Here is a 57,671-nt window from a genome sequence, read left to right as displayed (position 1 = left end):
TTTTCGGTCGAGAGGAAAATCACCAGACCGCTGATGACGAAGAAGATATCGACGCCCACCGCGCCCTTGTCGATGAACAGCTGCCCGATGGGCCCACGCGCCTGAAAGTCGAAGAAGATCTGCATGAAGTGATGGCAGACCACCGTCCACGCGGCAAGCGCACGCAGGGCCTGCACTGAAATCAACATTGCCCGCTCCCGATCACAAGTCCTGAAACCACCGCAGATCCCTTGTAGGAGTGAGCCTGCTCGCGACGGCGGCGGCACATTCAACATCTCCAGTGCCTTATTCTCCGCTATCGCGAGCAGGCTCACTCCTACAGGGGTTTTGCGGTGTCGCTTGAAGTTGGGACAGCAAGCCTGCCGCAAACGATCAAAGATTCTCGTAGCGGTTCATGTCCAGCACGCCCTCTTCCACCGGGTCGGTTTCGTGGATGTACTGAGTCAAATCGTGGAAATAGAACCAGAATTGCGGATGACTGCGGCGAATTCCCCAGCGTTCGACGATTTTCTCGAAACGGTTGGCATCTTTGGCGTTTTCCATTGCATCGACAAATTCAGACACCTGATCGGCAGGGATGTTGAAGATGAAGTTCGGATAACTGCTGAGCACGCCCGGGAAAATGGTGATCGTGTCCAGTCCAGGCTGATAGCGCAGCGACTCACCGAGCAGGAACGCCACGTTGCTGTGTGCACGATTGCGCAGCAGGCTGTAAACCTCGCGTTTGCCGCTGGCGGTTTCGACGCGCAGCATCGTCGCTTCCGGCAACTGATCAATCACCTTCAAACCGGCCGCCGGGCGCGAAGTCAGGCGACTCAAGGCCTGTTCGGCATTTTGCAACGCCGGGTCGATATTCGGCCGCGAGCAGTAAGCGCCGTCGCAGCGATTGATCGGATCCGGCCGCGCATTCAAGTCGCCGTAACGCGCCAGCAATTGCATGGCGAAGTCGTATTTCGGGTCTTTTTCGTCGAGCTTCAGCGCAGTCGGCTTGTCGTCATCGATGGCTTCGTAATCGAGCCACATCTTGAACTGGCCGCTGTTCTGGTACCAATCGTCCAGATAGTCCTCGCGCGAATCGGCCGGCATCAGGCGCAGGAAATTCTGCTCGGCGCCGTTGCGGATCAAGTCGAAATACAGGCGAGTCTGCGCCTGGTGGGAGACGTTACCGAACACGTCGAAGTTGACCGCCAACTGGTAATAGGTGCGTTCAAGCAGCGGGTAGTCGAACAACCACATCGTCTGCGGCACTTCGCCGATCAAGCCCTTGGTCACCGAAGCACTGTCAAAGTGGCGGAAAATGCTCAGCAGCGCGTTGTCGTTGCCCGCCCACAGCGTCGACCAACTTGGCGCAGGGACTTCGGCATAGCTGTCGCGACGCAACGCCTCGTATTCATTACGTTTGTCGCGATAGTTGTGCCACAGGCTCAGGACGCTGCCGACGTCGTCGTTCTGCCCCGGCATCGCCAGCAACGGCGTGGCCTGGCCACGATAGTTCGGATCGGTGATGTACAAGTCGTGTTCCGGCGCCTGGAACAGCGCCCAGAAGTTGTCGCGGATTACGTCGGTCGCGATCTGCCCACGGCACACGGGTCCACGAATAAAGGTGCGGACAAAGTATTCGGCGTTATCGAGCATGAACTGATAACGCGCCTGCGCCGGAATCGCTTCAAACGTGGCGAACGGATTGGCGCGGCTCTGCGGGCCGTAGCCCGGCAAGGCGTTGACCTGCCAGTTGCCGCTGTAAAACAGGCTTTTGACCCGCGCCATCTTCGCTGCGCTCAGCGGGTAGGTGATGTGGGTTTTGTGCACGATCACCCCTTGCACCGGCCACAAGCGGTAATACACCTGCGTACCCGGATCGTCGTTCGGGCGGCGGGTGGCGATCAGGTCGATCGGCTGGCCAGTCGGCGTGCGCGAACGCACCCATTGGAAGTAATGCCCCGGCTCGCCGTCCTTGAAATAAAGGTGCGCGAGGAACAGGTGTTCGTACAACCAACGGCCAACCAGGCTTTCGCGGGCACCGGGGCTGTTGAACAGATTTTCCCACTGGACGATTTGCAGGGATTCTTTAGCGCTCGGCGCCAGGCCTTGTTCGTCAATCGGCGCACCAGAGGCGAGCCAGCGTTGCAAGGTCTGGTATTGCTGATCGGTCAGGCCAGTGACTGCCAGCGGCATGCCTTCTTTCGGGTGCGCCCCGGCGTAACCCTCGAATTCGGCGGGCATGGCGCACTGGTTTGCCCGATTCAGACCCAGGACGATGTCTTCGGGAAGTTTCGCGTTAGGCGTCAGCGGCGTCTTGTGCCCCAATTCCAGCATCCGCGCCATCAACGCCGCTTGGCTGCCTTGGGCGTCGAGTACCGAATAGAAGTCCTTTTGCTGCCAGGCGCGCTTGCCGAAGGCGTCGTAAAACAATCGGGTGGTCGGCGCCGCGACAGTGCGCTCGCCGTCATACACCGGCATTTTGCTCGCACCACGGGCTGCGCCCTCGCCACTGCCGAGATTGAGCTGGCAGGCGGAGTCGTAGCAGGCGTGGCAGGCCACGCACTTCTCGGTGAAGATTGGCTGGATGTCGCGGACGTACGAAATAGAAGGGGAAGTTGCAGGAGCAACCGCTGGCTCTTGCGCCATGGCGCTCCAGCTGAGAAACAGCAACACAAAACCAATGACGCGGTAAGACATGCTGCTGATCCCGATTTTTTAAAAAAACGCCGCGATTCTACATTATGACGACCGTACCAACATGAGTGATATTCATGCAAAAGCGCCACATGCTCTAAAACCGCACAGGTTTGTTATGATCCCGCTCCTTCGTAATGGTCTTTCCGAGTAGTCCAAATGTCCGATCGCAGCGTCCGTCTTCAAGCTCTCAAGCAAGCTCTCAAAGAGCGCATCCTGATACTCGACGGCGGTATGGGCACGATGATCCAGAGCTACAAGCTCGAAGAGCAGGATTATCGGGGCAAACGCTTTGCTGACTGGCCAAGTGACGTCAAGGGCAACAACGACCTGTTGGTGATCACTCGTCCCGATGTCATCGGTGGCATCGAGAAAGCCTATCTGGATGCCGGCGCCGACATTCTCGAAACCAACACCTTCAACGCCACGCGTATTTCCATGGCCGATTACGGCATGGAAGAACTGGCCTACGAGTTAAACGTAGAAGGCGCACGTCTGGCGCGCAAGATTGCCGACGCCAAGACCGCCGAGAACCCGGCCAAGCCGCGTTTCGTCGCCGGCGTGCTCGGCCCGACCAGCCGTACTTGCTCGCTGTCGCCGGACGTCAACAACCCGGGCTACCGCAACGTCACCTTTGATGAGCTGGTGGAAAACTACACCGAAGCCACCAAAGGCCTGATCGAGGGCGGCGCCGACCTGATCCTGATCGAAACCATTTTCGACACCCTCAACGCCAAAGCCGCGATCTTCGCCGTGCAAGGCGTGTTCGAAGAGCTGCACCTCGAACTGCCGATCATGATTTCCGGGACCATCACCGATGCCTCCGGCCGCACCCTGTCGGGTCAGACCACTGAGGCGTTCTGGAACTCCGTGGCGCACGCCAAGCCGATTTCGGTCGGTTTGAACTGCGCGCTCGGCGCCAGTGAGTTGCGTCCATACCTGGAAGAGCTGTCGAACAAGGCCAGCACCCACGTTTCCGCGCACCCGAACGCCGGCCTGCCGAACGAATTCGGCGAGTACGACGAACTGCCGTCGGAAACCGCCAAGGTCATCGAAGAATTCGCCCAGAGCGGTTTCCTCAATATCGTCGGCGGCTGCTGCGGCACCACGCCGGGGCACATCGAAGCCATCGCCAAAGCCGTCGCCGGTTATGCGCCGCGGCAGATTCCGGACATCCCCAAGGCTTGCCGCCTGTCGGGTCTGGAGCCGTTCACCATTGATCGCAGCTCGTTGTTCGTCAACGTTGGCGAGCGTACCAACATCACCGGTTCTGCAAAATTCGCCCGTCTGATCCGTGAAGACAACTACACCGAAGCCCTGGAAGTCGCCCTGCAACAGGTCGAAGCCGGCGCGCAGGTGATCGACATCAACATGGACGAAGGGATGCTCGATTCGAAGAAGGCCATGGTGACCTTCCTCAATCTGATCGCCGGTGAACCGGACATCTCGCGCGTACCGATCATGATCGACTCGTCGAAATGGGAAGTGATCGAAGCCGGCCTCAAGTGCATTCAAGGTAAAGGCATCGTCAACTCGATCAGCATGAAAGAAGGCGTCGAGCAGTTCATCCATCACGCCAAACTGTGCAAGCGCTATGGCGCCGCAGTGGTGGTGATGGCGTTCGACGAAGCCGGCCAGGCCGACACTGAAGCGCGCAAGAAAGAAATCTGCAAACGCTCCTACGACATTCTGGTCAACGAAGTCGGCTTCCCGCCGGAAGACATCATCTTCGACCCGAACATCTTCGCCGTCGCCACCGGTATCGAAGAGCACAACAACTACGCGGTCGACTTCATCAACGCCTGCGCCTACATCCGCGACGAACTGCCGTATGCGCTGACCTCGGGCGGCGTGTCCAACGTGTCGTTCTCGTTCCGTGGCAACAACCCGGTGCGCGAGGCGATCCACTCGGTGTTCCTGCTGTACGCGATCCGCGCCGGTCTGACCATGGGCATCGTCAACGCCGGCCAACTGGAGATCTACGACCAGATCCCGCAGGAACTGCGCGACGCCGTTGAAGACGTGATCCTCAACCGCACCCCGGAAGGCACCGACGCCCTCCTCGCCATCGCCGACAAGTACAAGGGCGACGGCAGTGTCAAGGAAGCCGAGACCGAAGAGTGGCGCAGCTGGGAGGTCAACAAGCGTCTGGAACATGCGCTGGTCAAAGGCATCACCACGCACATCGTTGAAGACACCGAAGAATCGCGCCAGTCGTTCGCCCGCCCGATCGAAGTGATCGAAGGCCCGCTGATGTCCGGCATGAACATCGTCGGTGACCTGTTCGGCGCCGGCAAAATGTTCCTCCCGCAAGTGGTGAAATCCGCCCGAGTGATGAAGCAGGCCGTAGCGCACTTGATTCCGTTCATCGAACTGGAAAAAGGCGACAAGCCGGAGGCCAAGGGCAAGATCCTCATGGCTACGGTAAAAGGCGACGTACACGACATCGGCAAGAACATCGTTGGCGTGGTACTCGGTTGCAACGGCTACGACATCGTCGACCTCGGTGTGATGGTCCCGGCGGAGAAGATTCTGCAAGTGGCCAAAGAGCAGAAGTGCGACATCATCGGCCTGTCCGGTCTGATCACGCCATCCCTTGACGAGATGGTCCATGTTGCTCGCGAGATGCAGCGTCAGGATTTCCACCTGCCGCTGATGATTGGTGGCGCGACCACCTCCAAAGCGCACACGGCAGTGAAGATCGAGCCGAAGTACAGCAACGATGCGGTGGTCTACGTGACCGACGCCTCGCGTGCGGTCGGCGTCGCGACACAGCTGCTGTCCAAGGAACTGAAGGCCGGCTTCGTCGAGAAGACGCGCCTGGAATACGTCGATGTGCGCGAACGCACCTCGAACCGCAGCGCGCGCACCGAACGCCTGAGCTATGCCGCCGCGATCGCCAAGAAGCCACAGTTCGACTGGGCGTCTTACCAGCCGGTCAAGCCGACATTCACCGGCAGCAAGGTTCTGGACAACATCGACCTGAAAGTCCTCGCTGAATACATCGACTGGACGCCGTTCTTCATCTCCTGGGACCTGGCCGGCAAATTCCCGCGCATCCTCGAAGACGAAGTGGTCGGTGAAGCCGCGACTTCGCTGTACAAAGACGCGCAGGAAATGCTCGCCAAGTTGATCGACGAGAAGCTGATCAGCGCCCGCGCCGTATTCGGCTTCTGGCCGGCCAATCAGGTGCATGACGACGATATCGAGTTGTACGGCGATGATGGCCAGCCATTGGCAAAACTGCATCACCTGCGCCAGCAGATCATCAAGACCGACGGCAAGCCGAACTTCTCGCTGGCCGACTTCGTTGCACCGAAGGACAGCGAAGTGACCGACTACGTCGGTGGTTTCATCACCACCGCTGGCATCGGCGCCGAAGAAGTGGCCAAGGCCTATCAGGACGCTGGCGACGACTACAACTCGATCATGGTCAAAGCCCTCGCCGACCGTCTCGCCGAGGCCTGCGCCGAATGGTTGCACCAGCAAGTGCGTAAAGAGCACTGGGGTTACGCCAAGGACGAAACCCTCGACAACGAAGCGCTGATCAAAGAGCAGTACAGCGGCATCCGCCCTGCGCCGGGTTATCCGGCCTGCCCGGATCACACCGAGAAAGCCGCACTGTTTACCCTGCTCGACCCTGAAGCCGCCGAAATGCGCGCAGGACGCAGCGGTGTGTTCCTCACCGAGCACTACGCGATGTTCCCGGCCGCAGCAGTCAGTGGCTGGTACTTCGCCCATCCGCAAGCGCAATACTTCGCCGTGGGCAAGGTCGACAAGGATCAAGTGCAAAGTTACACCTCGCGCAAAGGCCAGGAGCTGAGCGTAACCGAGCGCTGGCTGGCACCGAACCTCGGTTACGACAACTGATCACTCGGCTCAATCCCGGCGCCGGTTTAACCGGCGTCGGGAGCGGCGCATGCAGTTCATGCGCTGGATGGATGACTTGAAGCGCCGGATACAGGTGTTCTTGCGGCATTGACTGCGTCGATCTCCTGCTGCGAAAGCTCGATCATCTTCACGTTGCGTTCGGCCGTACGGTCGAACAACCGGCTCAAGTACTCGGGATCGTCGGCGCTCAGGCCGTCATCTTTGCCGTCGTCAAGCAAGTGTGACTCTTCCAGTTTCCTGAAGTCCTCGGGGAACTTCTCCTGAAGGTACTCCACCCAGTAATCGCGCTGAATCAGATCTTCGAGAAACTTGTCGGACCGCTCGGCGTTGCTGACTTCGGTTCGCACCTCCACCAGTTGTTGCGGGCTGACGCCCGAAGCATAGGTCATGTTTTTCGGCTGCCCCGGCAACTCCAGGCCATCCTCCCAGCCGGTAGTCAAACCGATTCGATAACCCAGGCGCACTTCGGCCTCATCGAAACCACTGCGTGCTGCCGCCGCTTTTGCCAATTCGTCGACTTTGTCCAGGCGAAACAGTCGTCGCGACAGACTCAACAACACCCCACCTTTTGCGTCTGATCGACCTGACGGTAAATCCAGCAACGCGTTATGGGTGAACACCTTGGTTTCCAGCCCGCTGAAGGTAAGGATGCGTCCATCGACGCAGGTTCCGTGGGTGGTAGCCCCGGCGAAAATCACTTCCCTGAGTTCGGTATCAGCCGCGGCCGCTTCCATGACGGTCCATACCCGCCGCGTCAGATCCGCGTTGGCCACCCTGAACTCTCGGGTGTCCTGCAGTCGCTCAAGCAGATGAAAGAACGCCGCGCTGTCCGGTTCAGCAGCCAGTTGCTCCCAGAGCGTATCCCGAGCCGCCAGTTGTTCAGGAGGCAGATTGGCAAGCCATGGGGCTTTGTATTGCGCCTGCGACGGATCGATAGGTAGGGTTTCGTCGGATTCAATGCTGTCAGACGTTTCGGTCAAGCCGCCGGCGGCGTCGTCCACCATCTCTTCGAGATCCGCGCGTGAAAAACCCAGCACCCGATGGCGCTCACCTTCCGCCTGATAGGCCCTGAGCCGCACGAGGCTTTCTTCGGACAAGTTGTAGTTGTCAGTCAAGTCCGTACCGTTCATCAATTGTTCGTGGCTACCGTCAAGTGCGTCGTCGGGCAGCGTAGTGATGTCGTTACGGCTCAAATTGAGCATGCGCAGATGCTCCGACTCCAGCGCACCTTCCGGCCATGCGTACAGATTGTTGTTGCGCAAATCGAGAGCTTCCAGCCGCCCGAAATAGTTGACATCGAAAGACTCGAGGTTGTTGTAGCTCACATCCAGCCAGGTCAGGTGTTCAAGCCCGGAAAGCGACTCGTACAAGCGTTCGGGATCGTAGAGACGGTTGCTCGACAGTTCCAGACGCTCCAGCGCAGACATGTTCCGGATCGACTGCGGCAACGCTTCCAGTTCATTGCCGCCAAGCTCCAGAGTCCGTAGCTCGGTAAAGGCACCGAGAAAACCGTTGGCGCCCTCGACAGTCACCCTTGTGCCCGTCAGGTTGAGCGTGCGGACATGCGCAAAATCTTCCGGCAATGCCGGTATGTCTCCCAGTTGCAAACCGTTCAGGTTCAGCACGGCTTGCGTCACACCTTCCATGTTGGGCAACCTTGCCCGCCAACAGGTGAGAATTCTCCAGGCCGCCAGACTGCGGGTTTGCGAAGAGACAACCCAGTCCGCACCGCGAATTTCGCGGGTGTAGAGCCAGCCATTGAGTCGCCGCACCAGCGTTTCGAAAGTCTGGTTCCAAGCGCCGATACGAGCAACTATTTCGGCATCCGTCGCTCCGCTACTGCGCATCTGGCCAATCAACTGCGACGCCTGTTCGGCAGTAAAGGCCGGCTGCATACGCTGAAGAATGTTGATCATCAGCGTTTCACCTTCGCCAACTGCCGCCTGGGGAAGTGGCAGCAATTGCCTGGCAATGGAGAGTCCGCTCTCTGCTGGTGGAAAGGTCAGCGGGACCGGTTCATCGGCAAATGCTTGCAGCGCACCTTCGGGCAGTCCGATTTCAAACTCGATACGCTGTTGCGCAGCTCGCAGCGCAACCGTCGTTGCTGGCGACAAAGGATTACCGGACAGATTGCTGTTGATTAGCGCATGGCTGTCCAGCAGGGTCTGTGGCAGCGTGGTGATGTTGTTATTGCGCACATCCATCCAGGTCAGTTGAGCCAGATCTTCAGCGCCCGCAGGCCACGCTTGCAGATCGACGTTGCGCAGATTGAGCGCTTTCAAGCGCGACAAGCCACCGACGTTCAATCCGGTTAACGGGTTGTTATGCAGGTCCAGCTGTTCAAGCGCCGGGAACGCCTCCAGGCTTGACTGCAACTGCTCAGTGTTCACCAACAGATTGTCGGAAAGGTCCAGCCGGTTCAGCCTTGCCAGGCTGCCAGGTTCAATCGGCAACGCGTGCAGGGCGTTGTCACTCAGGTCGAGCGTTTGCACTTCTTGAAAGGCGCTGACGAAATCGCGCAGTTGCAAGGCATCGACGCGCTGGCCCAGCAGAAGCAAGGTACGCACATGAGAAAACGCATCGGCAGGCAATTTCGGCAGCTCGCTTAGCATCAATCCCGATAAATCAAGGGTCGAAGCGGAAACCGTCGAACCGTATCGCTTGAAAAGCCCTTTGCGCCAATTGCTCCTGATGGCATGGATGGCGTTGGATCGCCCGATTACTTCCCTGAGCGTTTCCTGATAGGCCATGCCCTTTTGCAGCCACTCGCCGAGCTGTTTGTCGAGCGTTGCAAACTGCTCGCTCAGGGCTTCGATTGCGGCGTAGCGCTGTTGTTCATCAGGCCATTGCTGGAAAAACCGCTCGAAGATACTTTGCGCCGCCTGGCTCAGGCCTTCGCCCAAACGCTGCAACTCGCCTTTGCAGTAATCGCGGACCATCGCTTCGCGGTCTATAAGGTGCGCGGGCAGTGTCCTGGCGTACTCGTAGGCGACCTTGAAGTTTTCGCGGGAAAATCTCGACCAGTCCAGTGACAATCCGGACCATAACTTTTCGTGCCCCTTGAGCAACCCCTCAGGCAAGTTACTGATCCCGGTATCCTTGAGACTCAGTCGTTCGAGCTCCGGCAGTTCAAGCACGCCGGTCGGCCACTCCAGCAAGGAGTAGGCGACGATCTCCAGCTTGCGCAGCTTTTGCAGGTGACTGACGTCGAATGTGATCGGCTGGTAGCTTGCAGAACACACGGTCAGTTCTTCAATCCGGACCAGCATGCCCAACCGTGCAGGCATGTCAGCGGCAAACGGTACGGCGCTGTAAAGCGTCAGACTTTTCAACGCCGGCATCCCCTGCAAGATTTGCGGCACATTGCTGAACAGTTCGCTCGTCGCATTGATGCGCAAATTTTCCAGGTTCGGGAAAACAGCCAGCAGTGAGTCGGCATTCGCATCCGTGATGCAGCGGCCGCGTACGCTCAACTCACGCACATGCGAAAAGTCCGCAGTCAAGGCTGGTAACGGTTCATCACAGATCAATTCCAGCTGTGCATAACGCGGATGGTCCTGCGCCAGCGGTGACTCGCGCCAACTCTGTTTGATATTGCGCACGACGCTCGCTCTGCCACCGATCAACGATTGCAGCGAGAGTTCTGGCGTCGACTCGCCCTGCCATTCGGCGAGTGTCGAGTCGAGCTCTTGCCATTCACGCATGCGCCTTTGCAGAAGCTCGTAGATCTGCAGGTCAGTCTTTCCCGACGCCAGCTGCTGAAGAATGAAGCCGCCCGCTTGTTGATCGGTGAGGCCCGGATAAACATTCTGCACCCGTGTCACCAGCAGTGGATTGACGCCCTGCCCGCGTCCACTGGCGTAGTAACCGAGGCCATGACCGGGCACTCGCAGCGCCGGTTTGAAGCGTTTGCCGGCGCCATGACGCTTGCCGGCCAAGTGAGCCAGTTCAGCACGATACTGATGCACGTGATCAATCACCAGACGACGCAGGGATGCACTCTGACTGACGTCAGCAAGCCCCAAGGCCTGACGGGATTTGTCGGGCAAGGCATGCATGACCGAAGAAAAAAAATTATCGCCTTGCCGAGCAATGCCATTGAGCTCCTCTGCGCGTTCGTTGAAGGCCTGATAGGAGGGGCCCTGCTTGACCAGGTATTTCAGTTGCCGCGAAGATTCGCTGCCGACACTATCGATCAAGGGTCCGTGAGTGCTGCCCTCGCGGACTTCGAGACGCACATCGTCTGACCAGCCAGGCAGTCTTTCGAGTACGCGCAACGCGAGCCACTGACTCCCGGATGCGGCCAGGTTCTCCATGTGTAACCCGACGACCGCATGATCGAAGCGCCTGCCTTGAGCGTACCCGCGCGACTCTTCAAGCAACCGCAACGGCAACCGCCCGCCTGTTTCCAATCGCGCAAGTTCTTCGGCATTGGCCTGCATGCAAACCCTGATCGCTGCAGAACTGCCGAGCCCGGGCGTGGCCTTTTGTAGCCGGCTGATCCACGGTGCCTGCAATGTCGGTTCGGCATAGAGCTGCTCGAACATTGTCGGTTGACGGGTTTTCAGGAAGTCCACCAATTGCGCTCTGAACTCGACGGGCCGGTTTGCGCTGATGCGGGCCGCTTCAGATCCCAGCAGGCGGACTATTTCCTGCTCGTCCAGCGCCTCAAGAAGGATGGCGGGCATTTGAGCAGTCAGCACATCGGCGCGGGCGATCTGAATCGGTGCCTTGATAGCGTCACCTGGAAAAAGTGACGCGTCACCATGCTTGACACTCGCGCCTGACAAACCCGGGCCGTCGAAAACCTCAAGCACGCGTCCGGTGGGCCATCGAGGCATTTGTGGCAGCAATGACAATGTCAGCAGGAAAGGTTCATCAACGGTGGAACCGTCCTCAATGTTCTCGATGATCCGGCTCACGGCCTGGTCAGCCTCGAACAGGCGCAATGTATCGGCCAACGCCAGTGGCGCAGGCGAATGTTCCAGATGCATCTGGCGCAGAGCATCATCACTGACACCGCTAAGATCCGCGATGTTGAGCAATTGCTCATCGGAAAAGGCCTCGGTGCAATGGCCGATACGCCGCAGCAGCGTCAATCGATCCCAGGTCAGCGGTCGCTCGAAGGTATGTCGCCAGGCGCCCAGCCGGTTGTGCTCGAGAATGGGCCGATAGGCTGACGCGTCAGTCGGATGGAGAATGCGCCATTGTTTCAGTTGTTCATCAAAGGCCGTTTGATACACCTTGCCCTGCTGACGAATGTAGGTCTTGCCATTCAGTCGATGCAGGCCTTGCGCATCAGGGACAGACGCGGCGGACGGCCCGTCTGTGCTTTCATAAGGCGCAAGATCAGGTGCCCACAAACGTGGCTTGCCGTCTAGACGTTCAATGGGCTCGGCCTTCTCGATCACCGGCACCGATTTGGCCGCAGTCAATCTGCCCAGGCCCTTGCCTGCACCTGCCATTACTCCGATCAGCGCGAGGTTTTCGGCGACATCGACCAAATGCCCCTTGGCGGCCTGGCGATCACCTTCAGTCCATTCGATAGCGCCCTCGAACGACTCATACAGCAATTGCCCGGCCATTACCGTCATCATGATCTCGCCCAGCACCGGTACGAACATCGACACCATGTTCAACGCGAGCATGCCGAATTCCAGCAAGTGATTGAGCCGTTTCGCCCGCACGCTCGCGTCGACATCCGCGGTCGGTACGGCGCGGGCACGCGCATCGGCGATGAATTTGTCGCAATGCTGTTCAAAAAGGTACTGCCACAGATCGGTATTGGCGGCCCAAATGCCTGCCACGCCGTTGCGCACGATACCGAACGGATTGAGATAAGGATCCTCCTCTGGTTCACGCTTGCCCTGGTGCTCGGGCGGCAGTTCCTTGATCTGCGTGAAAACCGAGACCGGCGGGAACATCTGGACGACTTTTACCCAGATCGAACGTAACGGGTCTACCGGTGCATCCGCCGCAGGCCGGGTGAATTGACTGAAGTAATAAGGGCGGTCGGCATAAGCAAAAAACTGACTGAAGAAACGTTGATAGGCCGTTGCCGGTTCATTCGAGGGCAGAGCGTCCCGTGCAGTGAACTTGCGTTTGAAGACTTCGCGCATCTGCGCTGAGGTGTAGCGTTTGAGGGGATGTTCCGGGTCATGGGGGATGTAGACGATGAAATCGTTGGTGTAGCGATACTGTTCGCTGATGCTGAACACCACGCAGCCGGTCATCCGGCGTTTCATCAGGCTGAGGTCGCGAAACCATACGGATTTCTTGCCCAGGCGCGGGTGGACTTCGCCATCGACGACAGACAGGAGCATTCGATAGTCGTCTGGCTCGATGTCCTTCTTCAGCAACGCCAGTTCAGCGGCTGCGCGCATCGCGGTTTTCTGGCTGCTGATGAATTGCTCACGCAATGTTCCGCTCGACTGGAAAAACGCTTTCACACGCGTCTGATAGAGCGCGCCGATATCCAGTGTTCGACACAGCGAGAGAAACTGGCTGACAGTGATATTGAGTGTCACCGCCTGGAACGTATCGGCGGTCGAAGCGGCGACGAAAAATCCGGATTCGCGATGAAAGGCACCCTCCTCGCATTCCGCCGCTTCGAAATTGTGCAGGGCGGCTTGCAGCATGGAGAGCTTCAACACTTCGAAGGTCGACACTTCGATTTCCAGCACGCTGACTTGCAACGGATGCCGGAGACACAGCAGGGTTTTGTTGACGTCGAGCTCAACGCTGAATCGGTCCTTGAGCGCTTTGAGCAGCTGAGCCTCGGCGAATGCTTCGATGCTTTCAAGCGCTGCCATGCTCTTGTCCAGTCGCGACTGGGCAAGAAAGCCTTCGGTGATGTGCGCTTGCAGATTGCGCCGTTGCTCGTCGGACAGCGACTGGTACCAGTCTGGTAGTTGCGTGTCCGCGCTCTTGATATGAGCGCGGCGCTCGGGGCTGGCGTCGATCAACCAATCGGGGACCATCTGCTCGATACGCTTGCCGTGAAGACTGGCGCTGGCCAGCGTCTCCTTATCGAGGCTCAACGGAGGGTTGGAAGACTGCGCAGCTGCGGGCAGCGTCGGGGGATGAATGGTCATTCTGTCGCTCCTGAAAAGTGGAACGACAGGACACCATTCCTGCCGGGGCGAACTGCGGTACATAGTTATCGCATCGGCGATGAGTTGTTACCAATCGCTTCAGCTGAGCAGCGCACGGCAAGGGCACTCTTCGGTGAATTGACTATGCTGTCTGGGACACACACGCAGACGGGGGATTTATGGACGATCCAGTCGACAACAAGCCACCCAGCTTCTGGCAGATGCTGCACAGCGTCATGGCCGCGGCGTTCGGGGTGCAGAGCGGAAAAAACCGGGCGAGGGATTTCACCCATGGCAAACCCGGCCATTTCGTCATTCTGGGCATTCTGTTCACGGCGGTATTTGCCTTGACGCTGTTGGTCATCGTCAAAGTGGTGCTGCATTTCGCCGGGGTTTGAAGCGTCTCAGTGCATCAGGGTTTGCAGGTTGAACGGATAGCGATATGAGGCTGGTCGGCCCTTCGCCGAGAGTTGGCGGAAGTTCACGCCATAGTTCGGCGACTTGCCCATGACCAGCATTTGTCGAGCGTGAGACTTATCGACAAGTTGCAGCAATGGAATCTGCCGATCGCGGCCGCCGTACTGATCGAGATCGACGCCAAGCTCATGATCATGCAACTCGACCAGCGCCCAGCCACCGAGGGTGAAATGGCCACCTACCAATGCGCTCAACCGCCCGTCGACGACAGCCTGCAACGCGGCAGGTGACGTGTTGACTGCGCTGAACAGCGCATCCCTGCCGGGGGTTTTACCGGCCTCGGCAAAAGCGCGCATGGCACCGAAGGCCATTTCATCGTTGGCCGACCACACCAGCGAAACCTCGGGATAACGCTTGACCAGTTGCCTGGCCTGCTCATATGCGCGTTGCTGGGTCCAGCCGCTGTAAACCAGTTGCCGCAAGCGCACCTGCGGATGTTCGGCCAAGGCACGCTGCATACCGTGCTCGCGCAACTGCGCCGACGGCGTGATCTTCAGACCGGAGAACGCCAGCAACTCGATCTGCTGATCCTTGGCAACCGGGGGGTGCAGACGAATCAGTTCCTTCATCATCAGGTAACCGCCTTCCTCGTCATTCGGCACCAGGCTGCCGATGCGGTCCGCACGCTCGCCCACCAGCGCTTGCTGATTGGCAGTCAATACTGCGTTGACCATGAACAACTTCACGCCGCTGCCCTGCGCCAGACGCAGAATCTGTGGCGCGATGTACTGTTCGTTGACGAACATCAGGTAGTCGGGACGGTTGGGCCCCTGCAGGGCGATTCTGGCCTGGGCGAGGGTCAGTTCCGGCTGGCGCTGGGAATAGAGGATCTGCAGATCGATGCCCAGATTGCGCGCAGCCGACTGCATGAACTGCGAGTAGCTGATCCAGAACGCTTCTTCGGTCGAGCCCGGATTCAAAAACAGCACCGATTCTGCTCGCGCACTGGTGCCCAAGGCTGTGCCCAGCAAAAGAAGACCGATATGGAGAAACTTGAACATGAAGCATCCGGGCCCAAGGAAATATGGCCGCGCATTATAGCCATCGATCAATCGGCTATTGACGCTTGATCCCGTTTTTTGTCCGACAATCGTCGGGAGCGGGCCCGGATGGGTCGTTTACTGATGACTGACCCAGAATACCGCTGTTCCTACAACCAGAATGATCAGGAACAAAATGGCCCATGCATCGACACTGCTATCGCTTTTTCTTGCCTTGGTCGGATTGCTCATTGCATCGCCTCTTATCGGTTTTATCGGTGATTGCAGAAAGACTCGACCACAGTTAAGACGATGATTGTCCGCACGACAAATGTGGGTTAGTTGACAGCTATTCTCGTTAGGCGATTTGGTTCTTTACATATACTCAAACATCACTTTTGCGCATAACTGCAAACGGGTATATTGCCCCGGCTCCCTTAGGGAGCGCGCGGCCGTGCGCGCAGAATTGCAGAGGCACCATCGGACTCCAGCAAGCGAAAACGCAGCGTTTTCCGAGTGGCCCAAAGCCTGAGAACAGGACTTATATGTACGTATACGACGAGTACGATCAGCGGATCATCGAGGACCGCGTCAAGCAGTTCCGTGATCAGACCCGACGCTATCTGGCAGGTGAGCTGAGCGAAGAAGAATTCCGCCCTCTGCGCCTGCAAAATGGCCTGTACATCCAGCGCTTCGCGCCGATGTTGCGTGTGGCGGTGCCTTACGGCCAACTGACTTCGCGTCAGACGCGCATGATGGCCAAGATTGCCCGCGACTACGACAAGGGCTACGCCCACATCAGTACGCGGCAGAACGTGCAGTTCAACTGGCCGGCGGTGGAAGACATCCCGGACATCCTCGCTGAACTGGCCACCGTGCAGATGCACGCGATCCAGACCAGCGGCAACTGCCTGCGCAACGTCACCACCGACCAGTTTGCCGGTGTGGCCGCCGACGAAGTGATCGACCCGCGCCCATGGTGCGAGATCGTCCGTCAGTGGACTACGTTCCACCCGGAATTCGCCTACCTGCCGCGTAAATTCAAAATTGCCGTCAACGGTTCGACCGCTGACCGCGCCGCGATTGAAGTCCACGACATCGGCCTGGAGCCGGTGCACAACGCCGCTGGCGAACTGGGCTTCCGCGTACTGGTCGGTGGTGGCCTCGGTCGTACCCCGGTGGTTGGCGCGTTCATCAACGAGTTCCTGCCGTGGCAGGACCTGTTGAGCTACCTCGACGCGATCCTGCGGGTCTATAACCGCTACGGCCGTCGCGACAACAAATACAAGGCGCGGATCAAGATCCTCGTCAAAGCCCTCACGCCAGAAGTGTTTGCGCAGAAAGTCGATGCGGAAATGGAACACCTGCGCGGTGGCCAGACCACACTGACCGACGCCGAACTGCAGCGTGTGGCCAAGCACTTCGTCGACCCGGATTACAAGGCGCTGGAAAACCAGACCGCGCAACTGGCCGATCTCGACAAAGAGCATCCGGGTTTCGCTCGCTGGCGTACCCGCAACACCCTGGCGCACAAGAAGCCGGGGTATGTCGCCGTGACCCTGTCGCTGAAACCGACCGGCGTGGCGCCTGGCGACATCACCGACAAGCAGCTCGATGCCGTCGCCGATCTGGCCGATCGCTACAGCTTCGGTCAACTGCGCACCTCGCACGAGCAGAACATCATTCTGGCCGACGTCGAGCAAAGCCAACTGTTCACCCTGTGGGGCGAACTGCGTGAAGGCGGTTTCGCCACGCCGAACATCGGCCTGCTGACCGACATCATCTGCTGCCCTGGCGGTGACTTCTGCTCGCTGGCCAACGCCAAGTCGATCCCGATCGCCGAATCGATCCAGCGCCGTTTCGACGACCTCGACTATCTGTTCGACATCGGCGAACTGGATCTGAACATCTCCGGCTGCATGAACGCTTGCGGCCACCACCACGTCGGCCACATCGGCATCCTCGGTGTGGACAAGAAAGGCGAAGAGTTCTACCAGGTTTCCCTCGGCGGCAGTGCCAGCCGTGACGCAAGTCTGGGCAAGATCCTCGGCCCGTCCTTCGCTCAGGAAGCCATGCCTGACGTGATCTCGAAGCTGATCGACGTGTACGTTGAACAACGTACCGAAGACGAGCGCTTCATCGACACTTATCAGCGTATTGGCATCGACCTCTTCAAGGAACGCGTCTATGCAGCGAATCATTAAGAACAACGAGGTCGTCGACGAAACCTGGCACTTGCTGCCCAAGGATTTCAACATCGACGAGATCAGCAACTGCGACGACCTGATCGTGCCACTGCAGCTGTGGCGCGAACACAGCCGCATGCTCAAGGCCCGCGACGGCGGTCTGGGTGTGTGGCTGGACGCTGACGAAGAAGCCGAGGAAATCGGTGAAGACGTCGCCGAGTTCCAGGTGATCGCCCTGAACTTCCCGGCATTCACTGACGGCCGCAACTACTCCAATGCCCGCCTGCTGCGCGACCGTTATGGTTTCAAAGGCGAACTGCGGGCGATTGGCGACGTGCTGCGCGATCAGCTGTTCTACATGCACCGCTGTGGTTTTGACGCCTTTGCCGTGCGCCCGGATAAAGACCCGTACGAAGCCCTTGAAGGTCTGAAGGATTTCTCGGTGACCTATCAGGCTGCCACTGACGAACCGCTGCCGCTGTTCCGTCGCCGCTGAAGGTTTAGCGCAGACAAAAAAACGCCGGTCATGTGACCGGCGTTTTTTTATGCCCGTTCGATTTACCAGAAACGTTGCTGGGTCAGGCGACTCCACCAGCTCAGCAGCACGCGGTCGACCGAGCCGCTGGCGGCCATGCCGATCCGCTCCTGCAAGCTTTTGCGCTCGGCGTAGTGCAAGTGATAAACCTCAGCCTTCTTCGCCCGGTCTGCGAGGTATTCGTCACTGGTCTTGAGCTCGTCCACCAATTGCTTGTCGAGCGCCGCGACGCCGAGCCAGACTTCACCAGTAGCGACATCGTCAATCGCCAGTTGCGGGCGATAGCGGGCGACGAAGTTCTTGAACAACTGGTGGGTGATGTCCAGGTCTTCCTGAAACTTCTCACGACCTTTTTCGGTGTTTTCGCCAAATACGGTCAGGGTGCGCTTGTATTCACCGGCGGTGAGCACTTCAAAATCGATGTCGTGCTTTTTCAGCAGGCGGTTGACGTTAGGCAACTGCGCCACCACACCGATCGAGCCAAGAATCGCGAACGGCGCACTGATGATCTTCTCACCGATGCACGCCATCATGTAGCCGCCGCTGGCGGCGACCTTGTCGATGCAGACAGTCAACGGCACACCTGCTTCACGGATACGCGCCAGTTGCGATGACGCCAGACCATAGCTGTGCACCATGCCGCCGCCGCTTTCGAGTCGCAGCACGACTTCGTCCTTCGGTGTGGCAAGGGTCAGCAGCGCAGTGATTTCGTGACGCAGGCTCTCGGTAGCCGAGGCCTTGATGTCACCGTCGAAATCCAGCACGAACACGCGAGGTTTGGCCTCGGGTTTGTTCTTCTGCTTCTTCTCGCTTTTCTCGGACCTGGCTTCGCCCTTGCGCAAAGCCTTGAGCTGATCCTTGTCGAGCAAGGTCTGCTCCAGACGCTCACGCAGGCCTTTGTAGAAATCATTGAGCTTGCTGACCTGCAACTGCCCCGCCGACTTGCGCCGGCCCTTGCTGCGCAATGCGGCAAAACTGGCGAGCACCACCAGAATGGCGATCACCAGGGTGACGGTCTTGGCCAGAAAACTGGCGTACTCGGTGAAAAACTCCACAGCGACTCCTTAAAACAATGCGCGGGTGCAAAACACACGCTCGGGATAAGTCCAGCATACCCATGCGCCGGCTCGTCGGCCAGCCGTGAAACCTCTGGCAACACCCCTGTAACGGGCATTTCAAACAAGCGTATGTTTTTTCATTGACAGCTCGACGGCATCCTCATAACCTCGCCAAACCTTCAACGTACCGGGATGACGCGGACGTGGGCAGCATCTATTTGATTCGACATGGCCAGGCCTCCTTTGGTGCAGACGACTATGACGTCCTGTCGCCGACCGGTGTGCGTCAGGCAGAAATCCTCGGTCAGCACCTCGCTGAACTGGGGATCAGCTTCGATCGCTGCCTCGCCGGAGACCTGCGCCGTCAGCAGCACACGGCCACCAGCGCCCTGGAGCAATTTACTGCCAAAGGCCTGCCGGTGCCGATCCTGGAAACCGATTCCGCGTTCAACGAATTCGATGCCGACGCGGTGATTCGCGCCCTGCTCCCGGCGATGCTGCCGGACGAGCCGGAAGCCCTCGACATCCTGCGCAACGCCGCGCAGAACCGCGGCGAGTTCCAACGCATTTTTGCCCTGATCATCGAACGCTGGCTGGCCGGCACTTACGACACGCCAGGACTGGAAAGCTGGCTGGGTTTCGTCGAACGCGTCCAGGCCGGGCTGCACCGGATCCTTGATCTGGCCGATAAAAACCAGAAAATCGCCGTGTTCACTTCCGGCGGCACCATCACTGCCCTGCTCCACCTCATTACCCGAATGCCTGCCCGACAGGCCTTTGAATTGAACTGGCAAATCGTCAACACCTCGCTCAACCAGCTGAAGTTTCGCGGTCGCGAGGTGGCTTTGGCTTCCTTCAACAGTCATGCACACCTGCAGCTGCTGAAGGCTCCGGAACTCATCACTTTCCGCTGAGTCCGGATAACTGTGAACCTTGCTGTAATCAACCTCATAAGGATCGAACCATGACCTCCGTAGCCGATGCCGTAAAAGCAATGCAAGCCAAGTTCAACCCAGCCGCTGCTGCCGGCCTGGATCTGGTCTTCGGTTTCAACATCACCGACGAAGACAAGCAGTACTCGCTGATCGTAAAAGACGGCACTTGCGACATCCAGGAAGGTGAAAACCCGGACGCCAACTGCACACTGGTGCTGGACAGCGAAACCCTGAAAGGTATCGTCAGCGGCGAAACCGACGGCATGCAGGCTTTCATGGGCGGCAAGCTGCGCGTTGAAGGCGACATGATGCTGTCGATGAAACTGTCCGAGCTGTTCCCGTCGTAACAGCGACGTTCAGTGACACAAGAATCCCGCCCCCTGTGGCGGGATTCTTGCGTTTCAGCCCTGTAGGAGCTGCGGCACGCTGCGATCTTTTGACCCTGTTTTTTTAGAACGCAAAGTCAAAAGATCGCAGCCTCGTTTCACTCGACAGCTCCTACAGGGTTACCCGGTGAACGAAGCGGCCAGTAACTCTCGGGTATACGGATGCTGCGCTGCATGAAACAGCGTATTCGTCTCGCCACGCTCCACCACCTCACCGTCCTTCATCACGATCAAGTCATGCGCCAGTGCTCGCACCACCGCCAGATCGTGGCTGATGAACAGATAGGTCAAGCCATACTCCGCCTGCAAACGCCGCAACAGCGCGACAATCTGCTTCTGCACCGTGCGATCCAGTGCCGACGTCGGTTCATCCAGCAGGATCAAGTCGGGCTTGAGCACCAGCGCCCGGGCGATGGCGATGCGTTGCCGCTGACCACCGGAAAACTCGTGGGGATAGCGATGGCGAGTAGCCGGGTCGAGGCCGACTTCACGCAGCACATCGATCACTGCCCGTTCGCGCTCAGCGGCATTCAAATCGCTATGCACCTGTAGACCTTCGGCGATGATCTGCTCCACGCACAGGCGCGGACTCAGACTGCCGAACGGATCCTGAAACACCACTTGCAGGCGTTTGCGCAGCGGTCTGAGTTGCTTGCCGCTCAACTGCTCCAGCGCCTCGCCCTGAAAGCGGATGCTGCCTTGGGCATCCAGCAAACGCAGAATCGCCTGGCCCAGCGTCGACTTGCCGGAACCGGATTCGCCGACGATCCCCAAGGTCTTGCCGCGCTGAAGATTCAAATCAATGCCATTGACCGCGTGCAAGTACGACTTCGCGCGCAGCCATCCGCCGCCCAAACGGAAGCGCACATTGAGATCACGCACCTCCAGCACGTCCTCCGCAGGCGCCCGGCACAACGCTTCGCCACCCGGTTCAGCGTTGAGCAATTCGATGCTGTAAGGATGTTGCGGCGCACTGAACAACTGTTCACACGACGCCTGTTCGACGATCAGACCGCCGCGCATGACCGCCACCCGCTGAGCGATGTTTCGCACCAGATTCAGGTCATGACTGATGATCAGCAGCGCCATGCCCAGCCGTTCTTGCAGCTCCTTGAGCAACAGCAGAATCTTGCGTTGCACGGTCACGTCCAGCGCGGTAGTCGGTTCGTCGGCAATCAGTAACTGCGGCTCGCAGGCCAGCGCCATGGCGATCATCACCCGTTGTCGCTGACCGCCCGAGAGTTGATGCGGATAGGCCTTGAGCCGCTCGCGCGGATGTTGAATGCCGACCAATTCCAGCAGTTCCAAAATCCGTTGGCGCGCCGCCGCCCCGGCCAACCCCTTGTGCAGCGCGAGGCTTTCGCCCAGTTGCCGCTCAATCGTGTGCAAAGGGTTCAGTGAGCTCATCGGCTCCTGAAAAATCATCGCGATGCGGTTGCCACGCAATTGCCGCAAGTAGCGCTCATGCACGCCTAGCAGCTCCTCGCCGGCATAACGGATGCTGCCGTCGATCCGCGTGATGGTCGGGTCAAGCAATTGCAGAATGCTGTGCGCCGTCACCGATTTACCGGAGCCGGATTCCCCAACCAGAGCAACGCACTCGCCAGGGCGGATATCGAGGTCGATGCCGTGCACCACGGGCTGGCCATTGAACGCTACCCGCAAGTCGCGTATTTCGATCAGATGTTCAGGCATCTCAAGTCCTCGGATCAAACGCATCGCGGCAGGCTTCGCCGATGAATACCAGCAGTGAAAGGATCAGCGCCAAGGCAAAGAACGCGGTCAAGCCCAGCCACGGTGCTTGCAGATTGCTCTTGCCCTGACCGATCAACTCCCCCAGCGAAGCACTGCCGGCCGGCATGCCGAAACCGAGAAAATCCAGCGCTGACAAGGTCGCAATCGCGCCGGTGAGAATGAACGGCAGATAGGTCAGCGTGGCGCTCATGGCATTGGGCAGAATGTGTCGAACGATTACCTGCGCATCGCCCACACCCAGCGCGCGTGCCGCTTTCACATATTCCAGGCCACGGCTGCGCAGGAACTCGGCCCGCACCACATCGACCAGACTCAACCAGGAAAACAGCGCCATGATCCCCAGCAACCACCAGAAATTCGGCTCGACAAACCCGGACAGAATGATCAGCAGGTACAACACCGGCAGCCCCGACCAAACCTCCAGCAAGCGCTGACCGATCAAATCGACCCAACCGCCGTAGTAGCCCTGCAACGCCCCGGCGGCGATGCCGATCAGCACACTCGCCGCGGTCAGCGCCAAGGCAAACAACAGCGACACGCGCGTGCCGAAAATCACCCGCGCCAGCACGTCGCGCGCCTGATCGTCGGTGCCCAGCCAGTTGTCGCCACTGGGCGGACTTGGCGCCGGCTCCGTGAGGTCGTAATTGACCGTGTCGAACGCGAACGGAATCGGCGCAAACCACATTCGCCCGCCCTGCCCCTCGATCAATTGCCGCACCTGCGCGCTGCGATAGTCCGGTTGAAACGGCAACTCACCGCCGAAGTCCTGCTCGGTGTAGCGCTTGAACGCCGGGAAATACCAGTCGCCCTGATACGTCACCAGCAGCGGTTTGTCATTGGCCACCAGCTCACCGCCGAGGCTCAGGCCGAACAGCGCGAGGAACAGCCACAACGACCACCAGCCACGCCGATGTGCTTTGAAACGCGCCCAACGACGCTGGCCTATTGGAGATAACGTCAGCATCAGGCAGCCCTCGCGGTGAAGTCGATACGCGGGTCAACCAGCGTGTAACAAAGGTCGCCGAGCAGTTTTATCAGCAGGCCGAACAGGGTGAAGATGAACAGCGAGCCGAACACCACCGGGTAATCGCGCGCGACCGCCGCTTCGTAACTGAGACGGCCGAGACCATCGAGGGAAAAGATCACTTCGATCAGCAACGAGCCGCCGAAAAACACCGTCACCAACGCTTGCGGCAAACCGGCGACGACCAGCAGCATCGCATTGCGAAACACATGGCCGTACAACACCTGCCTTTGACTCAGCCCTTTGGCGCGCGCGGTCACCACGTACAGTCGCGAGATCTCGTTGAGAAAGCTGTTCTTGGTGAGGATCGTCAAGGTCGCAAAACCGCCGATGACCAAGGCAGTCACCGGCAGCACCAAGTGCCAGAAATAGTCGGCCACCTTGGCCCACGGCGACAGTTCGGCGAAGTTGTCCGAGACCAGTCCGCGCACCGGAAACCAGTCCAGCGCCGTGCCACCGGCAAACACCACGATCAGCAGCAGCGCAAAGAGAAATCCCGGCAGCGCATAACCGATGATGATCGCCACACTGCTCCAGACATCGAACGCCGAGCCGTTGTGCACGGCTTTGCGAATGCCCAGCGGAATCGACACCAGATAGGTGATCAGCGTCGCCCACAGGCCCAGCGACACGGTCACCGGCAGTTTCTGCCAGATCAATTCGGTGACGCTGGCACCGCGAAAGAAACTCTGGCCGAAATCCAGTTGCGCATAGCTTTTGAGCATCAGCCACAAGCGCTCGCTGGCGGGTTTATCGAAGCCGTACTGACGCTCGATATCAGCCACCAGTTTCGGGTCCAGCCCCCGGGTGGCGCGAGACTCGCCGCCGACGGTTTCGACATGGCTGGAACCCACTGCGGCCCCCACGCCAATCCCCTGCAAGCGCGCAATGGCCTGCTCGACCGGGCCACCGGGTGCGGCTTGCACGATAACGAAGTTGACCAGCAGGATCGCGAGCAAGGTCGGCACGATCAGCAGTAAACGCCGCAGACTATAACCCCACATGGCCGTACTCCTTGTGCATCTGCGTTGTGGTCAGTGCGGTCGGGCTGATTTCCCACCATGTGTCGAGGCCGGCGTCATACAGCGGCGCAATCGCCGGACGGCCGAAGCGGTTCCACCACACCGTGGAAATTCCCGGCGGGTAATAGTTAGGCACCCAGTAATAGCCCCACTGCAACACCCGATCCAGCGCATGAGCATGGCGCAGCAGACTCTCGCGATTGTCGGCCTGCACCAGCCCTTCGAGCAGTGCATCGACGGCCGGATCGCGCAACACCATGTAATTGTTCGAGCCAGGATCGTCGGCGCCGTCGGAGCCGAAGTAATTGAACATCTCCCGGCCCGGTGCCTGACTCACCGGATAACCGGCAACGATCATGTCGTAGTCACGATTGCGCACGCGGTTGGTGTATTGCGCGGTGTCGACCTGGCGGATATCGAAGCCGATGCCGATCTGTGCCAGGTTGCGTTTGAACGGTAACAACAACCGTTCGAAACCTTTCTGGCCGTTGAGAAACGTGAAGTGCAGAGGCTCGCCATTGGCGTTCACCAACTGATCGCCCTGGGGTTTCCAGCCAGCGGCCTCCAGCAGGTTCAGTGCCTGCAATTGTTCGGCGCGGATATTGCCACTGCCGTCGGTTTTCGGTGCTTCAAACACCGTGGTGAACACTTCATCGGGAATCTGCCCGCGCAACGGCTCAAGAATCTTCAGCTCTTCGGCATCCGGCAATGCAGTGGCCGCCAGTGCGCTGTGGGAGAAGAAGCTGCGCTGGCGCAGGTACATGCTGCGCATCATTTGCCGGTTGCTCCATTCGAAATCCCAGAGCATGGCGATCGCCTGGCGCACGCGACGATCCTGAAACGGCGGTTTCTGCAGGTTGAACACAAAGCCCTGTGCGCCTTGCGCAGCACCCGGTGCGAGATGCTCACGGAGCAATTTGCCTTGTTCCAGCGCAGCCCCCGCGTAGCCGATAGTGAAACTGGTGGCGGAGAACTCGCGGTTGTAATCGAATCCGCCAGCCTTCAACACCTGCCGCGACACGTCGGTGTCGGCGAAGAACTCCACGCTTAACTGATCAAAGTTGTACAAGCCCCGAGTGATTGGCAGATCCTTGGCCCACCAGTCCTGCACACGTTGGAATTTCACGCTGCGCCCGGCATCCACCGCGCTGATGCGATACGGGCCACTGCCCGGCGGGATCTCAAAACCACCGCCCTCGGCGAAATCGCGGGTGCGCCACCAATGTTCGGGCAGCACTGGCAGTGTCGCCAGGTCCAGCGGCAAGGTGCGGCTGTCGCTGTTCTTGAAGAGGAAGCGCACTTGCGTCGGCGACTCCACAACGACTTCAGCGACATCGCGAAACTGCTGACGGTATTTGAGGCTGCCCTGGGTGGTGAACAGCTCGAAGGTGTAACGCACGTCTTCGGCGGTGATCGGTGTGCCGTCGTCGAAACGCGCCTTCGGGTTCAGGTAGAAGCGTATCCAGCGGCGATCCGGATCCAGCTCCATCTGCTGCGCCACCAGACCGTAGACGCTGTAGGGTTCATCCTTGCTGCGATAGGCCAGAGGCGCGTAGAGCCAGCCATCGATGTCGGCCACGCCGGTGCCTTTGTCGATGTAAGGAATCAGGTGGTCGAACGGGCCACTTTCCAAGGAAGACCGGCGCAGGCTGCCGCCCTTCGGCGCGTCGGGGTTGGCGTAGGCCAGGTGCTGGAAGTCGGGGGCATATTTGGCGGGTTCGCCGTACACCGTTAACGCTGGTTGCGGGGCGGCCCAACTAAACGGAGTCAAAAGCGCGAAAGCGCTGAATAAAATGAGCCTTGAGAACATGGGCAGATCCTTTTACACGGTGTTGCTACTGGCCTCTTCGCGAGCAGGCTCACTCCTACAAAGGTCTGCGGTGAACACAAATCCAATGTAGGAGTGAGCCTGCTCGCGATAACGCCGGAACAGTCACCACACATCCTGCCTACCTGTGATGTGCAACAGGCCGGCGATTTTTATAGGGCAGGCTTTAGATCAATCGGTGACTAAAACCCGCCATCTCTGAGAATTTTCAGAACTTGTAACTGACCCGCGTGTACAGCGTCCGGCCAAACGGGTCGCTGTATTTCGGGTCGTAGCCGCTCTGGAACGTGTACGTCTGGTTGCTGAACGGTGGTTCGCGGTCAAACAGGTTTTTCGCGCCGAGGGTCACGCTCAGGGTCTTGCGCCAGGTGTAGGTGCCGGCCAAGTCCCAGACGTTGTACGAGCCGACGTAATCGTGGGTGTCGCGATCGGAGTCGTGGTAACCGCTGGTGTAGCGGTTGGTCAGGGCCGCGCCGAACGGGCCGTAGTTCCAGCTGCCGGTCAGGCTGTGGCGCCAGCGCGCCACGGCACCCGCCGACGCAAAGTCACCGCCACGGAAATCGCCGAGCTTGTCGATGTAGTCGCCCTTGAGTTGTTGCTGGTAGTCATAGCGGGTGACGTAAGTGCCTTGCAGGCCGATGCCGAAATTGCCGTACGGCGTGCTCGGCAAGCGGTAATCGAAGCTGACATCGACACCATTGGTCTTGATCTTGCCGAGGTTGGCCAGGCCGGTGACGATATGATCGATGGAGCCATCCGGCTTGCGCACCAGGCGATCCGGGTACAACTCAGGGTTCTCGAACACCGCCGATTCCGGAAACTCGGCAATCTGGTTGGCGATGTCGATCCACCAGAAATCCAGCCCGGCGCTCAGGCGTTCGAACGGCTGGTAGACAAAGCCAAGGGTGACGTTGCGTGCGGTTTCCGGGCTCAGATCGGTATTGCCACCGCTGGTGCGATTGAACTGCTGCGCGCAGTCACGGTTGGCTATGCCGCCATTGCTCGGATTGCCGCCAGCGCACAAGCGCGGATCGTTGTAGTTGGCATTGGTGAAACTGGTAAAGGTCGGGTTGTACAGCTCATACAACGACGGTGCGCGGAACCCTTCGCTGTAGGCACCGCGCACCACCAGTTCCTTGAACGGCTGGAAGCGGAACGAGTATTTCGGATTGGTGGTGCTGCCGAAGTCGCTGTACTTGTCGTGGCGTACGGCGGCGGACAGTTCGAGGCTGTCGAGCACCGGCACATTGACCTCGGCGTACTCGGCGGAAACGCTGCGATCCCCGGCAACGCTGCCGTTCGGATCAACACCAAGGCTTTGCACGTCGCCGGCAAATTGCGCGAAATCCTGATGGAAGTCTTCCTTGCGATACTCGCCGCCCAGTGCCAATGCCGAAGGGCCGGCGCCGAACCAGTCGCCGATTTCACGACTGATGCGCCCGTCGATGGCCTTCACTCGCCCTACCGCCGTGGCGTAATCACCGTCCACCGCGTTGGCCGCCAACAGCGCGGAACCGGCAGCCGTCTGCGGACCGAACGGGTTGATCACGCCATTGGCAATACCGGCACTGACGGCGCGGTCGTTGACGTAACCGTCCTGAATGCTGTTGACCACTTTGTTCTGGTTGTACGAGGCGCCGAGGTTGTAATCCCAGCCGACCAGCGTGCCGTCGAAACTCAGCAGCAAGCGCTGACTGGTGTTGTCGTCTTCGTGCTGACGCGCGCCAACGGCGGTTTCGCGCCAGTTCACATCGACCGGTTGCGTCGGGTCGAGGGCAAAACCGTTCGGCCCTGGGGTGATGCCGTTGCCCGGATAGAACGCCGTGCCGGGATTGACCTGATTACCCATCAACGTGCCTGGGCCGATTTGCGTGCGGTTTTCGTTTTGCGCCCAGAAGTATTCGAGGCTGACGTTGTGATCGTCCGACAGCTTGCCGGTGGCTTTGGCGAAGGCCGAAGTCTTCTCCGTTTCCGGCACCAGATCGAGGTAGTTCCACAGGCTCTGCCGGCAGATGCCGTTGCGCGCCAGCAAACCCGGTGCGTTGCAACCGGAACCGGCCAAAGGGTTGGTGGCGTTACTGCCCTGGCTCCAGTTGGCCGGCGAGGCGGTGCCGGAGGTGTAATCAAGTCCGCGGTTGGGCTGATAGTTGTAGGTGTAGCCGCGATCCTCAGCGGCCAGGCGTTGCTGCTTGTCGTAGCTGACCACACCAAACACGTTGAAGCGATCCTCCTGCAAATCACCGAAGCCCCAACTGCCGCTGAAGTTGCGGCTTTCACCGCCCCCCGAATGGGTTGGCGTGACGTAGTTGGTGCTGATCTGCCCTTCGGTAAGGCTGGTCTTGGTGATGAAGTTGATCACCCCGCCAATCGCGTCGGTGCCGTACAACGCCGAGGCGCCATCACGCAGCACTTCGACACGGTCAATGGCGGCGAACGGGATGGTGTTGAGATCGACACCCGAGCCGTTGATCGCATTGGTGGCGTTGTTGCTCAGACGCCGGCCGTTGAGCAGCACCAGGGTTTTATTCGGGCCAATGCCACGCAAATCCGCATACGACGCGCCGCCACTGCTCGACCCTACCGAGCGACCGGAACCAACCGAAGACTGGTTGGCGGATATCCGGCTGACCAGCTCCTCGGTGGTGGTGACGCCCTGCTCGCGCAACTCTTCGACGCGCAGGATGGTCACCGGCACTGCGGTTTCGGCATCGACGCGGCGGATTGCCGTGCCGGTGACTTCCACCCGTTGCAGCTGGGTCGTGGGTTCGTTTGCCGAACTGTCAGCGGCGATGGCCGGCAGCGTGTTGATAGCCAGCAGCAAGGCCAGGCTCAAAGGCGATTTGACGGGTGAAAACTGAATCATGAACAGCCATCCCTGCGTTTTGGTTTATGCAGGGATGTGCAATGACGAATAAGGATTTATAGAGGGCGACTTAGACTGTTGGGTGCTGAGGTTATGCAAAGAATGCCATGCCTCCATATCAAGCCGATGCCATCTCCCGCAGCAACCGTGTATCCAGGCCAAAACGTTCTTGAGAGACCATCTTGAACTGCCCCGCTGCCAGGTCGCAGCTCACCAGCAGATTCCACGAGTGGCGGGTTGCCGCCGAGGGAATCAGGACAAACGGATGCTCATCCAGTAAAGCGTCGGCAAACCGCTGTTGATTGGGCGACGGCCACGCGGGACTCAACCAGTAAGGATTCGGTACCTCTTCAGGCTGAACGACTTTGACCCGTGCATCGCGGATGACTTCAAAGCACGTCAGCACATATGGCTCTCTGTCCAGTGCATCAAAACTATTATTGGCCGCCACCTCCAGAATGGCCGAGGACGGGTCGACAGATGCATAGACGACTCGCCGGCCAGGCGCATTCCATCGACCGCCCTTCAGTTTTGAACCCATCCCGCTGTCCCACGTATCTCCATAGGCCTCCTGATCCAGGCGCCAGCCATACCAGTGACCGTCCCAGGGCAAAGGATTCATGGGTAACCCCCATACAGAACCCGACACAAGTATTGCTCGACCATCTGGAAACCCAGCGGATGGTGAGTCAACGCCAACGGCACGTAGCCGTTAAGGTAAGGGATGGATTTCTGCATCCATATTTCCGCCTGTGACAGCCCCCCGAACGCACGAGTGGCCATCTCCAGCACCAGCGCATATTGGTAGGCGACAACACTCTGCTGTGAGTCGAGCCGTATCGATTTGCCTTCCTTCAACAGCCGCTGCACGGTTCTGACAGACCTGCCGGTGATGCGTTTGACCATGTCTTCGCGCAGGTACATTTCGGAAGTTGAAAGCATGTTGACGACGTCGCTCAGCTCAAAGCCCTCCTCGGTAAGGCGGACAATCAGCATGGCGTCGTCACCGAGGTCCTGGCCGTTCACGAGTAGCTCGACAGGCTTGCCCGCGACCTTCTTCAGCCCCGTCAGCCGGGGCACTTTTGCTGTGGACATCGCGACATCCTCCATGGGGCATCTGGCGCGATCGTCGATCCAGAAGTTGCGCAGGGAATAAACAGAGGTTTCATGCTCAATGAGTGGGGTACGCATAATCGATCCTTTATCTGGGAGCCTGAGCGTTCAAGCTGCTCAGCGACTTCAATGTCAGATCCAATGCTATAGATCGCGCTTCCGACGACCAACCTGAAAAGGTCGTCGGAAAAATCCCCTGCTTGCCGCAAAACCCGCCATTTTCCGTAGGACGTAAACGCGAGATGCCTGCCCTCAGCCGCCGAAGTGATAACTCACATCCAGCCACCACTGCCGCCCGTACGGGTCATAGTTGCCGGTCGGGTAGTACGGCCAGCCTGCCGACTCATCGTGTTTAACCTGATTGAGCAGGTTGTTCACGGTCAGCCCGACACTCGCCCGATCATTGAGTTTGTAACGTGCGCTGGCGTTGAACACCGTCCAGGGCGACAAACGCCCGTCCCCTGCGCCATTGGTGACCGAACCGTAGCGAATGCCCATCAGCGTCGCCGTGGCTTTTTGATAATCCCAGGTCAGGCTGGCGTTGACCTTGCTGCGCCAGTCGTAGTTGGTGCGCGAGGTGCGCCAATCCTGGGTCGGTGCTTCGTCCGACTCCTTGTAGTAATGCGACAGCACCAGGGTGTAACCCAGCGCCGAACTGAAGGCGCCGTATTGCCCGGCGCCCCAGCGGATGTTGCTCTTGAAGTCCAGGCCACTGACACGTTCGCTGGCAGCGTTGATGGCATTCACTCGCACGCGCTGCAACTGGTTCGGATCAATGGCCGCGTTGCCGGCGTTGCGATCGATGCGTGCCAGGGTCGATTGGCAATTGGCCGAGTTGATGTCCTGGATGCCATTGCGACATTCGTTTTCTTCTTGCAGCAAACGGTTTTCGTCGACGGTGGTCAGCAAATCGTCGATCTCCACACGCCAGAAATCAGTAGAGAAATCGAAGTTGCGCGACGGCGACCAGACAAACCCGTACGTCCAGGATTTACCCCGTTCAGACTCCAGATTCGCGGTGCCGCTCTGGGTGTAATCCACCCGCCCGCGATCACAGGCGCCCTCCACGCCCTGGCTGCAACCGTAGTAGTCGATCTGCGCCGGGTAGTAACCGTTGCTGTCGGATTGATAGATGTAGTTGAGGTCCGGCGCGCGGAAACTGGTGCCGTAACTGCCGCGCAGCAACAGGCTGGTCACCGGACGCCACTCCAGACCGAGGTTGTAGGTTTTCTGTTGCTCGGTGCGACCGCTGAACTTGTACTGATCCCAACGCCCCGCCGCCGTGGCCAGCACGGTGTCGGTGACCGGAATGCTGAACTCGCCGCCCGCCGCATAACGCTTGCGCGAGCCACCGGAGCTTTGCGCCGGGCTGACGCCGTAGAAACTGCCATCGTTGAGGCCGTCATCCGGGTCGACGCGGTATTCCTGCTTGCCCGCCTCCAGCACACCGGCAAACCCCACCGGGCCGGCCGGCAGATCAAACAGATCGCCATTGACCGAAGCGTTGTAACTGGTCGACACCGATTTGCTGCTCTGGGTCAGGTTGCCGCGAAACTGCTGCCATTCCTGCGGCGTCAGCGGCCGGTCGAGCCGCGAGGCATCCGGGGCGAACACCGGATAACCGCCGCTCACGCCCAACTGCGGACCGAGGTAAAAATCCTGGATCGATGATAGCGGCGTATAACGGGTGGTCCTGACGCTGCGATATTCCGAGCGATTGGCTGCCAGATCGTAACTCCAGCCGGTGTCGGCGATCTTGTCGGAGAGACCGAGGGTGCCGGTCCACGACGTGTCGCGCCACTTGCTGTTATTGCTGGTGCGCCCGCCGATTTCCTCTTCGCCGAAGCGCCGATACCAGCGCTCAAGATTGCCGCTGTTCTGATTGATGAAGTCCGGCGAGGTGAAGGTCGGGCCACGGGTGTTGTTCTGGATATGGTCAAGGCCGTACATCAAGTCGGCGAAGACCTGGCCGCTGTCGCTGAAATGCCAGGTGCCACGCGTGTAGCCGTCGTAGTTTTCCTTCTGGGTCTGCACGGTCCAGTAATCGTTGTACATCTGATCGGTGCGGCAACGCCCGCCACTGTTGAACAGCTTGTTGTCGAACGTGCCCTGATAGGCGCCGCAACCCGGGCCGAGATAGCGACTGTTGCTCAGATCGCGGCGGTAGCCGACATCCGCCAACGGGCCGCTTTGCATGAAGCCACGGTCATCGGCCCAGATCGGGTCACGATTGGTCAGCTCGAGGCCGAACAGGCCGTCGAAATCCCCCCAACTGCCGCCGCCGCTGATCTGCAAGCGCTGGTTATCGCCGCCACCGCGCTCGCTGGTGCCGCCCTTGAGGTTGACGTCGACACCGTTGATCTTGTCTTTGAGGATGATGTTGACCACCCCGGCGATCGCATCCGAACCGTAGATCGCCGAGGCGCCGCTGCTGAGAATTTCGATGCGTTCGATCACCGCTGAAGGAATATTCGCCAGGTTGGTGAAATTGACCTTGCCGTCGTACGGCGTGGGGTAATCCGCCACACGCCGGCCGTTGATCAGCACCAGCGTATGGTTGGGGCCGAGGCCGCGCAGGTTCAGCGCGCTGGCGGCCGGTTGCCAGGTGTTGCCGTAGTCTTCGCCTTGGGTCATGCCGGTGTTTTGCGTCTGGGTGGCCAAGGCGTCGTAGACGTTCTTGTAGCCGCGCGCTTCCATTTCTTCATGGGTGATGACGTTGACCGGCGTCGCGCCGTCGCTCTGTGCTCGGGCGATGCGCGAGCCGGTGACGGTGACTTTTTCCATGCGGTAATCGGCGTTGGTGACGGGCGCCACGGCAGTGACTTTGGCTGGCACTGGTACGGCAGCGTCACCTTCGCGAATGCTCAAACCCTGATTGCTCTGCTCGACGTGCAGGCCGCTGCCGAGCAAGGCCTTTTCCACCGCTTGCCGGCCCCCCAAGGCACCCCGCACCGCCGGGCTGCGCTTGCCTTGCACGAGATCCTGACTGAAGGAAATCGGCACGCCGGTCTGCCGCGAGATATCCAGCAGCACTTCGTCGAGCGGGCCGCTGGCGATGTCGAACGTGAACACCGCCGCAACGGCTTCCTGCGCCAGTGCTGGCAACGGCGCAACACCCATGGCCAGTGCAGCGGCGAGGGTCAGTCGAGGTAATTGTTGTTTGAATGAGAACATCGAGGGGCTTCCCTGTTGAAGGCATCTGCAGGGAATGAGCAGCGGGCCGGCGCTTTTTATAGGCCGGCATTTAGGCCAAGAAGTCATATCCCTATAACCGAATAGAACGCACCGCGCTGCCGCAGATCTTGAAAGCTGCTTACAGGGGGTTGGCGCGGGGGGCGATGGAGACCCAATAGGGGTTGTGCCAAGTCACGCGGATCGGCAGCGAACGTTCGAGCAATTGCAACGTGCGGTCACTGTCATCCAGCGGATAGAGACCGCTCAGGCGCAGATCGGCGACCTGCGGACTGACATGCAAAATGCCCCGCCGATAGCGACGCAGGCTGTCGATGACTTCACTGAGCGGACGGTCGCGTACCTCCAGCCGACCTTGCGTCCAGGCGCCTTCGTAGCCTCTGCTGCGCTCCATGGACAGCACGCCAGCGGCGTTGAAAGTCAGACTTTCACCCGCCCCGACCACCTGCCGCGCGCCACCCGCCGTGAGCACTTCGACCTGCGAATGGAGCATCACCAAACGCGTGGAATCGTCGCCCTGCTGCACCAGAAACTTCGTCCCCAACGCGCGCATGTGGCCGTGTTCGGTTTCGACCACAAACGGTCGCGACGGATCCTTGGCGACGTCGACCAGCAACTCACCACTGCGCAGTGCCAGCAACCGCTGAGTGCTGTCGAACAAAGGCACCACCCGGCTGCGCGCATTGAGGGTCAACGCGCTGCCATCCTGCAGGGTGAAATCGCGCCGCTCTCCGGTGCCGGTCGACAGTTCACCCGCTTCGGGCAGCCAGCCGTAACGCCGACCGAGCAAACCGGCCAACACGGCAACACCGAGCACGCTCAAACTGCCGCTGATAAAACGCCGACGACTCGACGGCGCATTCAGACTGTGCAGCAGACTGTTGCGTGGCAATCCACTCAGGCTCGGATTGCGCAACAGTTTCAATCCACCGCCCATTTGCTCGATGATCTGCTGATGCCGTGGATCGGCCGCGCGCCAGGCATCGAACGCCGCCCGCTCGCCGAGGCTGACGTCGCCCGACTGCAACAACGCCATCCATTGCGCCGCCTCATCGACCAGCGTTTCGTCGGGCCTCATGCCTGCATCGCCTGATAGCAACGCTTGAACGCTTCAACCATGTATTGCTGCACGCGACTGGTCGACACGCCGAGACGCTGGCCGATCTCGCTGTAAGTCAAACCGTCGAGCTGGTGATAGAGAAACGCCGCTTTGGCTTTGGCCGACAGACCGTTGAGCAGGCGATCCACCGCCAGCAACGCCTCGATCACCAGCGCGCGTTCTTCTGGCGATGGATGCACCGGTTGCGGCGCCAGTGCCAGACTTTCCAGATAGGCACGTTCGAGATCCTGACGACGCCAGCCTTCATAGACCAAGCGCCGGGCAATGGTGGTCAACAGTGCGCGCGGCTCAAGAATGGCCGTTGGATCAGGCAGCGCCAGAACCCGCAGAAACGTTTCCGATGCAATGTCCTGCGCACCGTGCGGGCAACCCAACGTGCGGCCGACAGCCGCGCACAGCCAGCGATAGTCCTTTTGGAACATTTGCCCAATGATCTGGTAATGCGGGTTATGCCCACCCATGCCTTGCTCCCTGAAACGGGGTCCACCCGCTGCGAAAAATCATCGTTCTGCCGGGATCGTCCGGCTCTGATCAGGCGCGACTGTGCAATAGCGTCGAAAACATTTGAAGGAATAAAAAATCATCACAAACAAACTATTTTGCATAACACCTTTCATCACCGCAGAAATGCTGGCCAACACAACGTTGACCCTGGTCACGAGTGCACGCCTGGACACTGATTAATCTTCCGGCTCCATCGAAGGCCAGGGACGGCTCACTGGGAGCCCGCGGCTGATCCCATTCAAGGAAGAACATTCATGCGACCACTCAACATCATCCTGCTGTCGTCGGCGTTCAACGGCCTGACGCAACGCGCCTGGCTGGAATTGCGTCAGGCCGGGCACTCGCCCAGCGTCGTCCTGTTCACCGACGAAACCGCGGTATGCGAACAGATTGAACACAGCGGTGCGGACCTGGTGATCTGCCCGTTCCTCAAGGATCGCGTACCGCAAGCGTTATGGCGCAACACGCAACGTCCGGTGGTGATCATTCATCCAGGCATCGTCGGCGATCGTGGTGCCAGCGCGCTGGACTGGGCGATCAGCAACGAACTGTCACGCTGGGGCGTCACCGCCCTGCAAGCGGTGGAGGAAATGGACGCTGGCCCGGTCTGGGCGACGTGCGAATTCAATCTGCCGTCGGGGCTGCGCAAATCCGAGCTGTACAACGGTCGGGTCAGCGATGCGGCGATTCGTTGCATTCGCGAGGTGGTGGAGAAATTCGTCGACGGCTTTGTGCCGGTGCCGCTGGATTACGCTAATCCGACCGTCCGCGGCCGCCTGCAACCGAACATGAAACAGGTGGATCGCAGCTTCAGCTGGCACGACTGCGCCCGCTTCATCAAACGCAGCATTGATGCTGCCGATGGCCAGCCGGGGGTGTTGGCAAGCCTCGCCGGCGGCCAGTATTACGTGTACGACGCACATCTGGATACGCGCAGCGGCCTGCCCGGCGAGATTCTCGCTGTGCACGACGATGCGGTACTGGTGGCGGCAGGCGATCACAGCGTGTGGCTCGGTTCGCTACGGTGCAAACCACAACCGGGTGAAGAAACCTTTAAGCAACCGGCGCGGCATGTGCTCGCCGGGCAATTGGCCGATGTGCCGAGACTGGACTGGTCGATCGCCAGCCAGCCGTTCAGCGACGAGGCGTATCAACCGCTGCGTTATCGGGAGTCGGGGCATGTCGGCGAGCTGACCTTCGAGTTCTACAACGGCGCGATGAGCACCGAGCAGTGCCAGCGCATGGTCGAAGCGTTGCGTTGGGCCAAGTCGCGCGACACGCGTGTGCTACTGATCAAGGGCGGGCGTGGCAGCTTTTCCAATGGCGTGCATCTGAATGTGATTCAGGCGGCGCAAGATCCCGGCGCCGAGGCCTGGGCGAATATTCAGGCGATCGATGATGTCTGTGCAGAGCTGTTGAGTGCGCGGCAACTGGTGGTCAGTGGCGTGACCGGTAATGCCGGCGCCGGCGGTGTGATGCTGGCGTTGGCGGCTGATATTGTCTTCGCGCGGGCCGACATCGTGCTCAACCCGCACTACAAGAGCATGGGTTTGTATGGCTCGGAATACTGGACGTACAGCCTGCCCCGCGCAGTCGGACCGGCAATGGCCGAGCAATTGACCCAGGCGTGCCTGCCGGTCAGCGCCCATCAGGCGCTGCAATTGGGCATGGTTCAGGAAGTCGGCCCGCGCTGCCCGGATGAGTTTGCCCTGTGGCTGCTGCAACGCGCCAATGCCGTGCTTAGCGATCCGACCTACGCCGCCGTGCGCGAGCGCAAGTCGCGCATTGATCAAGTGCTGATTGAGCAATGCCGCGACAGCGAGCTGCAAGAAATGCAGGAAGACATGCTCTACAACCGCAGCGGGTTTGCCGAGAAATGCCACCACTTCGTCTACAAGCGCAAGGTGTGCGGGACACCGGCGCGGCTGGTGGCGGATTGGGCGCGGGGGCAGAAAGTCGAGTTGGCAGGTTGAATCGACGGTGAATGGGCTGGATCGGCTCGCGATGGCCTCGGCAGATCCAGCATTTAACACATCGCAGGCATAAAAAAACGCCAGTTCTCGCGAACTGGCGTTTTCTTGAATATGGCAGGGGCGGCTGGATTCGAACCAACGCATGGCAGGATCAAAACCTGCTGCCTTACCGCTTGGCGACGCCCCTGTATCTCACACCGTGTAACTGTCTGTGTGCGAATGCGCGGCAATTTACCAACATTCGTTGCATCTGTGAAGCAAAAAATGAAAAAAATTTGTTTTAAAACAGCCAGTTATTATTTTTCAGGGGCTAGAAGGCGCTCTTGGGGCCATTTCGCCCGCCAGGTGATCGCCAAATCTGTCACTGATTTCGATGCATTCCCCGCTTGAGCACCGCCAACGAAACACGCGGCACGATCATCTTTTCGATCAGCGCAACCACTTCCTTCGCGCCAAAACAACGAAACATCACGCACCCGGCATCGGTATCCAGGCGGATGATCCGAGTGATGAAACCGCCGTCGATACACACGCCCTTGATCATTCCGATCGGAATCTCGATGTCCAGCGTGCCGTCCTGCACCAAGCGGTTCATGGCGTTGGCGTTGAGGTGCAGTGCGGTTTTGGTCAATCGCATTCTGCCGCCGACCCACAGGCCACCATAGGCTTGCTGGAACGATTGCATCACCCCGGCCAGCACGTTCACATTGCCGGCGCCGACGCTGTCGTAGAAATTGCCGACCTCTTCGTAATTCACTTCAACGTCGGCCACCAGAAAGTTGACCAGTTTGGATTTGACGATTATTTCAGGCATTCAGGGATCTCCATGACCTAAGGGTTATTCCATGCACTGCAAACCCAGCGCACTCAGAGATCAGCCGCTGTTTTTCTGTTACCAGAGCGGCTATCCCGAGACGCTTCAAGAGCAATGGCAAACGGACATCTACGTGCCGTTGCAGTGAACGCAAAACCCGTGGTGAAGGCATTCCTCACCACGGGTTTTCATTTACCGGGCGGTAAAACTGGCCCGCGCCGTGTGCAGCTTCTTGTAACTCTCGATCAGGCGCAGATGCCGATCCAGCCCCTCCAGCTTCAGGCTGGTCGGCGTCAGGCCGTAGAAGCGCACGCTGCCATTGACCGAACCAATCGCCGCGTCCATGCGCTCGTTGCCGAACATGCGGCGGAAGTTGGCTTCGTAGTCTTCCAGTTGCAGATCCTCGTCCAGTTCCATCTCCAGTACCACGTTGACCGCTTGATAGAACAAGCCGCGCTCGACGGTGTTGTCGTTGTATTGCAGGAAGGCTTCGACGAGGTCTTTGGCCTGATCGTACTTCTGCAAGGCGAGGCAGATCAGCAGGCGCAGTTCCAGAATGGTCAGCTTGCCCCACGGCGTGTTGTCATCGAACTCGATGCCGATCAGCGTGGTGATCTCGGTGTAATCGTCCTGCTCGCTGTTTTCCAGGCCTTGGGCAAGATTGCGCAGGCCGACCTTGCTCAGGTTGTGCAGGTTGAGAATATCGGCACGGAATTGCAGGGCTTTGTTGGTGTTGTCCCAGATCAGGTCTTCGACCGGGTAGATCTCCGAGTAATCCGGCACCAGAATCCGGCAGGCCTTGGCACCGATGTGCTCGTAGACCGCCATGTAGACTTCCTTGCCCATGTCTTCGAGGATGCCGAACAACGTCGCGGCTTCTTCGGCGTTGGAGTTTTCACCTTGGCCCGAGAAATCCCACTCGACGAATTCGAAATCAGGTTTGTCGCTGAAGAAGCGCCACGACACCACACCGCTGGAATCGATGAAGTGCTCGACAAAGTTGTTCGGCTCGGTAACCGCCTGACCGGAGAACGTCGGCTGCGGCAAGTCATTCAGGCCTTCGAAACTGCGGCCCTGGAGCAATTCAGTGAGGCTGCGTTCCAGCGCCACTTCCAGGCTCGGGTGCGCGCCGAACGAGGCGAACACGCCGCCAGTGCGCGGGTTCATCAGGGTCACGCACATCACCGGGAATTCGCCGCCCAGCGATGCATCCTTGACCAGCACCGGGAAGCCCTGCTCTTCCAGGCCTTTGATGCCGGCGAGGATGCTCGGGTACTTCTCCAGCACTTCTTGCGGCACGTCCGGCAAAGCCATTTCGCCTTCGAGGATTTCGCGTTTGACCGCGCGCTCGAAGATCTCCGACAGACACTGCACCTGCGCTTCGGCGAGGGTGTTGCCAGCGCTCATGCCGTTGCTCAGGTAGAGGTTTTCGATCAGGTTGGACGGGAAGTACACCACTTGATTGTCCGACTGGCGCACGAACGGCAGCGAGCAAATGCCGCGCTGAGTGTTGCCGGAGTTGGTGTCGAACAGGTTCGAGCCGCGTAGCTCGCCATCGCGGTTGTAAACCTTCTGGGTGTACTCGTCGAGGATTTCCGTCGGCAACTCATCTTTCGGGCCAGGCTTGAACCATTGCTCGTCCGGGTAATGCACGAACTCGGCGTTGGCGATTTCTTCGCCCCAGAACTGGTCGTTGTAGAAGAAGTTGCAGTTCAGGCGCTCGATGAATTCGCCCAGTGCCGAGGCCAGCGCGCCTTCTTTGGTCGCGCCCTTGCCGTTGGTAAAGCACATCGGCGAATGCGCATCGCGAATGTGCAGCGACCAGACGTTGGGCACGATGTTGCGCCACGAGGCGATTTCGATCTTCATGCCCAGATCGGCCAGAATCCCCGACATGTTGGCGATGGTCTGCTCCAGCGGCAGATCCTTGCCGGCAATGAAAGTACCAGCGTCCGAACCTGCAACCGGCATCAACAGCGCCTGGGCATCGGCGTCGAGGTTGTCGACTTCTTCGATGATGAACTCAGGGCCGGTCTGCACGACCTTCTTCACCGTGCAGCGATCGATCGAGCGCAGGATGCCCAAACGATCTTTCTCGGAAATGTCCGCCGGCAATTCCACCTGAATCTTGAAGATCTGGTTGTAGCGGTTTTCCGGGTCGACGATGTTGTTCTGCGACAGGCGAATATTTTCCGTGGGGATGTTGCGCGTGTCGCAGTACAACTTCACAAAGTAAGCCGCACACAACGCCGACGACGCCAGAAAGTAGTCGAACGGCCCCGGTGCCGAACCATCGCCCTTGTAGCGGATGGGCTGATCGGCGATCACCGTGAAGTCGTCGAACTTGGCTTCAAGTCGAAGGTTGTCGAGAAAGTTGACCTTGATTTCCATGCGGGATTACCAGAATACGGCTAAACGAATGGCGGCCATTATCCGGTTTTTGCGCGGGAAGTCTTGCCCTTTCGGGATTGGCCGCTGATCGGCGTCCTGCACTTGGGGAGGCAATTCGCGCGGGTTTCACTACGCTTTCAGTGCAGTCGCCCAGAAGAATCTGAACATTGCGCCCGTGCCAGGGTTCTAGATTCAGAAGACAGCGGATCAAGGACGAGCACATGGACATTTCCAGTTATGCGGCCCCTCTCCCACCGCGCCAAAGCGCCGTTACCCGGCGTCTGGCCATCGCCGTCGGCGCGCTGTTCGTCAGCGGTGTGATCGCCGCGACAGTCGCCTTGTTGGGAATTGCCAATGCGCTGGATAGCGAGGAAATCGACAAAACCCGCTTTTACTCGGCTCGCGCGCTGGAAAACCGCATCACTGCCTCGAAAAACTACATCACCAGTTACGCCTACTGGACCACCGCCTACGAGCATTTGAGCGGTCAGGTCGACACCGATTGGGCCTACACCGAGCAGAACCTCGGCAAAACCCTGTTCACCAGTGACGGCTATGACGGCGTGTTCGTGCTGAGCCGCGAAGGCACCCGTTACGCGGTCGTGCGCGGGCAAATGGTCGATGCCGAGCTGCCCGCGTTCGTTCAGGTGAGCGCCACGGAGTTACTCGATCAAGTGTTGGGCCAAGGTGATCTGACCAAACCGGTCAGCCGCTATTCACTGTTCGAAGGCTGGCCGGCGCTGGTGTCGGCGGCGGCGATCATTCCCAACGATGAGCGGCCCCTTGGCGACCCTCAGACCTCATCGGTGCTGGTGTTCGTCGACAAACTCACGCCGACCAAGTTGCGTCTGATTGGCAGCGGTTACGGCTTGAACAACCTGACCCTGGCGCCGGACGAGACCATCGACCCGCAGCGCCCTCGGGTGCCGCTGGACAGCACCGGTTACAGCCTGATCGCTGATCTGGAACGGCCCGGGCAACATTTATTGTGGTCATTGCTGCCGCCACTCGGCGCGACGATTGTGGTGCTGATGCTGCTGACCGCGTACTTCTTCCGTCACGCCTTGCGATCATCGCAGTACGTCGACCAGAGTTTTGCCGTCATGCAAACTTCCAATCAAGCACTGGAAAACGCCAACCGCGAGCTGGAAGCCAGCGAGGAACGCTTTCGCGCCGTGGCCGAAGCCGCGTCCGACTGGATCTGGGAGGTCGATCGCGCCCTCGCGCTGACGTACCTGTCGGCGCGCTTCAGCGAAGTGACCGGTTACCCGCAAACCCTGTGGTTGGGGCAAGACATCGGCCACCTGTTGAGTTGTGACACCACGCCACTGGAACTGTGGCTGAGAAACCTCACCGAGGAGAGCAGCGCCAGTGACTTGCGTTGCACCTACCGTGACCACTCCGGCCAGCAGCGCCACTGTCGGCTGTCCGCGCGGCCGATCTTCGACAAGCACGCGGTCATTGGCTATCGCGGTACCGCCAGCGACATCACCGACGAAGTCGCCGCCCATGCGCAGATCCAGCACCTGTCGATGCACGACGCCCTCACCGGCCTGCCCAATCGCAACAAACTCGCGCGTTATCTGGATGAAGCCCTGCTGCTCAAGGAGCACGCGCCGCCATTGTCGCTGTTGATGATCGACCTCGATAACTTCAAACCGATCAACGATTCGCTCGGCCACCCGGCCGGTGACGCCGTGCTGCAGGAAGTCGCCGTGCGCCTGCGTGAGTGCACCCGCGAACACGACATCGTCGCGCGACTGGGCGGCGACGAATTCATCGTGGTGCTCAACGGCATGGACAGCCCGCACGAAATCGACAAATTCTGCACCCGCCTGATCGGCAGCCTGCATCAACCGGTGGTCTTCGAACACCATCCGCTGCACATCGGCGCCAGCATCGGCATCGCCCTCAGCCGGCGCCACGGTTACGTGCCCAGCGACCTGATCCGTTACGCCGACATCGCCCTCTATCAAGCGAAGTCCGAGGGCAAGAACACCTGGTGCTATTTCGAAGCGCACATGAGCGATCAGATCCAGACCCGCCGGCAGATGGAAGACGACCTGCGCCACGCGCTCAAACACAACGAATTCATCCTGCACTATCAGCCGCGCTACAAGATCGATGGCAAGCACATCGTTTCGGTCGAAGCGCTGGTGCGCTGGCAGCATCCCACCAAGGGATTGCTCGGCCCGGACCTGTTCATCCCGCTGGCGGAGCAGACCGATCTGATTGTCCCGCTCGGCCGCTGGGTGCTGCGCGAGGCCTGCGAAACCGCGCTGGGCTGGCCGGAAGACATTCTGCTCTCGGTCAATCTGTCGCCCGCGCAGTTTGCGGTCAGCGATGTGGTCGAGGATGTTCGCGAAGTGCTGGTGCAAACCCGTTTCCCGGCCAGTCGCCTGGAACTGGAGATCACCGAAAACGTGATGCTCAACGACACCGACGGCGCCCTGACCACCATGAATGCCCTGAAAGAACTCGGCGTGCGCCTGAACATGGATGACTTCGGCACCGGTTATTCATCGCTGGGTTACCTGCGCGCTTATCCTTTTGACGGGATCAAGATCGACAAGCGCTTCATCGCCTCGATCAGCAGCGGCACCAATGATCGCGCGGTGGTGCAGGCGATCATCGGCCTGGGCAAAGCCATGGGCCTGACCGTGACGGCCGAAGGCGTCGAGACCGAAGAGCAATTGGATATTCTCGGGGTCGATCAATGCAACGAGGTGCAGGGGTACTTCATGAGTCGGCCGATCGACAAAATCGCGTTTGCTCGGCTGTTGCAGGACTCCAGAGGTGTACAGCTGAAATCAAAAAAGGGTCGGGTAACCTGAGCGTTTTAGCTGGGTGATCGACCCAATTCGGCGGTAAACACATTGCCCGCATCACGCACCAACTGCCGCCACTCGGCGCTGGTGATCAGACCTTGCTCTTCCATTTCATCGGCGGCCTTGAGCAGTTCGTCGTACTGTTGTTCCGGGTCCAGACGCATCTGCGCTTGCGTCGCCAGTTTTCGCCATGCCGCCAATTTGTCTTGTTTGCGCTGATCGAACATCAGGGATGATCTCGTGAAGGGCTCCACGGGTAGAAAGAAACGAGATCGCGATGGTTCAGCGCAGTCGACGGATGGACTACTTGTTTCCAAAGGGCTTCGCCGATCAGCAATGATGGATACACCACCGCCTCTGTAGGAGTGAGCCTGCTCGCGATAGCGGATTGTCTGTGACGGATGTGTTGGCTGACACACCGCTATCGCGAGCAGGCTCACTCCTACAGGTTTTTTTGCTGGCCAGCCGCCCACTGTGTCTGGCGCAATTCGTCAGAACTTTGCCGCTACGCGTTTATACGGATAATCCGGATCGCGGTACTTGCCCGGCTTCTGCCGTTTCGGCAATTCGACCTTGTCGCGTTTCACATCTTCATAAGGAATGCGGCTGAGCACATCGGTAATGATATTCAACCGGGCGCGGCGCTTGTCGTTGGAATCGGCCACCAGCCACGGCGCGTGTTCGGTGTCGGAATGCTTGAACATTTCATCCCGCGCCCGTGAGTAGTCGTACCAGCGGCTGTAGGACTTAAGGTCCATCGGCGTCAGTTTCCAGGTTTTGCGTCCGTCGTTGATTCGCGCCTCAAGCCGGCGGGTCTGCTCTTCGGGGCTGACTTCCAGCCAGTACTTGAGCAGGATCACTCCCGATTGAACGATGGCGTGCTCGACCCACGGAATCGATTTGAGGAATTTGTCAGCCTGTTCGTCGGTGCAGAAGCCCATCACCCGCTCGACACCGGCGCGGTTGTACCAACTGCGATCGAAGATCACTACTTCGCCTGCCGCCGGCAGATAAGGCAGATAGCGCTGCACGTGCATCTGGCTTTTCTCGCGATCGGTCGGCGCCGGCAATGCCACCACGCGAAAGACACGCGGGCTGACGCGCTCGGTCAATGCCTTGATGGTCCCGCCCTTGCCAGCGCCGTCGCGGCCTTCGAAAACGATGCAAACCTTAACGCCCTTGGCAATCACCCATTCCTGCAACTTGACCAGTTCGACGTGCAGTTTGCGCAAATGCTCGAGGTAATCCTTGTTTTTCAGCTTCGGACTTTCAGGCGCCGTGGCGGCCTTCTTTTTGCCTTTTGCCATGACCTTGGCCTCTCTCCAATAAATGCAGAAACAGAGTGTTGATTGACGGGACAAACCAGACACGTGAGGTTAGTTCATGACGTGCCGTTTGCCATGACCCGGCAAAAAGCAAAATTGCCATGTGTTTCCTTCGTTCTTTATTGCGTCGCACTGTTCATTGCCTTGCCCTTGTCTGCCTGGAGTTTTTTCGATGCCCGCGTCCAAATCCCTGCCCACCGCCCTGCTGGGCCTGGCCCTCGCCTGCCCGGCAATGGCCGAGACTCAAGGTCTGGAACTGGGGCAAGTGCTGATTTCGGCCGACGAGCAAAGCGGTTCAGACGCAAGCGTCGAAGAAGCCAAAACCCGACTCGAACAGGTGCCCGGCGGCACCAACGTCGTCGATATGCGCCAGCCTTTGCAGGGCCGCGTGGCGAGCAATCAGGATGTGCTGGCGTATCAACCTGGGGTTTATGCGCAGTCGGCGGGTAACGAAGGGGTGAAGATTTCGGTACGTGGCTCGGGCATCAACCGCGCACCGGGCGCCCATGCCTCGGGGCTGTTCACCATGCTCGATGGCCTGCCGTTGACTGGCCCCGGCGGCACACCCTATGAATTGCTCGAACCACTGTGGGTCGATCACGTTGAAGTGTTGCGCGGCGCCAATGGCTTTGATCGCGGCTCGCTGGCACTCGGCGGCGCCATCGATTACGTCAGCCACACCGGTTACAACGCGCCGAAACTGCAAGTGCGTTACGCCACCGGCAGCCATGGTTATCAGCAGCGTCAGGTCAGCTCGGGACAAGTACTGGGCGACTTCGACTATTACGTGTCGCTGACCGACGCCAACGCCGACGGTTATCAGGATCACACCGCCAGCGAAAGCAAAGGCGTGATCGCCAACTTCGGCTATCGCTTCAACCCGAACCTGGAAACGCGCTTCTACATCCGCTACCGCGAAACCGACAACGACCTCGCCGGCCGCGTGACCAAGCACTCTATCGAACACTCGTCGCGAGCGGCGAATCCGTCCTATGTGGCGCGCGACGACAGCCGCAAGCAACCGGGCAGCACGTTCATCGGCAACAAAACCACCTGGTACATCGACGACGACTCGAGCATCCAGACCGGCCTGGTCTATCACGATTACCCGATGGACCTGCGCGAAGGCCCGAACCGCCTGAAAGTCGCCTACACCGACGTCAGCGGTACCTTTGACTACAAACGCCGCGACACGATTTTCGGCATGGAAAGCCGCAGCAATCTCGGCTTGCGCGTGACCAAACATTTGCCCAATGACGGCGCCAGCGAATTCGTGCGAGTTCCGTCCGGCAACACCGCCGGTTATGCGTCGGGCACAAAAATGCGCGACTTCACGTATCAGGGTTCGGACACCGTTCTGCACTTGGGCAATGACCTGGAACTCGCCGACGACCTCTGGCTGACCACCGGGCTTGCCGCCATCTACACCCGTCGAGAAAGTGACGTGACCTACCCGCAGAGCGGCGGCAAAACCAGCATGAACGACTGGGACTATGCCCCGCGTATCGGTCTGCGCTACCAGATCAACCCCGACCTGCAAGTGTTCGGCAACCTTAGCCGCTCGGTCGAAGCACCGCACCCGTGGTCGCTGATCTACAGCACCAACGTGCGCTTCCCGGCCGGCAACGGCGCGGCAACCGGCACGCAAAAGGATCCGGTCAAGCTGCAAAACCAGACAGCGACCACGCTGGAACTGGGTGGCCGCGGCGACAGTGCCGTTGGCGAATGGAGCCTGGCGTGGTACTACGCGCAAGTGCGGCATGAGCTGCTCTCGGTGCTGCCGGATGCCAATGCCGTCACGCCTTATGAGTTGAACGCCAGCCCGACTGTGCACCAAGGTATTGAAGCCAGCCTCAACAGCAAACTCTGGTCGGCTGCCGATGGCCGCCAGTTGAGCCTGCGTCAGGCCTACACCTTCAGCGATTTCCACTACCGCGACGATGATCGCTTCGGTGACAACCGCTTGCCGGGCTTGCCGATGCACTACTACCAGGGTGAATTGCGCTATGACTGGCCGCAAGGTTTCTTCGCCGCGGTAAATACCCAACTGGTTTCCAAAGTTGCCGTGGATTACGCAGACAGTTATTACGCCGATCCTTACGCATTGTTCGGCGCTACCCTTGGCTACAACGCGCCGAAGGGCGACTGGCAAGGTTGGCTGGACATGCGCAATTTGACCAACAAGCACTACGCGGCGACAGTTACGCCGGGTTATGACGACAAAGGACTGGATGCCGCGCGTTCAACGCCGGGTGAAGGGATGGGGGTTTATGTCGGGGTTTCGTGGAGTTTGCTCTGACACTTTTTCGAGACGGTGGCTTGAATGGACAAACCTTTAAGACTTGAAATCGAGAGTGCTGCCTATGCTGACTTTCTCAGTCTTTGGCGTCAGGGCAAGTTCCAGAGTCAGCGGCTTGGCCAAGCGTTTTATAACCATTTCCGCCTGCATCAACTCTCTGATCAGACGCATTTGCACGGACTTTATGAGGCTGATGGGGAAAAGGCATTGAAGCTCATTTCCAGTGTGTTTCAGATAAAGTAAGCGCTAAAACTTCATTGGCGAAGGCAGCAATGGGACCGAAAACAGAAGAGCTGATCGGCACGCTTGAGCAGCTCGCGACGTTGCTTGAGAGCGATGGTGATACTCACTGGAGCTTGTGGATGCGCAACGCCCGAAGCCGATTGCTGCAGTCTGATTATTCAGGGATCGAGTATCTATTGAAGGCCTATGGCGGGATGGGCTCTTTCAACGACGTCGTTCTCGGCCAGCGCTTTGATGGTCGGGTGCTTTCATGGAAGTCAGACCATGTCGAGCTGAACGAAGAATTCAGCAAGTTGCGAGAGAAAGCTGCGGGACTGGCCCATGAGATCGAACGCTCCCAGGCTTGAGTGCATCTTGCTGCTGCGCCCCGAAAGCCGAGTACCAACTGCGAAGTCACTCAAACATCTGCACTACCAGGCCAAGGATGCGTTATGAAAACTACCAGTACGAAACAGTTGATTCAAGGCCTCCCACAACACAGCAGTCCTCGTGAACTACTCATCCAGGTACTGGAAGCCTCGATCGAGTTGGTATCGCTTCCTGACAATGATTTCAGCTGGTCTTCGTGGGCGGATGAGGATGCGGCAAAAACCGAACTGGAGTTGCTGCTTCATTCGCTCAGAGCTGGCGCGCTACCCGACAAGCTTCACATCGCCGTGCTTTTCGCTCCTACCGGACCGCTTCAAGAGCTCAGTCTCAGCAGCGGATGGGCAGATACTTTTTTGAAAGTCGCCGATAAATTCGATGAAGCTGAAGCGCGCCTGTGGTGAGTGAAGGCGCGTCCCGGCCTGGTTTTGCAAACGCTCTTGCAGGAGATGCGGCACGCTGCGATCTTTTGATCTTGCATTCAAAGATCAAAAGATCGCAGCGTGCCGCAGCTCCTACAGGGGCGTGGGAGCGGCTTTCGTTGTGTTGGGCCGCTGTGTATCATCGGCGCAGGCTGATGCTGCCTGCCGCTCGCTTCCGAAAGGAAAGGTGAAAGCATTGCTTCTTTTCCCCAAATCCCTGCGCATTTCTTGAAGTCGAGGTTTGGCAACGCGAGCACCAGAATATCTCGACCACAGGAGATACGATGCTTTCAATCGAACAAGCCAAGCAGATGGCCAAACGGCTGCGCGCCGCACTGGAGTCGCGCGATCAAGCGATGACCCATTGCGCAGCACTGGAAACAGTCGCGCAGCAGTTGGGTTACAAGGACTGGAATACCGCATCGGCAATGCTGCCTGCGGCACTACCCGAATCCGCAATCACCTTCGATAAAGCCATTCCTATCCTGCGAATTTTCGACGAAACCAAAGCCCGCGAGTTCTACCTCGACTTTCTCGGTTTCAGTGTCGAATTCGAGCACCGGTTCGAAGCGGATCTACCGCTCTACCTGGGGATCAGCCGCAATGGCCTGCAACTGCATCTTTCCGAACATCATGGCGATGCAAGTCCAGGCTCGACGGTGTTTGTGCCGATGCATAACATCGAATCGTTCGGCGAAGAATTATTGAACAAGCGCTACGGATACGGACGTCCGAGTGTTATGCAACAGGACTGGGGCAAGGTCCTGGAAGTGTACGACCCCTTCGGCAACCGCATCCGCTTCTGCCAGAGCTGATCGTAAAATTCGGACCGGTTGTCCGGTCCGCCCTGAATCACGCGAACCATTGAGCATCACGGAGCAGGCTATTGAGCGAATTCACACATACACCGGGACCTTGGGTTCTGGATGAGACAGCCGAAGTTAGCAGTCCTGGCAGTTTGAACCTTTCGATCTGCTCCATGAGCAGCGTGGACTTGCATGAAGGGCGTTACAGTTTCGGCACGGCGTCAAACGCTAATGCCAGGCTGATTACCGCCGCGCCAGATCTCCTGAAAGCAGCAAAAAGGGTTAAAGACAGTCTCGATGAATGGCTCATCGCCGCTGAAAAACAAGGGCTGCCTACACCCTTGGTGGTTGGACTTGCTGATTTGAAAGCGGCGATTGCCAAAGCCAGTTAATCGCAAATTGCATGAGTCCGTGTTGGCAATACGGATTCACTCATACAATTTTCCATGGATGTCTCGATGCGCATTTCCCCTTCGCTGTTAATGGTTGCCTTGGTCGGTAGCCTGCTCAACGGCTGTGCTTCCCCCTCGACACTACACAACAGTTATTCAAGCACCGCACAAAGTGTCGAGTCCGATCGGGCGGATATGGACTTCAAAGATGGCAGCGTCTATTTCAAGGCACAGAACAATAAACCTTCATCCGCTCAGTTCAGCCAGAGCCTGAATGCCTGCGTTCAATTTCAGGTCGCCAGTTACAACAAGAACGGTCAAGGTGTGCAGGTACGGCGTTCACTGGGCGACTCCGAAGCGCAAATCATCAATGAAGGCAGTCGTCTGTGCATGGAAAGCAAAGGGTGGGCGCTCTACAAGGTTATCAACGGCCAACTGCAGCGCATTAACCACAGGGAAGAAAGTTTCGCCTCCATGCCCGAAACTCAACTCAAGAGTTCAAGCGACCTTGTCACTGGCCAACGTCAGTGGTACCTCAAATACGCACCCGCTGTTCTTGCAATCGGTGACTTGGAACAATGATCGTAAAATGCGGACCGAATTGCCCGGTCCGCCACAAGGACACGTGAAAAAATGAAAGTACTGCTCATCGCGGCGCTTGGAATTCTGTCAATCGTTCAAACATCTTTGTCCGTTGCCGATAACGCCAATGGCAAGAATCTTTATCTACAGCGATGTGCGATGTGCCACGGAGCAGATATCAAAGCAACAGGCCCCTTGGCAAATAAAAGCCAGCCGCCGACACCTGACCTGACAACAACCGCCTTCAAGAAACGCCTGAATGATTATCCGGGGGTCATCGTCTCCTCGATCATCCTTCGCCCCAATGGCGACTTGATTCCGAGAACCCTGCGCGAGAACGGCGTAAAAATAGCGCCGCACGCCTGGAGCGTTGAAGACTTTCGCGACTTGAATCAATACATGAGTAGCGTGATTTCAAAAAGTCGCTGATTTGATAAACGGCATTAATCAGGCATTTCCGGCACGCCTCTCGCCGCCAAACTATTCCCCCGCCCCTCCCAAGGAAGGCACGTTTTTGAATCGCATTAAATCCAACGACCGAAACACCCTTAATCGCACTTTGCCGCTGCTAATGCTGTTGGCATCATCAGCTCTGCTCAACGCTGGATGCTCCCATCCACCGCCACCGGTCGATCGCGACCCGTGCCTGGATGAAGGCCCAAGCCAGAGTGCCGCTTACGAGGACTGTGTGGTTGACCGTAATGACGAAAGAGATGCGGCACTCAAGGCCATTCTTGGCACTGGTCCTGATCTTTATACACAAGCACGTCTCGCCGATCCGGGGGAGTTCCCTCTACAGGATTCCGACTACCCGGATATCCCAGGCCCCATGAGCTACCACACTGCCAACAAAATTTCTGCGGCGGAGCAGCAAGCGTTGCCGTTCAAGATGAAAATCCGCTGGAACTACACTTCCCGGAAATTCCTGCCGCGACCTCGCGATCTGGTGCGCATGAATGAAATGGAAGCTTTGCTAAAGTCGGCCGCAACGGAAAACGGCCTGGCGAAGTGGGTGTGCACAGTGACCGGTGAGCAACGTCGAGAGTGGGTTTTCTACGCCCGAAGCGACGCTGATTTCATGACTCGAATGCAAACGATACTGGCCCCGACCGGGCCGTATCCCGTCGAGTGGAGCGGTCGTAAAGATCCTGCGCACAATGTCGAAGGGACAAGTAAAGCCGACGCTTCCGGGGAAATCCTTATTACCCCGAAACTGTGCGTGGAGTAATCGATAGGGGCACTTGCGGCAGAGCGTGAATAACCTCCGCCGCCATCTATTCAGCACTGCTCATCCCGGCGTTTGCTGATATCGCTAGCGTTTGCTCTGCTATCCAGTCCTCGTGCCGCGCCCGGTTGCGCCCGGCACCATTCGGCTCGTTCGTTCCAGGCGTACGGTCCTGAAGTCACTCTGTTGCTTATGGGACTTGTCGCGCCTGGCGTATCCGGTCACCATCCAAGCATTAGCCAGCTAATTGCCACTATGCGATATGGCTCCACTTCTCTTGTGAAACATCAAACAAAACGCCTCACTAACAAGGACCGAATGCGTGGCCAGCGAACTTCAAGCACCTTTCAGCACGATATTGCCCCCGAATCCTCAGGATGCAGCCTTGGCGACCTTGCCACCCATGGCCAACCTTATAGTCGATCGCGCTATCGATAACGTGACCCGCAAGTTGGTGGCAGGCTACCGTAACAAACGCAACGCCACTCCGAACGCCAACCACACCGATTTCAGTGCTGAGGCCAAAGAAGCTTTGAAAGCGACTTCGGCCCAGTCCGTCATGCAGGTCGCAAATCGCGGCCAGGCGTGGAAAGAGATGATTCAGAAGAGCCTGACGCATGGCATTTCATCGCTGGCAACCTTGAAGTTCGATGGCAAGTTCACGATCGAGAATGGCCAACGACCGGATGATTTCAAGCAGAAAATGCCCAACGCCCCCGGCGTCTATGTTGTCTTCGATAAATACGATAAGCCTGTGTATGTGGGCGACAGCGAGAACATGCAATCGCGCTGGAATGCCGGCCACTTCAACGAATACAAGCAGGGGCAGAAACCTGGAGCAGAGCCTTACAAACTCGCCGATGTGATGGAAGCCGGTTGCACCGTCCGGTTCATCAATATGGAATCCAAAGAGACCGCCGCCGCATTGGAAGCCCATCTGATCAGGGAGAACTTTGCTCAGTTCAAGGACGTGAGCAAGAGCGAGACAAATTCTTCTGCGGACGAAGATGCCAAGCGAGAGCCGGCATTGTCCGACGGCAGGCTTAGGAACAGAAAGGAAGAGCTGGCTACTGAACAGGGCACCCGCAGCAACCAAGAAGCGAAGAAGATCAAAGACACATCGGGGGCGACCATTTCTCTAGCGGCCGGTGCAGCCGGCGAGGCTTTCAAGAATGTTGGTTATGACATCTTCGAGCGACTGACGACGACTGCAATCAAAGCCATCAAAGATGAACTGGTAGACGTGTTGAGTGGCGGCGTCGCCAAGATCAAGGTGCGCGTAGATCGGATGTTGAAGAAGATCCTCGCAGTATTGCGCAATGTATTGGAAAACCCGCTACAGCTCTTGCGTGGTATTGCCGAGTTCATCGTCAACGCCCTGTCCAAGACCATCGGCCAGATCTACAACCTGGCGCGCAACCTTTTCGATTTGGCCAACAACAGCTGGCAGCTCTACAAAGGGGCCCAGACTATGCCCCGTGAGGAGCTCGTCCGCAAAATCAGTGAAACCGTCATCATTAGCGGCTCATTGGTGATATGGGATTCGCTCGACCTGATGCTGGAAAAATGGCTGGTAGCACAGACAGGTGGCGCCTTGGCCGCCTTCGCGCCTTACATCTCAGCAGCCGTCGCTGCCGTGGGTTTCGGCATTTCAGCTCATGCCCTGCAGGGCTTCATGACCCGCATTATCAACGCAGTCATCGCCTTCCAGGACGGGCAAGTGGAGGTGCTGAACGCTGAGCGCGCAGCGTGTGAGCAACTCATCATCGTCGCAGAAAACGAACTCGCGCTGATTGGCGATCTGGGTGGCTACATCGAGTCAGAACTGATGGTTCTGGGACAGATGGAAGCTTACACCCGTACGTTGTCGATTCATGAGCCCATTGCCGCGATCGACCCTCTCACTCTGCGTATTATCCGCTCCTGATTCGAGAAGCACGCCTATGAACATGCATAACACCCCCGCCAGGCTTTCTGCTGTAATGCGACGTACCGACTGTATCCTGACAGCCGCCAACCACCAAGAGATCAGGGACTTCACGCGAGCCCTTGAAGAGGCGGTTCTGGACATAGAACGGGCATCACGCCAGAGTTCAGAAGTCAAAGACCAGGCTGGCTCACTGATGAACAGTCTGGAGAGCCGGAACTGGTGGGGCCAGCTCACCTCGGGGTTGTCAGGTAACACCGATAAAGAGCTGGCCATTCTGGTTCAGGGACTGGGCGCCAGTCTCGTGGTCACCCAGAAAGTGCTGCAAGTCATGTTGAAGGTCATGACCCAGAAAAACCAGGTGCTGCAGGGATTCAATGAGGCGCTGGTCAACAAAATCGCGATGGTCACGGCAGATACAAAAACCCTCGATGGCAATCAAAAAGTCGTGGTCAAAGCTTTCCTTGACCAATTGCAGCAGCAGGTCTGCGACCAGTTACAACAGCAAGACATGGTCGATAGTCTGGAACTGCGCATGATTGACTGTGAAGCATGGCGCGAAGAAAAAGAAATCCATGAACAGTTTGTCAATGCACAGTTGACCAGACATGAGCAAAATCAACAGTCGGCGACTTCGCGCACCCAGGAACTGGAAGGCAACGTTAAAGTTCTTACCGATCAGACAGGTCGACTCGCACAGCATCGAACCCTTGATGATGCTCGGATAACTGAACTGTTGCAGAAGACGCAGGCCTTCTCACAGCAACTGCCAGCGCTCGACAATTGCAATCGCGTACTTGCCGGCCGCGTGGATGTTCTGGAAGCTGAGCGTGCTGACTTGGCCAGGCAGATGCATCTATTGACCGACCGCGCCAAGACGGCGGAGGCTGCATTAGCGCAGCAATCTGCAACGATCAGTCAGCTGCAGCAGGTTGATATTGAGCAGAAAACTCTGCTTCGCGCCGTTGAACAGCGGCTGTCGTCACTGGAAACTATCGATAGTTCGTCGCGAACCACAAAGGCGCGAGCCATCCACTATGCACCGGCACTGGTGGCTTGCCTGCTGGGAGCGCTGGCGATTTATCTATCGCTGGCAACGTAAGCAAGCTCCAGCGCAGTGTGCAAACTGTGTTGCACACTGCCAGCGGATTGCAAATTGCTATCCCCCTCGCCCAATCATGGAAGATCCACTCATTGAAACCAGCTCTCGGTGCCCTGCTTCTAACCTGCCTGACCACCAGCGCTCTCGCTGACGTCAACGCTATCGGTTTCCAGTCCTCGACCCTGCCCGACCTGCACAATGAGCGTGCGCTGGAGATGGTGGTCTGGTATCCCGGCACAACCACCGCCACGCCACAATTGATCGCCGACGATGTGGTGTTTGTCGGCAATGCCGCCGTGCGCGACGCGCCGGCCAGCGCAGGCGAGCATCCACTGGTGGTGCTTTCCCATGGTTATCGGGGCAACTGGAGCAATCAGGGCTGGCTGGCGAGTGCGTTGGCCCAGCAGGGTTACATCGTCGCGGCGGTCAACCACCCCGGCACCACCACCCATGACCGTCGCCCGCAAGCTGCCGAGCAGTTGTGGCAGCGGCCGGTCGACCTGAGCCGGGCGATTGCGGCGGTAACCTCGCAGCCGCAGAAGTTTGGCGCCGTCGCACCGCGCCAGATTGCTGTGGTGGGCCATTCGCTCGGCGGCTGGACGGCCATTGAAATCGCCGGGGCGCGGTTCGATCCGGAGCTGTTTGCGCGTGACTGCAAGGTTCATTCACAACTGGCCAGTTGCATCAATTACGACAAGATCAATCCGGCCAGCACGCCCGCACTGAAAACTCAGTTGGCCAGCGACTTGCGCGACAAACGCGTCACCGCCGTGGTTTCCCTTGACCTCGGTTTTTCGCGCGGGATGACCAGTGAAAGCCTGGCGGGACTGCCGGTGCCGGCGCTGGTGATCGCTGCCGGTGCGCCGTCGCAGGATCTGCCTGCGCAACTGGAGTCAGCCGACCTCGCCAAACGCCTGCCGCAGGCGTCAACGCAGTATGTCGAGATCCGCGATGCCAGCCATTTCACTTTCCTGGCCATGTGCAAACCGGGTGCCGTGGCACTGCTTGAAGAAGACGTGCCTGGCGATGGAATCATTTGTGGCGATGGCGAGGCTGCGCGTCCTCGGGGGGTTATCCAGCAGCAGGTTGCAACGTTGATCAACGAGTTCTTGCAGCAGGCCTGGAAGCAGCAAGACAGTCTGGTGAAGCGCTGACAGCAAGGCCTTTGCAGACAAGAACAACCGGTTTATCAAGCGCTTGTGTGAGTGAAGCTCAGCGGATGAGTCAGCAATGCCATTGATGTGCCACTACTGAAATAGTATGTTACTCAAAATCCATCCCCTGCTTCACCCCCGCACAAGGAAGACTTCATGTCGCTCAAAGGAAAGATAATCTCCGGTTATCTGCTCATCGGCTTGATCTACGCGCTCTACTCCTGGCTGTTCAGCTCCATCTACTCCCACGCAGGCTTCTTCTACAACCTCGGCCGGGGCCTGATGTGGCCGGCGGCGATGTTCCCTGCGCTCGGCGCATTCATCGGCGGTGTGGTGCTGGTAATCATCGCCGGCGCCTACGCGCTGAGTCGCCGTTAAGCCTCCTGCACTTCAAATCTTTCAAGGAACGATGCTCATGAGCATGAAAAAAGTAACGCTGGCCGTATTGATGGCCGTGGCGCTGGCGGGTTGCGGCGGTAGCAAGGACAAGGCTGAGAAACTGGTCGAGTCCAGCGGAATGACCAAGCAATACGGCAACATGATCGAAATGGTGTCCACCGGTTACGCCACCCGCTATCCGATGCTCGAGCGCGAGCAGATCCGTAACGTCGTGCGGGAAAACATCGATCCCGACGACCTGAAGGACATGGTCGTGGAAATCTACGCTGATCACTTCGACAACGATGAACTCGACCTGATGATTCGCGCCAACCAGCACCCCGAGCAGGCCATGGCAATCATCCTCAATTCGAAACAGGGCCGCGATCTGGCGCAAAAAGTCATGACCATCCAGACCACCATCGCCAAAGACATGCAAGACGCGATGGCCGACCGCGATGAGGCGATCGTCGATACGCTGGATGATTTGAAGGATGAAGCGCAGGGCTAGACCACGTTCTTTGTAGGAGTGAGCCTGCTCGCGATAGCATCCGTCCAGCCGACATCAGGCTGACTGAGTCGCCGCCATCGCGAGCAGGCTCACTCCTACATGGGTTTCACGGCAAACCACAAATCCCAATCCCACCCACATCCCTGTGGGAGCTAGCCCTGTTAGCGATGACGTCAGCCCATCAAAAACACATCAACCTGACACCCAACCTCAGTGCCCGACCACAGCCCCCGCCCCCGCACCACGCGGCCCCGCTTTAAACCCGTGCGCCCGAGCGCTCCAGGCAATCACAAACCCGACCGCGACCAACACCACCATCGCCCACGGAAACGATGCACCCCCCCACCGATCCAGCAACACCCCGCCGACCACGCCGCTGCCGGCAATCGCGCTATTCCATGCCACCACATTCAACGACAACGCCACATCTGCGCCATCGCCCGCCGCATCTGCCAACGCGGTCTGCAACAAAGTCGCCGCGCCACCAAAACTCAATCCCCACAGCAACACGCCGAGGTAAATCACCTCAGGCACACGCCCCCAAAATCCAAACCCCACACACACCACGGCAAACATCACCAGGCTGGCTAACACGGTCTTGCGCAACAGCGGCTCAACCAGTTTGGCCGTCAACCAAATCCCCGCCAACGCCGCAAGACCAAACACCAACAACACCAGATCCACACGATCCGCCAACCCCGCCGGCGCCACAAACGGGGCGATGTAGGTGTAGAGAATGTTGTGCGCCAGCATCCAGCTGATCACCACTGCCAGCACCGGTCGGACACCCGGCGTGGTCAACACGCGGCGCAGCGACAGACGCTGATGCGCAGGCTGCGGCGGATAATCCGGCACCTTCACCAACACCCAGACGATCAGCATCAAGGTCAGGGCCGACATCAACCCGAACGTCGTGCGCCACCCGACCAACCCGCCCAGCCAAGTCCCCAACGGCACGCCCAATGACAGGGCAATCGGCGTACCGACCATCGCCAGTGCCAACGCCTTGCCCTGCTGATCCGGCTCGACCATCCGCCGCGCATAACCGGCCAACAAACTCCACGCCAACCCTGCCGCGACACCCGCGAAGAAGCGCGCCACCAGCGTCACGCCATAGTGCGACGACAGCGCCGTGATCGAGTTGAACAGCAGAAAACCAACGGTGGTCAGCAGCAACACATTGCGCCGACGCCAGCCGCGCGTGGCGATGGTCATCGGGATCACCGCCAGCACCGAGCCCAGCGCATACGCGGTGACCATCTGCCCGGCCATCGAAGGCGAAATCGCCAAGCCTTCGCTGATCAGCGGCAACAGCCCGGCGGGCAGGGTTTCGGTGACGATACAAATAAAACCGGTCATGGCCAGCGCCAACAGCGCGCCAATGGGCAGGCGTTTGGGCGCCGCCGAGAGAGTCAATGAAGGTGTCACGGGAAACTCCTTGAGTTTGGAAATTCAGACTTGCGTACCGATCGATATAAAATACTGGCGGCAGCCGAGGCATGTTGTCAACGACTTATGTATCGACTAGTATCCAAATCACTTTCCGAGGAGTTTCAAAGATGGCGAGAACCGGTCGCCCCCGCGCCTTTGATCGCGACGACGCCGTCGACCAGGCCATGCAATTGTTCTGGCAACACGGCTACGACGCGACGTCCCTCGCACAGTTGAAAGCCGAACTGGGCGGCGGCATTTCCGCGCCAAGCTTCTACGCCGCGTTCGGCTCCAAAGAAGCCCTGTTCGACGAATGCGTGCAGCGTTACCTGGCGACCTTCGCCCAAGTCACCGAATGTCTGTGGGACGAAACTCTGCCACCACGCCAAGCCATCGAAACCGCACTGCGCCAGTCGGCCCGCATGCAATGCGACGACGGCCACCCAAAAGGCTGCATGGTCACCCTCGGCGTCATGAGCGCCCCGAGCCCGGAAAACGCCCACGTCGCCCAAGCCCTCACCCACTCCCGCGCCCGAACCCGCGCCGGGATTGTGGTGTGTGTCGAGCGGGGTGTGAGTGAAGGACTGTTAGCCGACGACGCGAACGCAGCCGCCATGGCGACGGTGTTCGACAGTTTCCTGCAGGGGATTTCCATCCTTGCTCGGGATGACACGCCGCTGGAGAGCATTGATGCGGCGATTACGCAGGTGATGCGGACTTGGGATGTAGCGGCGGTGAGTGAGACATCGGTGCAATTGCAGTGATTGCGGGGCTTGCGTAGCTAAAAACCAGTCGGCTACGCGACCACCTCAACATAACTCGACTCCCCGCCCCCCTCCGCGCCCGACAACCACCCCCACACA

The 57,671-nt window shown here is 58.8% G+C and carries 43 protein-coding genes, 1 tRNA gene and 1 pseudogene (1 of these 45 running past the window's edge); 24 read left to right on the top strand and 21 right to left on the bottom strand.

Annotated elements, in window-relative coordinates:
* A protein-coding gene (locus CQ009_RS24435) for an acyltransferase (RefSeq protein WP_105708972.1) crosses the window boundary here: on the bottom strand, positions 1-188 show its beginning. The gene continues 835 nt to the left of window position 1, outside the view; 188 of the gene's 1,023 nt are visible here — the first part of the coding sequence; its start codon is at positions 186-188; its stop codon lies off the left edge, out of view.
* A 184-nt stretch (positions 189-372) separates the two neighbouring features.
* Entirely contained in the window at positions 373-2,679 is a 2,307-nt protein-coding gene (locus CQ009_RS24430) for a fatty acid cis/trans isomerase (protein WP_105708971.1), read from the bottom strand.
* A 156-nt stretch (positions 2,680-2,835) separates the two neighbouring features.
* Here CQ009_RS24430 and metH point away from each other — a divergent pair, with 156 nt between their 5' ends.
* The gene (gene metH / locus CQ009_RS24425) at positions 2,836-6,546 is read left to right on the top strand and encodes a methionine synthase (RefSeq protein WP_105708970.1); all 3,711 of its coding nucleotides are present in this window, start codon (positions 2,836-2,838) and stop codon (positions 6,544-6,546) included.
* A gap of 56 nt (positions 6,547-6,602) precedes the next feature.
* Here metH and CQ009_RS24420 read toward each other — a convergent pair whose 3' ends face one another.
* Positions 6,603-13,661, bottom strand: coding sequence for an NEL-type E3 ubiquitin ligase domain-containing protein (locus CQ009_RS24420; protein WP_105708969.1), 7,059 nt, complete (start codon positions 13,659-13,661; stop codon positions 6,603-6,605).
* A gap of 179 nt (positions 13,662-13,840) precedes the next feature.
* Between CQ009_RS24420 and CQ009_RS24415 the strand changes: the two genes are divergently transcribed.
* A complete protein-coding gene (locus tag CQ009_RS24415; RefSeq protein WP_105708968.1) occupies positions 13,841-14,059 on the top strand; it encodes a DUF2970 domain-containing protein in 219 nt (72 codons plus the stop codon).
* Positions 14,060-14,065: 6 nt separating this feature from the next.
* Here CQ009_RS24415 and CQ009_RS24410 read toward each other — a convergent pair whose 3' ends face one another.
* A complete protein-coding gene (locus tag CQ009_RS24410) occupies positions 14,066-15,139 on the bottom strand; it encodes an ABC transporter substrate-binding protein (RefSeq protein WP_105708967.1) in 1,074 nt (357 codons plus the stop codon).
* A gap of 524 nt (positions 15,140-15,663) precedes the next feature.
* Between CQ009_RS24410 and CQ009_RS24405 the strand changes: the two genes are divergently transcribed.
* Positions 15,664-17,322 (top strand): nitrite/sulfite reductase, encoded by a 1,659-nt coding sequence (locus CQ009_RS24405; protein WP_105708966.1) that lies wholly within the window; start codon positions 15,664-15,666, stop codon positions 17,320-17,322.
* Positions 17,306-17,800 (top strand): DUF934 domain-containing protein, encoded by a 495-nt coding sequence (locus tag CQ009_RS24400; RefSeq protein ID WP_008080464.1) that lies wholly within the window; start codon positions 17,306-17,308, stop codon positions 17,798-17,800. The genes CQ009_RS24405 and CQ009_RS24400 overlap by 17 nt, the downstream gene beginning before the upstream one ends.
* A gap of 62 nt (positions 17,801-17,862) precedes the next feature.
* Here CQ009_RS24400 and sohB read toward each other — a convergent pair whose 3' ends face one another.
* A complete protein-coding gene (gene sohB / locus CQ009_RS24395; RefSeq protein ID WP_105708965.1) occupies positions 17,863-18,894 on the bottom strand; it encodes a protease SohB in 1,032 nt (343 codons plus the stop codon).
* A gap of 206 nt (positions 18,895-19,100) precedes the next feature.
* Between sohB and CQ009_RS24390 the strand changes: the two genes are divergently transcribed.
* Both CQ009_RS24390 and CQ009_RS24385 read left to right on the top strand, forming a co-directional pair.
* Positions 19,101-19,811 carry a histidine phosphatase family protein gene (locus CQ009_RS24390; RefSeq protein ID WP_105708964.1) on the top strand — a complete coding sequence of 237 codons (711 nt, stop codon included), beginning with the start codon at positions 19,101-19,103 and terminating at the stop codon, positions 19,809-19,811.
* A 50-nt stretch (positions 19,812-19,861) separates the two neighbouring features.
* Complete coding sequence (locus CQ009_RS24385; protein ID WP_007912567.1) at positions 19,862-20,179, top strand: SCP2 sterol-binding domain-containing protein; 318 nt, start codon at positions 19,862-19,864, stop codon at positions 20,177-20,179.
* Positions 20,180-20,338: 159 nt separating this feature from the next.
* On the opposite strand, the gene CQ009_RS24380 is transcribed toward CQ009_RS24385, so the two are convergent.
* From CQ009_RS24380 to CQ009_RS24335, 10 genes are all read right to left on the bottom strand, one after another.
* Entirely contained in the window at positions 20,339-21,913 is a 1,575-nt protein-coding gene (locus tag CQ009_RS24380) for an ABC transporter ATP-binding protein (RefSeq protein WP_105708963.1), read from the bottom strand.
* A 1-nt stretch (position 21,914) separates the two neighbouring features.
* Entirely contained in the window at positions 21,915-22,937 is a 1,023-nt protein-coding gene (locus CQ009_RS24375) for an ABC transporter permease (RefSeq protein WP_105708962.1), read from the bottom strand.
* The gene (locus tag CQ009_RS24370; protein WP_064390289.1) at positions 22,937-24,001 is read right to left on the bottom strand and encodes a microcin C ABC transporter permease YejB; all 1,065 of its coding nucleotides are present in this window, start codon (positions 23,999-24,001) and stop codon (positions 22,937-22,939) included. Before CQ009_RS24370 ends, CQ009_RS24375 begins: the two co-directional genes overlap by 1 nt.
* Positions 23,988-25,829 (bottom strand): extracellular solute-binding protein, encoded by a 1,842-nt coding sequence (locus tag CQ009_RS24365; protein ID WP_105708961.1) that lies wholly within the window; start codon positions 25,827-25,829, stop codon positions 23,988-23,990. Before CQ009_RS24365 ends, CQ009_RS24370 begins: the two co-directional genes overlap by 14 nt.
* Before the next feature lie 226 nt (positions 25,830-26,055).
* Positions 26,056-28,710, bottom strand: coding sequence for a TonB-dependent receptor (locus CQ009_RS24360; protein ID WP_105708960.1), 2,655 nt, complete (start codon positions 28,708-28,710; stop codon positions 26,056-26,058).
* A gap of 118 nt (positions 28,711-28,828) precedes the next feature.
* Positions 28,829-29,332, bottom strand: a complete 504-nt coding sequence (locus CQ009_RS24355; RefSeq protein WP_064390292.1) for an RES family NAD+ phosphorylase — start codon at positions 29,330-29,332, stop codon at positions 28,829-28,831.
* A complete protein-coding gene (locus CQ009_RS24350) occupies positions 29,329-29,805 on the bottom strand; it encodes an antitoxin Xre/MbcA/ParS toxin-binding domain-containing protein (protein WP_177330956.1) in 477 nt (158 codons plus the stop codon). Before CQ009_RS24350 ends, CQ009_RS24355 begins: the two co-directional genes overlap by 4 nt.
* Positions 29,806-30,075: 270 nt before the next feature.
* Positions 30,076-32,997, bottom strand: coding sequence for a TonB-dependent receptor (locus tag CQ009_RS24345; RefSeq protein WP_105708959.1), 2,922 nt, complete (start codon positions 32,995-32,997; stop codon positions 30,076-30,078).
* A gap of 139 nt (positions 32,998-33,136) precedes the next feature.
* Positions 33,137-34,093 (bottom strand): FecR domain-containing protein, encoded by a 957-nt coding sequence (locus CQ009_RS24340; protein ID WP_105708958.1) that lies wholly within the window; start codon positions 34,091-34,093, stop codon positions 33,137-33,139.
* Entirely contained in the window at positions 34,090-34,596 is a 507-nt protein-coding gene (locus tag CQ009_RS24335; protein WP_064390295.1) for a sigma-70 family RNA polymerase sigma factor, read from the bottom strand. Before CQ009_RS24335 ends, CQ009_RS24340 begins: the two co-directional genes overlap by 4 nt.
* 297 nt (positions 34,597-34,893) lie before the next feature.
* Here CQ009_RS24335 and CQ009_RS24330 point away from each other — a divergent pair, with 297 nt between their 5' ends.
* Positions 34,894-36,612 carry a hydrogenase maturation protein gene (locus CQ009_RS24330; RefSeq protein ID WP_105708957.1) on the top strand — a complete coding sequence of 573 codons (1,719 nt, stop codon included), beginning with the start codon at positions 34,894-34,896 and terminating at the stop codon, positions 36,610-36,612.
* 112 nt (positions 36,613-36,724) lie between these two features.
* Here the strand turns inward: CQ009_RS24330 and CQ009_RS24325 are convergent.
* Together CQ009_RS24325 and CQ009_RS24320 are read right to left on the bottom strand one after the other, a co-directional pair.
* Positions 36,725-36,799 (bottom strand) — tRNA-Gln (locus tag CQ009_RS24325).
* A 174-nt stretch (positions 36,800-36,973) separates the two neighbouring features.
* On the bottom strand, positions 36,974-37,426 hold the full coding sequence (locus CQ009_RS24320; RefSeq protein WP_105708956.1) for a hypothetical protein: 453 nt from the start codon (positions 37,424-37,426) through the stop codon (positions 36,974-36,976).
* A gap of 52 nt (positions 37,427-37,478) precedes the next feature.
* On the opposite strand from CQ009_RS24320, the pseudogene CQ009_RS24315 reads away from it, so the two are divergent.
* A pseudogene (locus CQ009_RS24315) lies at positions 37,479-37,574 on the top strand (AraC family transcriptional regulator); the annotation flags it as partial.
* 44 nt (positions 37,575-37,618) lie between these two features.
* Here CQ009_RS24315 and CQ009_RS24310 read toward each other — a convergent pair.
* Complete coding sequence (locus CQ009_RS24310) at positions 37,619-39,817, bottom strand: OsmC domain/YcaO domain-containing protein (RefSeq protein ID WP_105708955.1); 2,199 nt, start codon at positions 39,815-39,817, stop codon at positions 37,619-37,621.
* A gap of 221 nt (positions 39,818-40,038) precedes the next feature.
* On the opposite strand from CQ009_RS24310, the gene CQ009_RS24305 reads away from it, so the two are divergent.
* On the top strand, positions 40,039-42,651 hold the full coding sequence (locus tag CQ009_RS24305; RefSeq protein WP_105708954.1) for an EAL domain-containing protein: 2,613 nt from the start codon (positions 40,039-40,041) through the stop codon (positions 42,649-42,651).
* Between the two features lie 5 nt (positions 42,652-42,656).
* On the opposite strand, the gene CQ009_RS24300 is transcribed toward CQ009_RS24305, so the two are convergent.
* Positions 42,657-42,872: a hypothetical protein gene (locus CQ009_RS24300; RefSeq protein WP_064390300.1), complete on the bottom strand. Its 216-nt coding sequence runs from the start codon at positions 42,870-42,872 to the stop codon at positions 42,657-42,659.
* A 264-nt stretch (positions 42,873-43,136) separates the two neighbouring features.
* Positions 43,137-43,952, bottom strand: a complete 816-nt coding sequence (ppk2, locus tag CQ009_RS24295; protein WP_105708953.1) for a polyphosphate kinase 2 — start codon at positions 43,950-43,952, stop codon at positions 43,137-43,139.
* Between the two features lie 190 nt (positions 43,953-44,142).
* Between ppk2 and CQ009_RS24290 the strand changes: the two genes are divergently transcribed.
* The 14 genes from CQ009_RS24290 to CQ009_RS24225 all read left to right on the top strand — a co-directional run bounded on the left by CQ009_RS24290 (position 44,143) and on the right by CQ009_RS24225 (position 55,377).
* A complete protein-coding gene (locus CQ009_RS24290) occupies positions 44,143-46,269 on the top strand; it encodes a TonB-dependent receptor domain-containing protein (protein ID WP_105708952.1) in 2,127 nt (708 codons plus the stop codon).
* A 24-nt stretch (positions 46,270-46,293) separates the two neighbouring features.
* Positions 46,294-46,512, top strand: coding sequence for a hypothetical protein (locus CQ009_RS24285; protein ID WP_064390303.1), 219 nt, complete (start codon positions 46,294-46,296; stop codon positions 46,510-46,512).
* A 29-nt stretch (positions 46,513-46,541) separates the two neighbouring features.
* A complete protein-coding gene (locus CQ009_RS24280) occupies positions 46,542-46,859 on the top strand; it encodes a hypothetical protein (RefSeq protein WP_105708951.1) in 318 nt (105 codons plus the stop codon).
* A gap of 84 nt (positions 46,860-46,943) precedes the next feature.
* Complete coding sequence (locus CQ009_RS24275) at positions 46,944-47,282, top strand: hypothetical protein (RefSeq protein ID WP_064390305.1); 339 nt, start codon at positions 46,944-46,946, stop codon at positions 47,280-47,282.
* A gap of 302 nt (positions 47,283-47,584) precedes the next feature.
* Positions 47,585-48,115: a glyoxalase superfamily protein gene (locus CQ009_RS24270; protein ID WP_105708950.1), complete on the top strand. Its 531-nt coding sequence runs from the start codon at positions 47,585-47,587 to the stop codon at positions 48,113-48,115.
* 71 nt (positions 48,116-48,186) lie between these two features.
* Complete coding sequence (locus CQ009_RS24265; protein WP_122854971.1) at positions 48,187-48,498, top strand: hypothetical protein; 312 nt, start codon at positions 48,187-48,189, stop codon at positions 48,496-48,498.
* A 66-nt stretch (positions 48,499-48,564) separates the two neighbouring features.
* Positions 48,565-49,080: a hypothetical protein gene (locus CQ009_RS24260; protein WP_064390308.1), complete on the top strand. Its 516-nt coding sequence runs from the start codon at positions 48,565-48,567 to the stop codon at positions 49,078-49,080.
* Between the two features lie 51 nt (positions 49,081-49,131).
* Entirely contained in the window at positions 49,132-49,509 is a 378-nt protein-coding gene (locus CQ009_RS24255) for a cytochrome c (RefSeq protein ID WP_064390309.1), read from the top strand.
* An 85-nt stretch (positions 49,510-49,594) separates the two neighbouring features.
* Entirely contained in the window at positions 49,595-50,308 is a 714-nt protein-coding gene (locus tag CQ009_RS24250; protein ID WP_122660630.1) for a DUF695 domain-containing protein, read from the top strand.
* Positions 50,309-50,627: 319 nt separating this feature from the next.
* Positions 50,628-52,232 (top strand): GIY-YIG nuclease family protein, encoded by a 1,605-nt coding sequence (locus CQ009_RS24245; RefSeq protein WP_146117572.1) that lies wholly within the window; start codon positions 50,628-50,630, stop codon positions 52,230-52,232.
* A 16-nt stretch (positions 52,233-52,248) separates the two neighbouring features.
* Positions 52,249-53,334, top strand: a complete 1,086-nt coding sequence (locus CQ009_RS24240; protein ID WP_146117571.1) for a hypothetical protein — start codon at positions 52,249-52,251, stop codon at positions 53,332-53,334.
* A gap of 92 nt (positions 53,335-53,426) precedes the next feature.
* Positions 53,427-54,488, top strand: a complete 1,062-nt coding sequence (locus CQ009_RS24235; RefSeq protein ID WP_105708947.1) for an alpha/beta fold hydrolase — start codon at positions 53,427-53,429, stop codon at positions 54,486-54,488.
* A gap of 156 nt (positions 54,489-54,644) precedes the next feature.
* The gene (locus tag CQ009_RS24230) at positions 54,645-54,866 is read left to right on the top strand and encodes a hypothetical protein (RefSeq protein WP_105708946.1); all 222 of its coding nucleotides are present in this window, start codon (positions 54,645-54,647) and stop codon (positions 54,864-54,866) included.
* A gap of 37 nt (positions 54,867-54,903) precedes the next feature.
* Positions 54,904-55,377: a hypothetical protein gene (locus tag CQ009_RS24225; protein WP_064390313.1), complete on the top strand. Its 474-nt coding sequence runs from the start codon at positions 54,904-54,906 to the stop codon at positions 55,375-55,377.
* A 210-nt stretch (positions 55,378-55,587) separates the two neighbouring features.
* Here CQ009_RS24225 and CQ009_RS24220 read toward each other — a convergent pair whose 3' ends face one another.
* The gene (locus CQ009_RS24220; RefSeq protein WP_105708945.1) at positions 55,588-56,805 is read right to left on the bottom strand and encodes an MFS transporter; all 1,218 of its coding nucleotides are present in this window, start codon (positions 56,803-56,805) and stop codon (positions 55,588-55,590) included.
* 131 nt (positions 56,806-56,936) lie between these two features.
* Here CQ009_RS24220 and CQ009_RS24215 point away from each other — a divergent pair, with 131 nt between their 5' ends.
* Positions 56,937-57,572, top strand: a complete 636-nt coding sequence (locus CQ009_RS24215) for a TetR/AcrR family transcriptional regulator (RefSeq protein ID WP_105708944.1) — start codon at positions 56,937-56,939, stop codon at positions 57,570-57,572.
* The last annotated feature ends 99 nt before the right edge of the window (positions 57,573-57,671 follow it).

This window comes from Pseudomonas sp. MYb2, from assembly GCF_002979955.1.
Classification (GTDB): Bacteria; Pseudomonadota; Gammaproteobacteria; order Pseudomonadales; family Pseudomonadaceae; genus Aquipseudomonas.
The sequence above is the reverse complement of the archived record's forward strand: the minus strand, read 5'-3'. Positions and strand labels throughout refer to the sequence as shown.

Bases quoted from the DNA above. Each gene is read 5' to 3' on its own strand.
- CQ009_RS24305 (WP_105708954.1), top strand. From the start codon at position 40,039: ATGGACATTTCCAGTTATGCGGCCCCTCTCCCACCGCGCCAAAGCGCC.
- CQ009_RS24215 (WP_105708944.1), top strand. From the start codon at position 56,937: ATGGCGAGAACCGGTCGCCCCCGCGCCTTTGATCGCGACGACGCCGTC.
- CQ009_RS24290 (WP_105708952.1), top strand. From the start codon at position 44,143: ATGCCCGCGTCCAAATCCCTGCCCACCGCCCTGCTGGGCCTGGCCCTC.
- CQ009_RS24345 (WP_105708959.1), bottom strand. From the start codon at position 32,997: ATGTTCTCATTCAAACAACAATTACCTCGACTGACCCTCGCCGCTGCA.
- CQ009_RS24380 (WP_105708963.1), bottom strand. From the start codon at position 21,913: ATGCCTGAACATCTGATCGAAATACGCGACTTGCGGGTAGCGTTCAAT.
- CQ009_RS24275 (WP_064390305.1), top strand. From the start codon at position 46,944: ATGAAAACTACCAGTACGAAACAGTTGATTCAAGGCCTCCCACAACAC.
- CQ009_RS24430 (WP_105708971.1), bottom strand. From the start codon at position 2,679: ATGTCTTACCGCGTCATTGGTTTTGTGTTGCTGTTTCTCAGCTGGAGC.
- CQ009_RS24370 (WP_064390289.1), bottom strand. From the start codon at position 24,001: ATGTGGGGTTATAGTCTGCGGCGTTTACTGCTGATCGTGCCGACCTTG.
- CQ009_RS24360 (WP_105708960.1), bottom strand. From the start codon at position 28,710: ATGATTCAGTTTTCACCCGTCAAATCGCCTTTGAGCCTGGCCTTGCTG.
- CQ009_RS24400 (WP_008080464.1), top strand. From the start codon at position 17,306: ATGCAGCGAATCATTAAGAACAACGAGGTCGTCGACGAAACCTGGCAC.
- CQ009_RS24285 (WP_064390303.1), top strand. From the start codon at position 46,294: ATGGACAAACCTTTAAGACTTGAAATCGAGAGTGCTGCCTATGCTGAC.
- CQ009_RS24270 (WP_105708950.1), top strand. From the start codon at position 47,585: ATGCTTTCAATCGAACAAGCCAAGCAGATGGCCAAACGGCTGCGCGCC.
- CQ009_RS24375 (WP_105708962.1), bottom strand. From the start codon at position 22,937: ATGCTGACGTTATCTCCAATAGGCCAGCGTCGTTGGGCGCGTTTCAAA.
- CQ009_RS24365 (WP_105708961.1), bottom strand. From the start codon at position 25,829: ATGTTCTCAAGGCTCATTTTATTCAGCGCTTTCGCGCTTTTGACTCCG.
- CQ009_RS24280 (WP_105708951.1), top strand. From the start codon at position 46,542: ATGGGACCGAAAACAGAAGAGCTGATCGGCACGCTTGAGCAGCTCGCG.
- CQ009_RS24255 (WP_064390309.1), top strand. From the start codon at position 49,132: ATGAAAGTACTGCTCATCGCGGCGCTTGGAATTCTGTCAATCGTTCAA.
- CQ009_RS24240 (WP_146117571.1), top strand. From the start codon at position 52,249: ATGAACATGCATAACACCCCCGCCAGGCTTTCTGCTGTAATGCGACGT.
- CQ009_RS24335 (WP_064390295.1), bottom strand. From the start codon at position 34,596: ATGGGTGGGCATAACCCGCATTACCAGATCATTGGGCAAATGTTCCAA.
- CQ009_RS24355 (WP_064390292.1), bottom strand. From the start codon at position 29,332: ATGAATCCTTTGCCCTGGGACGGTCACTGGTATGGCTGGCGCCTGGAT.
- CQ009_RS24420 (WP_105708969.1), bottom strand. From the start codon at position 13,661: ATGACCATTCATCCCCCGACGCTGCCCGCAGCTGCGCAGTCTTCCAAC.
- CQ009_RS24340 (WP_105708958.1), bottom strand. From the start codon at position 34,093: ATGAGGCCCGACGAAACGCTGGTCGATGAGGCGGCGCAATGGATGGCG.
- ppk2 (WP_105708953.1), bottom strand. From the start codon at position 43,952: ATGGCAAAAGGCAAAAAGAAGGCCGCCACGGCGCCTGAAAGTCCGAAG.
- CQ009_RS24310 (WP_105708955.1), bottom strand. From the start codon at position 39,817: ATGGAAATCAAGGTCAACTTTCTCGACAACCTTCGACTTGAAGCCAAG.
- CQ009_RS24415 (WP_105708968.1), top strand. From the start codon at position 13,841: ATGGACGATCCAGTCGACAACAAGCCACCCAGCTTCTGGCAGATGCTG.
- CQ009_RS24410 (WP_105708967.1), bottom strand. From the start codon at position 15,139: ATGTTCAAGTTTCTCCATATCGGTCTTCTTTTGCTGGGCACAGCCTTG.
- CQ009_RS24385 (WP_007912567.1), top strand. From the start codon at position 19,862: ATGACCTCCGTAGCCGATGCCGTAAAAGCAATGCAAGCCAAGTTCAAC.
- CQ009_RS24330 (WP_105708957.1), top strand. From the start codon at position 34,894: ATGCGACCACTCAACATCATCCTGCTGTCGTCGGCGTTCAACGGCCTG.
- CQ009_RS24260 (WP_064390308.1), top strand. From the start codon at position 48,565: ATGCGCATTTCCCCTTCGCTGTTAATGGTTGCCTTGGTCGGTAGCCTG.
- CQ009_RS24225 (WP_064390313.1), top strand. From the start codon at position 54,904: ATGAGCATGAAAAAAGTAACGCTGGCCGTATTGATGGCCGTGGCGCTG.
- CQ009_RS24320 (WP_105708956.1), bottom strand. From the start codon at position 37,426: ATGCCTGAAATAATCGTCAAATCCAAACTGGTCAACTTTCTGGTGGCC.
- CQ009_RS24300 (WP_064390300.1), bottom strand. From the start codon at position 42,872: ATGTTCGATCAGCGCAAACAAGACAAATTGGCGGCATGGCGAAAACTG.
- metH (WP_105708970.1), top strand. From the start codon at position 2,836: ATGTCCGATCGCAGCGTCCGTCTTCAAGCTCTCAAGCAAGCTCTCAAA.
- CQ009_RS24350 (WP_177330956.1), bottom strand. From the start codon at position 29,805: ATGTCCACAGCAAAAGTGCCCCGGCTGACGGGGCTGAAGAAGGTCGCG.
- CQ009_RS24230 (WP_105708946.1), top strand. From the start codon at position 54,645: ATGTCGCTCAAAGGAAAGATAATCTCCGGTTATCTGCTCATCGGCTTG.
- CQ009_RS24405 (WP_105708966.1), top strand. From the start codon at position 15,664: ATGTACGTATACGACGAGTACGATCAGCGGATCATCGAGGACCGCGTC.